At 70.3% G+C, this 54,561-nt stretch carries 56 protein-coding genes (1 of these 56 only partly in view); 32 read left to right on the top strand and 24 right to left on the bottom strand.

Annotation, left to right across the window (positions count from 1 at the left end; translation table 11 throughout):
- The first annotated feature begins 150 nt into the window (after window positions 1-150).
- Window positions 151-495: an acyl-CoA thioesterase gene (locus EOINJALH_RS15345; RefSeq protein ID WP_234413871.1), complete on the top strand. Its 345-nt coding sequence runs from the start codon at window positions 151-153 to the stop codon at window positions 493-495.
- Window positions 496-507: 12 nt separating this feature from the next.
- On the opposite strand, the gene EOINJALH_RS15350 is transcribed toward EOINJALH_RS15345, so the two are convergent.
- Window positions 508-1,224, bottom strand: a complete 717-nt coding sequence (locus EOINJALH_RS15350; protein ID WP_088281545.1) for a DUF599 domain-containing protein — start codon at window positions 1,222-1,224, stop codon at window positions 508-510.
- 55 nt (window positions 1,225-1,279) lie between these two features.
- The gene (locus EOINJALH_RS15355) at window positions 1,280-1,984 is read right to left on the bottom strand and encodes a pirin family protein (RefSeq protein ID WP_088281714.1); all 705 of its coding nucleotides are present in this window, start codon (window positions 1,982-1,984) and stop codon (window positions 1,280-1,282) included.
- Window positions 1,985-2,107: 123 nt separating this feature from the next.
- On the opposite strand from EOINJALH_RS15355, the gene EOINJALH_RS15360 reads away from it, so the two are divergent.
- The 3 genes from EOINJALH_RS15360 to EOINJALH_RS15370 are packed head-to-tail and all read left to right on the top strand — an operon-like array spanning window position 2,108 to window position 4,429.
- Complete coding sequence (locus EOINJALH_RS15360) at window positions 2,108-3,103, top strand: LysR family transcriptional regulator (protein WP_088281547.1); 996 nt, start codon at window positions 2,108-2,110, stop codon at window positions 3,101-3,103.
- Window positions 3,100-4,029 (top strand): tRNA glutamyl-Q(34) synthetase GluQRS, encoded by a 930-nt coding sequence (gene gluQRS, locus EOINJALH_RS15365; RefSeq protein WP_088281549.1) that lies wholly within the window; start codon window positions 3,100-3,102, stop codon window positions 4,027-4,029. The genes EOINJALH_RS15360 and gluQRS overlap by 4 nt, the downstream gene beginning before the upstream one ends.
- 43 nt (window positions 4,030-4,072) lie before the next feature.
- Complete coding sequence (locus EOINJALH_RS15370) at window positions 4,073-4,429, top strand: FKBP-type peptidyl-prolyl cis-trans isomerase (protein WP_088281551.1); 357 nt, start codon at window positions 4,073-4,075, stop codon at window positions 4,427-4,429.
- A 20-nt stretch (window positions 4,430-4,449) separates the two neighbouring features.
- On the opposite strand, the gene EOINJALH_RS15375 is transcribed toward EOINJALH_RS15370, so the two are convergent.
- From EOINJALH_RS15375 to EOINJALH_RS15395, 5 genes are read right to left on the bottom strand one after another with little or no spacing between them, the layout of a single operon-like run.
- Complete coding sequence (locus EOINJALH_RS15375) at window positions 4,450-4,788, bottom strand: YkgJ family cysteine cluster protein (RefSeq protein ID WP_088281553.1); 339 nt, start codon at window positions 4,786-4,788, stop codon at window positions 4,450-4,452.
- The gene (locus EOINJALH_RS15380; protein WP_088281555.1) at window positions 4,785-6,266 is read right to left on the bottom strand and encodes a bifunctional serine/threonine-protein kinase/universal stress protein; all 1,482 of its coding nucleotides are present in this window, start codon (window positions 6,264-6,266) and stop codon (window positions 4,785-4,787) included. The genes EOINJALH_RS15375 and EOINJALH_RS15380 overlap by 4 nt, the downstream gene beginning before the upstream one ends.
- Window positions 6,256-6,999: a metallophosphoesterase gene (locus EOINJALH_RS15385; RefSeq protein ID WP_088281557.1), complete on the bottom strand. Its 744-nt coding sequence runs from the start codon at window positions 6,997-6,999 to the stop codon at window positions 6,256-6,258. The genes EOINJALH_RS15380 and EOINJALH_RS15385 overlap by 11 nt, the downstream gene beginning before the upstream one ends.
- A 22-nt stretch (window positions 7,000-7,021) precedes the next feature.
- Window positions 7,022-7,954 carry an ornithine carbamoyltransferase gene (gene argF / locus EOINJALH_RS15390; protein ID WP_088281559.1) on the bottom strand — a complete coding sequence of 311 codons (933 nt, stop codon included), beginning with the start codon at window positions 7,952-7,954 and terminating at the stop codon, window positions 7,022-7,024.
- Window positions 7,951-9,135, bottom strand: coding sequence for an aspartate aminotransferase family protein (locus EOINJALH_RS15395; RefSeq protein ID WP_088281561.1), 1,185 nt, complete (start codon window positions 9,133-9,135; stop codon window positions 7,951-7,953). Before EOINJALH_RS15395 ends, argF begins: the two co-directional genes overlap by 4 nt.
- Window positions 9,136-9,408: 273 nt before the next feature.
- On the opposite strand from EOINJALH_RS15395, the gene EOINJALH_RS15400 reads away from it, so the two are divergent.
- A complete protein-coding gene (locus EOINJALH_RS15400) occupies window positions 9,409-9,729 on the top strand; it encodes a DUF3579 domain-containing protein (RefSeq protein WP_088281563.1) in 321 nt (106 codons plus the stop codon).
- A gap of 198 nt (window positions 9,730-9,927) precedes the next feature.
- On the opposite strand, the gene rpsT is transcribed toward EOINJALH_RS15400, so the two are convergent.
- Complete coding sequence (gene rpsT / locus EOINJALH_RS15405) at window positions 9,928-10,230, bottom strand: 30S ribosomal protein S20 (RefSeq protein WP_088281565.1); 303 nt, start codon at window positions 10,228-10,230, stop codon at window positions 9,928-9,930.
- Window positions 10,231-10,380: 150 nt separating this feature from the next.
- Between rpsT and murJ the strand changes: the two genes are divergently transcribed.
- The 9 genes from murJ to EOINJALH_RS15450 all read left to right on the top strand — a co-directional run bounded on the left by murJ (window position 10,381) and on the right by EOINJALH_RS15450 (window position 19,309).
- Window positions 10,381-11,946 (top strand): murein biosynthesis integral membrane protein MurJ, encoded by a 1,566-nt coding sequence (gene murJ, locus EOINJALH_RS15410; RefSeq protein WP_088281567.1) that lies wholly within the window; start codon window positions 10,381-10,383, stop codon window positions 11,944-11,946.
- 10 nt (window positions 11,947-11,956) lie between these two features.
- Window positions 11,957-12,823 carry a SirB1 family protein gene (locus EOINJALH_RS15415; RefSeq protein WP_088281569.1) on the top strand — a complete coding sequence of 289 codons (867 nt, stop codon included), beginning with the start codon at window positions 11,957-11,959 and terminating at the stop codon, window positions 12,821-12,823.
- 215 nt (window positions 12,824-13,038) lie between these two features.
- Window positions 13,039-14,097, top strand: a complete 1,059-nt coding sequence (locus EOINJALH_RS15420) for an AI-2E family transporter (RefSeq protein ID WP_088281571.1) — start codon at window positions 13,039-13,041, stop codon at window positions 14,095-14,097.
- Between the two features lie 34 nt (window positions 14,098-14,131).
- The gene (hda, locus tag EOINJALH_RS15425; protein WP_088281573.1) at window positions 14,132-14,803 is read left to right on the top strand and encodes a DnaA regulatory inactivator Hda; all 672 of its coding nucleotides are present in this window, start codon (window positions 14,132-14,134) and stop codon (window positions 14,801-14,803) included.
- Window positions 14,800-15,468 (top strand): HAD family phosphatase, encoded by a 669-nt coding sequence (locus tag EOINJALH_RS15430; RefSeq protein ID WP_088281575.1) that lies wholly within the window; start codon window positions 14,800-14,802, stop codon window positions 15,466-15,468. Before hda ends, EOINJALH_RS15430 begins: the two co-directional genes overlap by 4 nt.
- Window positions 15,465-17,063: a polynucleotide adenylyltransferase PcnB gene (gene pcnB, locus EOINJALH_RS15435; protein WP_088281577.1), complete on the top strand. Its 1,599-nt coding sequence runs from the start codon at window positions 15,465-15,467 to the stop codon at window positions 17,061-17,063. Before EOINJALH_RS15430 ends, pcnB begins: the two co-directional genes overlap by 4 nt.
- A complete protein-coding gene (folK, locus tag EOINJALH_RS15440) occupies window positions 17,060-17,527 on the top strand; it encodes a 2-amino-4-hydroxy-6-hydroxymethyldihydropteridine diphosphokinase (protein ID WP_088281579.1) in 468 nt (155 codons plus the stop codon). The genes pcnB and folK overlap by 4 nt, the downstream gene beginning before the upstream one ends.
- A gap of 95 nt (window positions 17,528-17,622) precedes the next feature.
- On the top strand, window positions 17,623-18,270 hold the full coding sequence (locus EOINJALH_RS15445) for a DUF47 domain-containing protein (protein ID WP_088281581.1): 648 nt from the start codon (window positions 17,623-17,625) through the stop codon (window positions 18,268-18,270).
- Window positions 18,271-18,292: 22 nt separating this feature from the next.
- Window positions 18,293-19,309 (top strand): inorganic phosphate transporter, encoded by a 1,017-nt coding sequence (locus EOINJALH_RS15450; protein WP_088281583.1) that lies wholly within the window; start codon window positions 18,293-18,295, stop codon window positions 19,307-19,309.
- A 49-nt stretch (window positions 19,310-19,358) separates the two neighbouring features.
- Here EOINJALH_RS15450 and EOINJALH_RS15455 read toward each other — a convergent pair whose 3' ends face one another.
- On the bottom strand, window positions 19,359-19,865 hold the full coding sequence (locus EOINJALH_RS15455) for an NINE protein (protein WP_234413864.1): 507 nt from the start codon (window positions 19,863-19,865) through the stop codon (window positions 19,359-19,361).
- Between the two features lie 187 nt (window positions 19,866-20,052).
- Between EOINJALH_RS15455 and rpsP the strand changes: the two genes are divergently transcribed.
- The 6 genes from rpsP to EOINJALH_RS15485 all read left to right on the top strand — a co-directional run bounded on the left by rpsP (window position 20,053) and on the right by EOINJALH_RS15485 (window position 24,004).
- The gene (gene rpsP, locus EOINJALH_RS15460) at window positions 20,053-20,316 is read left to right on the top strand and encodes a 30S ribosomal protein S16 (protein ID WP_088281718.1); all 264 of its coding nucleotides are present in this window, start codon (window positions 20,053-20,055) and stop codon (window positions 20,314-20,316) included.
- A 116-nt stretch (window positions 20,317-20,432) separates the two neighbouring features.
- Window positions 20,433-21,008: a ribosome maturation factor RimM gene (gene rimM / locus EOINJALH_RS15465; protein ID WP_088281720.1), complete on the top strand. Its 576-nt coding sequence runs from the start codon at window positions 20,433-20,435 to the stop codon at window positions 21,006-21,008.
- Window positions 21,009-21,764, top strand: coding sequence for a tRNA (guanosine(37)-N1)-methyltransferase TrmD (gene trmD, locus EOINJALH_RS15470; protein WP_088281585.1), 756 nt, complete (start codon window positions 21,009-21,011; stop codon window positions 21,762-21,764).
- 69 nt (window positions 21,765-21,833) lie between these two features.
- On the top strand, window positions 21,834-22,187 hold the full coding sequence (rplS, locus tag EOINJALH_RS15475; RefSeq protein WP_088281587.1) for a 50S ribosomal protein L19: 354 nt from the start codon (window positions 21,834-21,836) through the stop codon (window positions 22,185-22,187).
- Window positions 22,188-22,284: 97 nt separating this feature from the next.
- Window positions 22,285-22,986: a CoA pyrophosphatase gene (locus EOINJALH_RS15480; protein WP_088281589.1), complete on the top strand. Its 702-nt coding sequence runs from the start codon at window positions 22,285-22,287 to the stop codon at window positions 22,984-22,986.
- A 31-nt stretch (window positions 22,987-23,017) separates the two neighbouring features.
- Entirely contained in the window at window positions 23,018-24,004 is a 987-nt protein-coding gene (locus tag EOINJALH_RS15485; protein WP_088281591.1) for a CobD/CbiB family protein, read from the top strand.
- Between the two features lie 13 nt (window positions 24,005-24,017).
- On the opposite strand, the gene EOINJALH_RS15490 is transcribed toward EOINJALH_RS15485, so the two are convergent.
- The 3 genes from EOINJALH_RS15490 to EOINJALH_RS15500 all read right to left on the bottom strand — a co-directional run bounded on the left by EOINJALH_RS15490 (window position 24,018) and on the right by EOINJALH_RS15500 (window position 26,814).
- Window positions 24,018-24,584 carry a class I SAM-dependent methyltransferase gene (locus EOINJALH_RS15490; protein WP_088281593.1) on the bottom strand — a complete coding sequence of 189 codons (567 nt, stop codon included), beginning with the start codon at window positions 24,582-24,584 and terminating at the stop codon, window positions 24,018-24,020.
- Between the two features lie 62 nt (window positions 24,585-24,646).
- Window positions 24,647-25,543: a ribosome small subunit-dependent GTPase A gene (gene rsgA, locus EOINJALH_RS15495; protein ID WP_088281595.1), complete on the bottom strand. Its 897-nt coding sequence runs from the start codon at window positions 25,541-25,543 to the stop codon at window positions 24,647-24,649.
- Complete coding sequence (locus tag EOINJALH_RS15500; protein ID WP_088281597.1) at window positions 25,543-26,814, bottom strand: M48 family metallopeptidase; 1,272 nt, start codon at window positions 26,812-26,814, stop codon at window positions 25,543-25,545. Before EOINJALH_RS15500 ends, rsgA begins: the two co-directional genes overlap by 1 nt.
- 33 nt (window positions 26,815-26,847) lie before the next feature.
- Here EOINJALH_RS15500 and orn point away from each other — a divergent pair, with 33 nt between their 5' ends.
- The 4 genes from orn (at window position 26,848) to kynA (ending at window position 30,301) form a co-directional block, all read left to right on the top strand.
- Window positions 26,848-27,420: an oligoribonuclease gene (orn, locus tag EOINJALH_RS15505; protein WP_088281599.1), complete on the top strand. Its 573-nt coding sequence runs from the start codon at window positions 26,848-26,850 to the stop codon at window positions 27,418-27,420.
- 116 nt (window positions 27,421-27,536) lie between these two features.
- A complete protein-coding gene (gene kynB / locus EOINJALH_RS15510) occupies window positions 27,537-28,160 on the top strand; it encodes an arylformamidase (RefSeq protein WP_088281601.1) in 624 nt (207 codons plus the stop codon).
- Between the two features lie 4 nt (window positions 28,161-28,164).
- The gene (kynU, locus tag EOINJALH_RS15515; RefSeq protein WP_088281603.1) at window positions 28,165-29,448 is read left to right on the top strand and encodes a kynureninase; all 1,284 of its coding nucleotides are present in this window, start codon (window positions 28,165-28,167) and stop codon (window positions 29,446-29,448) included.
- Between the two features lie 16 nt (window positions 29,449-29,464).
- Window positions 29,465-30,301 carry a tryptophan 2,3-dioxygenase gene (gene kynA / locus EOINJALH_RS15520; RefSeq protein ID WP_088281605.1) on the top strand — a complete coding sequence of 279 codons (837 nt, stop codon included), beginning with the start codon at window positions 29,465-29,467 and terminating at the stop codon, window positions 30,299-30,301.
- A gap of 162 nt (window positions 30,302-30,463) precedes the next feature.
- On the opposite strand, the gene EOINJALH_RS15525 is transcribed toward kynA, so the two are convergent.
- From EOINJALH_RS15525 to EOINJALH_RS15565, 9 genes are all read right to left on the bottom strand, one after another.
- Window positions 30,464-31,948 carry a Do family serine endopeptidase gene (locus EOINJALH_RS15525; RefSeq protein WP_088281607.1) on the bottom strand — a complete coding sequence of 495 codons (1,485 nt, stop codon included), beginning with the start codon at window positions 31,946-31,948 and terminating at the stop codon, window positions 30,464-30,466.
- A gap of 112 nt (window positions 31,949-32,060) precedes the next feature.
- Window positions 32,061-32,903 carry an NAD(P)-dependent oxidoreductase gene (locus tag EOINJALH_RS15530; protein ID WP_088281609.1) on the bottom strand — a complete coding sequence of 281 codons (843 nt, stop codon included), beginning with the start codon at window positions 32,901-32,903 and terminating at the stop codon, window positions 32,061-32,063.
- Entirely contained in the window at window positions 32,894-33,664 is a 771-nt protein-coding gene (locus EOINJALH_RS15535; RefSeq protein ID WP_088281611.1) for an SGNH/GDSL hydrolase family protein, read from the bottom strand. Before EOINJALH_RS15535 ends, EOINJALH_RS15530 begins: the two co-directional genes overlap by 10 nt.
- An 8-nt stretch (window positions 33,665-33,672) precedes the next feature.
- Window positions 33,673-34,434, bottom strand: a complete 762-nt coding sequence (locus tag EOINJALH_RS15540) for an enoyl-CoA hydratase (RefSeq protein ID WP_088281613.1) — start codon at window positions 34,432-34,434, stop codon at window positions 33,673-33,675.
- A 37-nt stretch (window positions 34,435-34,471) separates the two neighbouring features.
- Window positions 34,472-35,671, bottom strand: a complete 1,200-nt coding sequence (locus EOINJALH_RS15545) for an acetyl-CoA C-acyltransferase (RefSeq protein ID WP_088281615.1) — start codon at window positions 35,669-35,671, stop codon at window positions 34,472-34,474.
- Window positions 35,672-35,685: 14 nt separating this feature from the next.
- The gene (locus EOINJALH_RS15550) at window positions 35,686-38,091 is read right to left on the bottom strand and encodes a 3-hydroxyacyl-CoA dehydrogenase/enoyl-CoA hydratase family protein (RefSeq protein WP_088281617.1); all 2,406 of its coding nucleotides are present in this window, start codon (window positions 38,089-38,091) and stop codon (window positions 35,686-35,688) included.
- Between the two features lie 28 nt (window positions 38,092-38,119).
- Complete coding sequence (locus tag EOINJALH_RS15555; RefSeq protein ID WP_088281619.1) at window positions 38,120-38,551, bottom strand: DUF2147 domain-containing protein; 432 nt, start codon at window positions 38,549-38,551, stop codon at window positions 38,120-38,122.
- 32 nt (window positions 38,552-38,583) lie between these two features.
- Window positions 38,584-40,374, bottom strand: coding sequence for an acyl-CoA dehydrogenase C-terminal domain-containing protein (locus tag EOINJALH_RS15560; protein ID WP_088281621.1), 1,791 nt, complete (start codon window positions 40,372-40,374; stop codon window positions 38,584-38,586).
- 62 nt (window positions 40,375-40,436) lie between these two features.
- Window positions 40,437-41,087, bottom strand: a complete 651-nt coding sequence (locus tag EOINJALH_RS15565) for a TetR/AcrR family transcriptional regulator (RefSeq protein WP_088281623.1) — start codon at window positions 41,085-41,087, stop codon at window positions 40,437-40,439.
- Window positions 41,088-41,362: 275 nt separating this feature from the next.
- On the opposite strand from EOINJALH_RS15565, the gene EOINJALH_RS15570 reads away from it, so the two are divergent.
- From EOINJALH_RS15570 to EOINJALH_RS15600, 7 genes are all read left to right on the top strand, one after another.
- A complete protein-coding gene (locus EOINJALH_RS15570) occupies window positions 41,363-41,920 on the top strand; it encodes an HNH endonuclease (protein WP_088281625.1) in 558 nt (185 codons plus the stop codon).
- Between the two features lie 9 nt (window positions 41,921-41,929).
- Window positions 41,930-42,640, top strand: a complete 711-nt coding sequence (locus EOINJALH_RS15575; protein ID WP_088281627.1) for a c-type cytochrome — start codon at window positions 41,930-41,932, stop codon at window positions 42,638-42,640.
- Window positions 42,641-42,665: 25 nt separating this feature from the next.
- A complete protein-coding gene (locus tag EOINJALH_RS15580; protein ID WP_088281629.1) occupies window positions 42,666-43,919 on the top strand; it encodes a c-type cytochrome in 1,254 nt (417 codons plus the stop codon).
- A gap of 146 nt (window positions 43,920-44,065) precedes the next feature.
- The gene (locus EOINJALH_RS15585; protein WP_088281631.1) at window positions 44,066-45,208 is read left to right on the top strand and encodes an SPOR domain-containing protein; all 1,143 of its coding nucleotides are present in this window, start codon (window positions 44,066-44,068) and stop codon (window positions 45,206-45,208) included.
- A 98-nt stretch (window positions 45,209-45,306) separates the two neighbouring features.
- Window positions 45,307-45,930 (top strand): urease accessory protein UreE, encoded by a 624-nt coding sequence (gene ureE / locus EOINJALH_RS15590; RefSeq protein WP_088281633.1) that lies wholly within the window; start codon window positions 45,307-45,309, stop codon window positions 45,928-45,930.
- A gap of 285 nt (window positions 45,931-46,215) precedes the next feature.
- Window positions 46,216-47,184, top strand: coding sequence for a magnesium and cobalt transport protein CorA (locus tag EOINJALH_RS15595; RefSeq protein WP_088281635.1), 969 nt, complete (start codon window positions 46,216-46,218; stop codon window positions 47,182-47,184).
- 135 nt (window positions 47,185-47,319) lie between these two features.
- Entirely contained in the window at window positions 47,320-48,357 is a 1,038-nt protein-coding gene (locus EOINJALH_RS15600; protein WP_088281637.1) for an extracellular solute-binding protein, read from the top strand.
- Between the two features lie 87 nt (window positions 48,358-48,444).
- Here EOINJALH_RS15600 and EOINJALH_RS15605 read toward each other — a convergent pair whose 3' ends face one another.
- Complete coding sequence (locus tag EOINJALH_RS15605; protein ID WP_234413865.1) at window positions 48,445-50,118, bottom strand: iron ABC transporter permease; 1,674 nt, start codon at window positions 50,116-50,118, stop codon at window positions 48,445-48,447.
- Window positions 50,119-50,200: 82 nt separating this feature from the next.
- Between EOINJALH_RS15605 and EOINJALH_RS15610 the strand changes: the two genes are divergently transcribed.
- Window positions 50,201-51,295, top strand: a complete 1,095-nt coding sequence (locus EOINJALH_RS15610) for an ABC transporter ATP-binding protein (protein ID WP_088281639.1) — start codon at window positions 50,201-50,203, stop codon at window positions 51,293-51,295.
- A 60-nt stretch (window positions 51,296-51,355) separates the two neighbouring features.
- On the opposite strand, the gene prsT is transcribed toward EOINJALH_RS15610, so the two are convergent.
- Entirely contained in the window at window positions 51,356-54,133 is a 2,778-nt protein-coding gene (gene prsT, locus EOINJALH_RS15615; RefSeq protein WP_088281641.1) for an XrtA/PEP-CTERM system TPR-repeat protein PrsT, read from the bottom strand.
- A gap of 123 nt (window positions 54,134-54,256) precedes the next feature.
- Window positions 54,257-54,561 carry the 3' end of a S49 family peptidase gene (locus EOINJALH_RS15620; protein ID WP_088281643.1) on the bottom strand. 715 nt of this gene lie beyond the right edge of the window, so only the last 305 of its 1,020 coding nucleotides appear in the window; its start codon lies beyond the right edge, outside the window — the gene reads right to left on this strand; the stop codon is at window positions 54,257-54,259.

The raw sequence follows: 54,561 nt of genomic DNA on the forward strand, positions 1-54,561 counted from the left end.
TGGTGGACGGAAAGGGGCGTGAAAGAATCGGGCTCGACATGACACCCACGAGGCTGCCGTCCCATGACCGATGAGACATTCCCCGAAGGCCGATCGAGCTGGACCGGCCTGTCGAGTTTGCCCGATGGCAGCCAACTGGTGCTGCGGGTGATGCCGATGCCCGCCGACGTCAACCCCAACGGCGACATCTTCGGCGGCTGGCTGATGGCCCAGGTCGACATGGCCGGCGCCGTGCTGCCCTCGCGCCTGGCCCGTGGCCGCATCGCCACCGTGGCGGTCAACGAGTTCGTCTTCAAGCAGCCGGTGTCGGTGGGCGACCTGGTGAGCTTCTACGCCCGCATCTCGCGCGTCGGCAAGACCTCGATCACCGTGCAGGTGCAGGTGTATGCCGAGCGCAACCCGGCGGACCTGCAGGTGGTGAAGGTCACCGAGGCCAGCCTCACCTACGTGGCCATCGACGCCGACGGCAAGCCACGGCCGGTGCCGCGCGATTGAGGCGCCGGCCGCCTATTGCAGGCCCTCGCGCAGGGCCACCAGCACCTCGGAGTGGAACTCGCGGCGGTACAGGATCCACAGCACCAGCGCCGTCGCCGCGATGAAGGCCCAGGCCGAGAAAAACCACGCCAGCGCGGCGAAGGCCATGTAGTAGGCGCGCAGGCCATCGTTGAAGGTCTCGGCCGCCAGCCCCATGACGCGGCCGGCACGGTCGGCGAAGGCCACCCGCGCCGCCTCGTCGTCTCTGAACTGGGTGGCGTCCGGCGCAGCGGCCACCAGGATGGCGCCGAAGCTGTATTGCCGGATGCTCCAGGTGAAGCGAAAGAAGGCATAGATGAAGATGGCCGCCAGCAGGCCCACCTTGAGGTCGAACACCAAGGTGGACGTGCGTGCCGCGAACGGGATTTCGCGCACGAACTCGCTGGCCTTCTCGGTGGTGCCCAGCACCGCCAGCAGGCCACCGATGATCAGGATGGTGGTCGATGCGAAGAACGCCGGGCTGGCCGACAGGCTCTGCAGCACGGCCGAATCGACGATGCGGTTGTCGCGCCAGGTGGTCTGCAGCATCCAGTGCCAGCGCCAGCGGTTGGTGGTGGCCAGTATCGAGGGCGCCACGCCGGCCCGCCGCCGCGCGAACATCGCGTAGGCCGTCCAACCGCCGAAGAACAGGGCCACCGCCACCCAGTCCAGGGCTGGCAACAGGGTCAGCAGCGCGATCAGCGAGTTCATGGTCTGGCACTGTAGCCCGGCTGCACCCGCGCGGCGGCGGCCGCCGGGGAGCCGCTCAGCGCGGCGCGAGTTCGAACACCAGCACCTCGGCACCCTGTCCGCCCGACAGCTCGATCGCCGGCTCGCCGTCGAACGCCGCCGCGTCGCCTTCGGACAGCGCGCGGCCATTGACCGTCAGCATGCCGCGGGCCAGGAAGACGTAGCCCAGCCGGCCCGGCGGCAGCACCAGGCGCGCCGACTCCGGGCCATCGAACAGGCCCGCGTACAGCAGGGCATCGGCGTGCAGCGTGACGGCGCCGTCGCGGCCGTCTGGGGCCCCCACCAGCCGCAGCCGGCCGCGGCGCTCGGTGGGGGCGAAGGCCTTCTGCTCGTAGCCGGGAGCCAGACCGGCGGCGGCAGGCAGCAGCCAGATCTGCAGGAAGTGCGTCGTGGCCTGCTCGGCGTGGTTGAACTCGCTGTGCCGCACGCCGGTGCCGGCGGTCATGCGCTGCACCTCGCCGGGCACGATGGCGGTGCCGTTGCCGATGCTGTCGCGGTGGGCCAGCGCGCCCTCGAGCACGTAGCTGACGATCTCCATGTCGCGGTGACCATGCGTGCCGAAGCCGGTGCCCGGGGCGATGCGGTCCTCGTTGATGACGCGCAGGTTGCCGAAGCCCATGTGGGCCGGGTCGTGGTAGTCGGAGAACGAGAAGCTGTGGCGGCTCACGAGCCAGCCGAGGTCGGCCAGGCCCCGTTCGTCGGCGCGGCGCAGGGTGATCATGGTGGGTGTCTCCAGCGTGTCGGCAAAGCGCAGCCATCGTCGCATGGCCTCCGCGCCTCGGGACCCGAGGCCCCCTGTGGACGGCGTTCAAATAAGATGAAGGTCTGCCCCACACGCCCGCCCATGTCCACCCGCCGCAATGCCCTGACGCCCGATGCCTTGCAGATGATGGACGCCATCGCCCGCACCGGCAGCTTCGCCGGGGCGGCGCGCGAGATGGGCCGCGTGCCCTCGGCCTTGACCTACAGCGTGCGCCAGCTCGAGGACGCCCTCGACGTGCTGTTGTTCGACCGCCGCTCGCGCCAGGCCCGGCTCACCGCCGCCGGCCAGGAGCTGCTCGACGAAGGCCGGCGCCTGCTGGCCGAGATGGACGCGGTGGCCAACCGCGTGCGGCGCGTGTCCACCGGCTGGGAATCGGCGCTGACGATCGCAGTGGATGGCGTGATGTCGCGCACGACGGTCCTCGAACTGGTCGAGGGCTTCTACGACCTGCGCACGCTGGACGAGCAGCCGCCGGGCACCCGCCTGCGCCTGCGCACCGAGATCCTGGCCGGCCTGTGGGAGGCGCTGATCACCGGCCAGGCCGACCTGGCCATCGGCGTGAACATGGGCTCGGGTCCGACGCACGCCGGCATCGACATGCAGCCGCTCGGCGAGGTCGAGTTCGTCTTCGCCGTGGCGCCGCACCACCCGCTGGCCAGGGCCGGCGAGCCGATCAGCGACGAACTGCTGCTGTCGCACCGCGCGGTGGCGGTGGCCGATTCGGCGCAGCGCCTGTCGCCGATCACCGTGAACCTGCTGCCCGGCCAGGACGTGCTGACGGTGTCGTCGATGCAGGGCAAGATCGACGCCCAGGCGCGCGGCCTGGGCTGCGGCTTCGTGCCCGAGCCGCTGGCGCGCAGCCACATCCGCGCTGGGCGCCTGGTGGTCAAGGCCGTGCACCGGTCGCGGCCGCCGGCGCGCTTCGGCTACGCCTGGCGCACCGCCTCGGTCGGCCAGCCACGCAAGGCGGCGCAGGGCATGGCCCTGCAGTGGTGGCTCGAGCAACTGCAAAGCCCCGCCACCCGCCGTGCCCTGCTCGACCGGCACCTCGACACGCAGGGGCTGGGGTTCGAATGACCACGGCCCCGCTGCCAGCGAAGGCCAGTGCCCGACCGCCCTACGTGGGCCGCTTCGCGCCGTCGCCCACCGGCCCGCTGCATGCCGGCTCGCTGGTGGCCGCGCTGGGCAGCTGGCTGGATGCACGGGCCCATGGCGGCCGCTGGCTGGTGCGCATCGAGGACGTCGACCTGCCCCGCTGCGTGCCGGGCGCCGAGGAGGTGATCTTCTCCCAGCTCGCCGCCTGCGGGCTGGTGCCCGACGAGTACGAGCCGCTGCGCCAGTCGGCGCGTGGCACGGCCTACCAGGCCGCCTTCGAGCGCCTGAAGCGCCTGGGCCTGACCTACGACTGCGGGTGCACCCGCCGCGCCATCGAGGACGCGATGGTCTCGATGGGGCTGCTGCACGAGCGCTTCGAGGAGCGCGTGTACCCCGGCACCTGCCGCGGCGGGCTGCAGGGCAAGCCCGCGCGCGCCACCCGCGTGCTGACGGTGTGCGGTGGCATCGAGGCGGTCATCTCGTGGAAGGACCGCCGACTCGGGCGCCAGCGCCAGAACGTGGCGCGCGAAGTGGGCGACTTCGTCATCCGCCGCGCCGACGGGCTGTGGAGCTACCAGCTCGCCGTGGTGGTGGACGATGCCCACCAGGGCGTCACCGACGTGGTGCGGGGCGAAGACCTGGCCGACAACACCGCGCGCCAGATCCACCTGCAGCGCCTGATGGGTCTGCCGCAACCACGCTACCTGCACCTGCCGCTGGTGCGCGGCGCCGATGGGCACAAGCTGTCCAAGCAGAACGGCGCCCAGGCCCTGGAAACGACTCGACCGATCAATCTGCTGCGCGTGGCCGGGCGCATCCTTGGTCTGCCCGCGCTCGAGGCCGCAACCGTGCCCGAGTGGCTGGCCGCGGCCACGCTGGCCTGGCGCGAGCGGTGGGTGGTGGCATGATGCGCGCCTTCCATCCACTCCACACCACGGGACGCGCCGCACCATGATCACCACCGCCTCCGGACTCCAGTACGAAGACACCCGCGCCGGCGACGGCGCGCCGGCCCAGGCCGGGCGCCAGGTCACGGTGCACTACACCGGCTGGCTGTACGACCCGGGCAAGTCCGATGGCCGCGGCGCCAAGTTCGATTCCAGCAAGGACCGCGGCGATCCCTTCCGTTTCAATCTCGGCGCCGGCATGGTCATCGCGGGCTGGGACGAAGGCGTGCAGGGCATGAAGGTCGGCGGCACGCGGCTGCTGCAGATCCCGGCCGACCTGGGCTATGGCGCCCGCGGCGCCGGCGGTGTGATCCCGCCGAACGCCACGCTGCTGTTCGAGGTCGACCTGATCGCGGTCTGATCCCTGCCGCTGCCGGCTGCTCAGCCCGGCAGCGGCGGCAGCCCGTGCCGGGCCCTGGCGCGCGCGCAGGCCTCGTCGCCGAAGCCGAAGGGCGCGCGCAGGCCGAACTCCCGGCAGGGCGATGGCCGCCACTCGTGGATGCCGCAGGCCACCCGCTGCCCGATCGTGCCGGTGAGCGCGGCACAGCGTGGCGGCGAGTGGTCGGTGCCCCGCAGGCGGCACAGGCCGCCGTGCAGGTCGACGGCCAGGCCGTCGGGCACCTGGCCGCCCTCGCTCTGCAGTTCGTCTCGCGCGAAGTCGACCCGAAAGCTGCCACAGCAGGCGCCGCAGCGCCGGCAGGCGTTGTCGTCGTCGCTCATGCCGGCGGCGGACTGGTGTCGCCATCGGCCATCCGATCGGCGCGCACCACGGTGACGGTGCAGGTGGCCTGCGCCACCACCTGCGAGGACACGCTGCCCAGGTAACGGCGCAGCCCCGAACTGCCCCGGGCGCCCATCACCACGTGGTCGACCTGGTTGCGCTGCGCGAAATCGACCAGCGCCGCCGCGGCGTCGGGGGCTTCGAGCACATGGAAGGTGAGCCGGCCGTCGTCGAGTTGCAGCGCGCGACTGACCGGGCGCGCCCAGTGCTTGAGTGCGACCAGTTGCTTGACATGGCGGCTCTTGCCCTCGTGGTCGACCAGGTCGTCCATGCCGATGCGCGCGACGCGCATCACGCTGACGCAGGCCAGCCGTGCGCCGGGCTCGGTGAGCAGGATGCGGCGCACATGCTCGCGCAGCTTGTCCAGCAGTTCTGCCGCGGCGTTGTCGATGTCCACGGCGGCCATCACGATCGGGCTGCGGGCGAGCTGTTCGCGCACCGGCTGGGTCTCGCGCGACGGCTCGGCCCCCAGCGCGACGAACCAGCGCTTGAAGTTGCGCACGCTGCCGCTCTTCTGCACTGCCTCGGCCCGCGGCGTGAGCACCACCTGCGACGGCTCCTGCAGGTCGGCGGCCACCTGCGCAGCGGTCTGGTAGCGCCGCTCGGGCTTGACCTCGAGGCACTTGAGGATCAGCTCCTGCAGCCAGGGCGGGCAATCGGGCCGCAAGGCCCGCGGCGGCACCGGCTCTTGCCACAAGCGCCGACGCAGGCCGCGCACGGTCTCCGGCTGGCCGAACGGCCGTTCGCCGGTGGTGAAGTGGTACAGCATGACGCCCAGCGCGAACAGGTCGCTGCGCGGGTCGTTGCGCACGTGCTGCACCTGCTCGGGCGACATGTAGGGGCCGGTGCCCATCGGCAGCGTGAACTCCTCTTCCAGCAGGTCGGGCAGGTGGTCGTGCCGCGACAGCCCGTAGTCGACCAGCACCGCCGTGCCGTCCTTGCGGAACAGGATGTTGCTGGGCTTGATGTCCAGGTGCACCACGTGCTGGCGGTGCAGGTCGTGCAGGGCAACCGCCACCCGCGAGCCGATCTCGACGACCTCGTCCAGCGGCAGCGGCGCCGCATCCAGGCGCGGCTTCAGCGAGGCGCCTTCGATGTGCTCCATCACGATGTAGGGCTGGCGCACGAAATCGCCCTGCGCGATGAACTTGGGCACGTGCCTGCCGGACAGCACCGGCATGATCATCTGCTCGACCTCGAAGCCGACGATGCTGGCCGGATCTTCGCCGCCCTTGATGCGCGGCACCTTCATGATCAGCGGCAAGCGCCAGTCACCGGCATGGTTGACCTCGCTGATGCGCCACAGGTGCGCCATGCCACCGATGTGCAGGCGCTCCTCGAGCTGGAAACGATCAATCACCCGCCCGGGCGCCAGCGCACCGGACGCCGTCGGCGCGCCAGGCTCGCTACTGTCCATCGACCAGCCTCGTGGCCAGGCGCTGCGGCAGCTTGGCGGCCAGGATCTTGGCGCCCGCGCCATCGTGGTCGTAGGGCACGCGGTGGAAGGTGAGCATGCCCGCGTCGTCGTCGAAGATCGCATAGCACGCGGCTGGATTGCCGTCGCGCGGCTGGCCGGCCGAGCCGGGGATGGCCAGCCATTGGCGGTGCGGGGGCACGGGGATGGCCATGCCGGAGGTGGGCACGAAATCACCCAGCTTGCCGGCGCCCGACAGGTTGTACAGGCGCGGGCCGTGCATGTGGCCGCAGAAGGTGTAGCGGCAGCCCGTGGCCGCCAGGCTGCGCTGGGCCTCGGCTCGGCCGAGAACATATTCCCAGGCCGGTGGGTTCCAGGCGTTGGCGTGCACGTACAGGTGATCGCCTCGCTGCTGCACCAACGGCAGCCCGGCCAGGAAGTCGATCTGCCCGGCATCCAGGTGCGCTCGGGTCCACTCGACCACGTAGCGCGCATCAGGGCGCATGCTCGGCCCGGCCCCGCGCACCACCGCCTCGTCGTGGTTGCCCTGCACGGCCAGGGCGCCCCGCTGCACGTGATCGCGCACCAGGTCGACCACCCAGCCGGGGTCGGCCCCGTAGCCGACGAAATCGCCCAGGAAGACCCAGGCCTGCGCGCCCTGGGCGCGGGCATGGTCCATGACGGCCTCCACGGCCTCGCGGTTGGCGTGCAGGTCGGCGAGCAGCGCGGTCTTCATCGGGCGGCCCGTTCGCGCGCCGTCACCCGATGCGACCGATCAGCAGGTACTCCATCAGGGCCTTCTGCACGTGCATCCGGTTCTCGGCCTCGTCCCACACCACCGATTGCGGGCCGTCGATGACCTCGGCGGCCACCTCCTCGCCGCGGTGGGCCGGCAGGCAGTGCATGAACAGCGCATCGGGCTGGGCCGTGGCCATCATCTGCACATCGACGCACCAGTCGGCGAAGGCCTTCTTGCGGGCCTCGTTCTCGGCCTCGTAACCCATGCTGGTCCACACATCGGTGGTCACGAGGTGGGCGCCCTGGCAGGCGCTGAAGGGGTTGCGGAAGATCTTGACGCAGTCGGGGTTGGACACGCCCGCCATCTTCGGGTCGATCTCGTAGCCGCTGGGGGTGCTGACGTGCAGCGTGAAGCCCAGGATGTCGGCCGCCTGCAGCCAGGTGTTGGCCATGTTGTTGCCGTCGCCCACCCAGGCCACCGTCTTGCCCTGGATGGAGCCGCGATGCTCGATGTAGGTGAAGATGTCGGCCAGGATCTGGCAGGGGTGGTACTCGTTGGTCAGCCCGTTGATCACCGGCACCCGCGAATGCGCCGCAAAGGCTTCGAGCTTGGTGTGCTCGTAGGTGCGGATCATCACGAGGTCGACCATGCGGCTGATCACGCGCGCCGAATCCTCGATGGGCTCGGCGCGGCCGAGCTGGCTGTCACCGGTGGTCAGGTGCACCACCGAGCCGCCCATCTGGTACATGCCGGCCTCGAAGCTCACGCGGGTGCGGGTGCTGGCCTTCTCGAAGATCATCGCCAGCGTGCGGTCGGCCAACGGCTGGTAGCGCTCGTAGTTCTTGAAGCGCGTCTTGATGATGCGGGCGCGCTCGAAGAGGTAGGCGTACTCTTCGGCGCGCAGGTCCTTGAACTGCAGGTAGTGCTTCATGAGGCTCGGGCCCGGCTTCATGGCTGGGGAGCCGCGAGGAAATCCCGCACCAGCGGCACCAGTCGGGCGACGATCTCGTCGGCCTCGTCGGCCGACAGGATCAGCGCCGGCAGCAGGCGGATCACGCTGTCCGCGGTGATGCTGATCAGCAGCCCGGCCTGGGCGGCCTTCAGCAGCAGGTCGCCACAGGGCCGGTCGAGTTCGATCCCGATCATCAGGCCCTGGCCGCGGATCTCTTTCAGGCCGGCCACTCCGCGCAGGCCCTCGGCGACACCGGCGCAGATGCGCTCGCCCATGGCCGCGGCATTGGCCAGCAGGCCGTCTTCTTCCATGATGCGCAAGGTTTCGATCCCCGCGCGCATGGCCAGCGGGTTGCCGCCGAAGGTGGTGCCGTGGTTGCCGGGTTGCAGCACGTCCTTGGCGCGCGGGCCGGCCACGATGGCGCCGATCGGCACGCCCGAGCCCAGGCCCTTGGCCAGCGGCATCACGTCGGGCACGACGCCGGCCCACTGGTGTGCAAACCACTTGCCGGTGCGGCCAATGCCGCACTGCACCTCGTCGAGCATCAGCAGCCAGTTGCGCTCGTCGCAGATCTGGCGCAGGCCCTGCAGGATGTCGATGCGCGTCGGGTTGATGCCGCCCTCGCCCTGGATGGTCTCGAGGAAGACGGCCACCACGTTGGGGTTGGTGCGGGCCACCTCGCGCACGGCCTCGAGGTCGTTCAACGGCACGCGCACGAAGCCCTCGACCAGCGGCTCGAAGCCCTTCTGCACCTTGGGGTTGCCGGTGGCCGACAGCGTGGCGATCGAGCGGCCATGGAAGGCCTTCTCGTAGACGATGATCTCCGGCCGGTCGATGCCGCGGTCGTGGCCGAACTTGCGGGCGATCTTCAGCGCGCCCTCGTTGGCCTCGAGGCCGGTGGAGCAGAAGAACACCGCGTCCAGCCCGGACAGTTCGCACAGTTTGGCCGCCAGGGCCTCCTGCATCGGTGCGGCGTAGTAGTTGGAGCAGTGGATCAGCTTGGCGACCTGATCCTGCAGCGCCGGCACCAGGCGCGGGTGGGCATGGCCCAGGGTGTTGACGGCGATGCCGCCAAGGCCGTCCAGGTATTCGCGGCCCTCGGTGTCCCACACTCGGCAGCCTCGGCCGTGCGACAGCGCCATGGGCAGTCGGCCATAGGTGTTCATCAGGTGGGAGGTCATCGACGGGCTCCGTGTGTGCGCAGATCCAAGAAAAAGGGCCGTTGGGTGCCACCATGGCACCACGACGGCCCGGGGCATGAATTCTAAAGGCGTGCCCGTGCCAGCCGAAAACCTGGGGTCGAGCACGCCAGGAGGGCGACCATGTATGCTGCTGCGCAGCAATTGCCCCGTGTGGCACCGGCCACGGTGCCACGCTCCACGTCAGAGCAGCGCCAGTTTCGGCGGGTAGAACTGCCGGTCGGCCCTGAGCCCCTCGTTCCCGCATCCCAGCGCATGAGCACCCCCAAACCGCGCGAGTTCTTCATCCAGGGCATCACACGCCAAGGGCGCGCCTTTCGTCCCAGCGATTGGGCCGAGCGGCTGGCCGGGGCGTTGTCGAGTTTCCGGCCCAAAGGCACCGGCATCGGCGCCCACATCGGCTATTCGCCCTACTGCATTCCGCGTGTGATCGACGGCGTGAAGTGCGTGATCGTCAACGAGGCGCTGCGCAGCGTCGAGCCGATGGCCTGGGACTTCGTGATGCACTTTGCCCGCGACAATGAACTGCAGGTCGTCGAGGCCTGCCTGCTCCCCGACGTGCCGCCAGACAAGTGACGCTGGGCTCCGCCTGCAGGCGCACACAGGTTCCGCAGGGCTCGCAAGCGAACCTATGAACGCCGAGGGGCCCGCGAGCGGGCCCCTGAACGCCAAAGGGGCCGCGAGCGGGCCCCTGAACGCCAAAGGGGCCGCGAGCGGGCCCCTGAATGGCGAAGGGCCCGCGAGCGGGCCCTTGTGCCTTCATCCGGAGTTGGATCAGGCCGCGACTGCGAGGGCCTTGATCTTGGCCGACAGGCGGCTCTTGTGGCGAGCGGCCTTGTTCTTGTGGAAGATGCCCTTGTCGGCGACCGAATCGATCACGGCCTGGGCGGTCTTGAACAGATCGGCGGCCTTGGCCTTGTCGCCGGTGGCAACGGCCTTCTGCACGTTCTTGACGACGGTGCGGAACCTGGAACGCAGCGAGGTGTTGGCGGCGTTGAGGTTCACGTCCTGGCGAGCGCGCTTGCGGCCGGATGCCAGGCGGACGGTCTTCTTCTTGGCTTTGGAGGCGGTAGCCATTGTGGTGCTGTTCCCGGATGAGGCAAAGACGATGAGTATAGCAGTTCGGCAATCCTCTCCAAGTGGTCCTTCGGGCACGGAACGCACGCTCCCTATAATTCGGCACCCCGGCCGTCACAGGGCCTGCCACAGGACCCTCCCGCGCGACCGATGAATCTGTCCAAGGCCGTCTTCTCCGTCTCGGCGCTGACCTTGCTGTCGCGCATCACGGGGCTGGTGCGGGACCAGATCGGTGCCCACTACTTCGGCACCTCGGCCATGATGGACGCGTACCAGATCGCGTTTCGCATCCCCAACCTGCTGCGGCGGCTCTTCGCCGAAGGCGCCTTTTCACAGGCCTTCGTGCCGCTGCTGGCCGCCACCCGGGCCAGCGAGGGCGACGAGGCCACGCGCCACCTGGTCGACGCGGTCGCCTCGGTGCTGGCCTGGGTGCTGCTGGCCACCTGCGTGGCCGGCGTCGTGGCCGCACCCCTGCTGGTGTGGCTGCTGGCGTCCGGCTTTGCGCCCGACACCACGCAGGCGGCGGTGGTGATGACGCGCTGGATGTTCCCGTACATCGGCTGCATGTCGATGGTGGCACTGGCCGCCGGCATCCTGAACACCTGGCGGCACTTTGCGGTGCCGGCGTTCACGCCGGTGCTGCTGAACCTGTCGGTGATCGGCGCGGCGCTGGTCGGCGTGCCGTTGCTGCGGCGGCACGGCATCGAGCCGGTGTATGCGCTGGCCTTGGGCGTGATGCTCGGCGGCGTGGTGCAACTGGCGATCCAGGTGCCGGCACTGCTGCGGGCGGGCATGTTGCCACGCATCGCGCTGACGCCCGGCGGGCTGCGGCGCTCGTGGTCGCACCCTGGCGTGCGCCAGATGCTGGGTCGCATGGGTCCGGCGCTGATCGGCGTGTCGGTGGCGCAGCTGTCGCTGATGATCAACAGCCAGATCGCCTCGCACCTGGGCGAAGGGGCGATCTCCACGCTGGTGTTCGCCGACCGGCTGATGGAACTGCCGACCGCCCTGCTGGGCGTGGCACTCGGCGTGGTCTTGACGCCGCAGTTGTCGGCGGCGCGGGCGACGAACGACGCCGACGGCTACTCGGCGCTGATGGACTGGGGCCTGCGCCTGGTGCTGGTGCTGGCGCTGCCCTGCGCGGTGGCGCTGCTGGTCTTCGCGCTGCCGATGGTGGCGGTGCTCTTCCACCGCGGCGCCTTCGGCACGACGGCGGTGCAGATGACCTCGGCCGCGGTGATGGGCTACGGTGTCGGTCTGCTGGGGCTGGTGGCCGTGAAGGTGCTGGCACCGGGCTACTACGCACAGCAGGACATGCGCACGCCGATGCGCATCGGCATCGGCGTGCTCGTGCTCACCCAGGTGCTCAATGCGGTGCTGGTGCCGTGGCTGGGCGTGACGGCGCTCACGCTGTCCATCGGACTGGCTGCCTGCGTCAACGCCGGCTGGCTGCTGTGGGGCCTGCGCCGGCGAGGCAGTTATCGCCCACTGCCGGGCTGGGCCGCGCTGGCCTGGCGCGTGGTGGTCGCCGCTGCGGTGATGGGCGCCGGCATGGCCGTGGCCGCGGACCGCGTCGACTGGGTCGCGCTGGGCGCGCGTGAAGCGGTCCGCGCCGGGGCGATGGTGGCGGCGTTGTCCGCGTCGGCCGCGCTGTACTTCGGCGTGCTGCGGCTGCTGGGGCTCGACCTGCGCCAGTTGATGCGCCGTCGGGTCTAGACTGGCGCCCATGAAGCGCCTGTCGCTGCTGGTTCCGAGCGCGCTGGAGTACTTCGCGGCCCTGGTGGCCGAGGACTCCGGCTTCGCGCTGCTGGAAGCGGCCATCACGATCGCGCAGGACGACGACCCGGGGCTCGACCCGCAGGCCGTACTGGCCGACATCGATGCTCTGGCCGAGCGGCTCAAGCGCCGCCTGCCGGCCGATGCCTCGGCCCTGCAGCGTCTGCGCGCGCTGAACCGCTTCTTCTTCGTCGAACTCGGTTTCGCCGGCAACCTGAACGACTACTACGACCGCCGCAACAGCTACCTGCACGAGGTGCTGGCCTCGCGACGGGGCATTCCCATCACCCTGGCGCTGCTGTACACCGAACTGGCAGGTCAGATCGGCCTGACGGCCCAGGGGGTGTCGTTCCCGGGCCATTTCCTGGTCAAGCTGCGCATGCCCCAGGGCGAGGTGGTCATCGACCCGTTCAATGGCCGCTCGCTGTCGCGCGACGACCTGGACGAGCGCCTCGGGCCCTACCGCAAGCGCCACGGCCTGGAGGGTGACTTCGAGACGCCGCTCGGCCTGTTCCTGCAGGCCGCGCCGCCGCGCGACGTGCTGGCGCGGATGCTGCGCAACCTGAAAGAGATCCACCGCACCGGCGAAGACTGGCCTCGCCTGCTGGCCGTGCAGCAGCGCCTGGTGGTGCTGTTGCCAAGTGCCGCCGAGGAACTGCGTGACCGCGGCCTGACCTGGGCAGAACTTGGTCGCCCTGTAGAGGCCGCCGCCGATCTGGAGGCGTACCTTGCCCTGCAGCCCGGCGCCGACGACGCCTTCGCGCTGGCCGAACGGGCGCGGGAACTGCGGCGCAGCGGCTCACCTCGCCTGCATTGAGCGCGCGCCCAGGCCGACGAAATACGTCGTCCGCCCCCCCGAGGGGGTTAGTCAACTCGGGAACGGCCCATCGTTGACTCGAGGGTGGCCTCTACAATGCGCGCGACGTGCCCCGAGGCGGGCCGCTCCGCCCTGGCGCACCGCGCCCTGCCGCTGGCCGGCGCCGCGGACCCGGGGCCCATGGCGCCCCGCCGGGGCGCGACAACGCCCGACGAATGACGCTCACGCCCACCCAACGACAGACGCTGACCTGGCTGGCCCTCGGCCTCGTGACCGCGCTGCTGCTGTGGCTGCTGGCGCCGGTGCTGACCCCTTTCGTGGTGGCGGCGGTGCTGAGCTACGTGCTGCACCCGGTCGTCGAGCAACTGGCCGCCCGCCGGTGGCCTCGCGTGCTGGCCGTGGTGCTGGTCGAGGCACTGGCGCTGCTGGCGGTCCTGGCCGTGCTGTTGCTGCTGGTGCCGGTGCTGGTCAAGGAACTTCCGCTGCTCAAGGCGCAGGTGCCGCCGCTGCTGGACCGCCTCGATCAGACGCTGTCGCCCTGGCTGCAACAGTTCGGCCTGCAGGTCAAGCTCGACGTGACCAGCCTGAAGGCGGCGCTGGCCAAGCTGCTGGACGCCAACATGGACGAGTGGCTGGTGGCAGCGCTCAGTTCGGCCCGCCTGGGCGGCAGCGTGCTGCTGTCGGTGGTGGGCAACGCCATCCTGGTGCCCGTGGTGCTGTTCTACCTGCTGCTCGACTGGCCGCAGTTGGTGCGTCAGGCTCAGGCCATGGTCCCGCCAAGGCTGCGGGCCAGCGCGTTCGATTTTCTGGACGAGTGCGACGACATGCTGGGACAGTACCTGCGCGGCCAACTGCTGGTGATGGGTGTGCTCGCGGTGTACTACTCAGGCGCGCTGGCGCTGGCGGGCTTCGACCTGGCGCTGCCGGTCGGCGTGTTCACCGGCCTGGCCATCGCCATCCCCTACGTCGGCTTCGGCATCGGGCTGCTGATGGCGCTGCTGGCCGCGCTGCTGCAGTTCGGCACGCTGGGCGGCGTGCTGGTCGTGGCCGCCATCTACGGCGTCGGCCAGTTGCTCGAGAGTTTCGTGCTGACGCCGCGGCTGGTCGGCGAACGCATCGGCCTGGGGCCGCTGGCAGTCATCTTCGCGCTGATGGCCTTCGGCCAACTGTTCGGCTTCGTCGGCATCCTGGTGGCCCTGCCGGTCAGCGCGCTGGCCGTGGTGGCCCTGCGGCGCGCGCGCGCCGCCTACCTGTCCAGCCGACTGTACGAATGAGCGCCGTCCCCGATCCCGTCCAGGCAGGGCCGCGATGAAGCAGCTCCCGCTCGCGATCACGCCGCCCCAGCAGGCCAGCTTCGACAGCCTGGTGGTGGGCCCGAATGCCCAGGCGGTGCTGCACCTGCGCACGCTGTCGCTGCCGGCCGCGCCGGTGTACCTGTGGGGCCCATCGGGCAGTGGCAAGTCGCACCTGCTGCAGGCCCTGGCCACCCAGCGCCAGGGCCAGGGCGAGCAGATCGGCTGGTTCAATGCCGGCGACGCCTTGCCCTGGTCGTTCTGCCCCGCCTGGACGCTGGTGGTGGTGGACGACTGCGATGCACTCGACGCCGATCGCCAGCAGGCGGCGTTCGCGCTGTTCGTCGAGGCCGGCACGCAGGGCGTGCAGTGGGCCGCGGCCGGCCGCGTGCCGCCGGTGGACCTGCCCCTGCGCGACGACCTGCGCACGCGCCTGGGCTGGGGCCACGTGTTCGCGCTGCAGCCCCTGGGCGAAGGCGACACCCGCGCCGCGCTGCGGCGCGAGGCTGATCGACGCGGCATCTTCCTGTCCGACGACGTGATGGACTACCTGCTGACACGTTTCCAGCGCGACCTCAAGCACCTGATGGGGTTGCTCGACCGGCTCGACGAGTTCGCACTCGCCGAGCGCCGCAGCGTGACGGTGCCGCTGCTGCGCAAGATGCTGGTCGAAGGAGGCCCCCCGTGAACCTGACCCTGTTCGACCTCGACGGCACGCTGATCGCCGGAGACTCCGACCACGCCTTCGGCCAGTTCATGGTGACGCTGGGCTGGGTCGACGCCGACGAGCACAAGCGCCGCAACGACGCGTTCTACAGTCAGTACCAGGCCGGTTGCCTGGACATCGCCGAGTACATCGAGTTCGCCACGGCGCCGTGGCGCCACCGCCCGGTCACCGAGCAGCGGCAGGCCAGCGAGCGCTTCATGGCCGAGGTGATGGCGCCGCAGCTGACCCGCGACGCCCGCGAGCTGATCGCCGGCCACCAGCGGGCGGGCGACCTCGTGGCCATCGTCACCGCCACCAACGAGTTCATCACGCGGCCCATCGCCGACGCGCTGGGCGTGCCGCACCTCATCGCGGTCGAGCTCGACCGCGACGCTGCCGGTGCCGTCACCGGCCGCATCCGCGGCGTGCCGTCGTTCCGCGACGGCAAGATCGCGCGCGTCGACCAGTGGCTGACATCGCTCGGCCAGCGCTGGGACAACTTCGCCCGCACCACCTTCTACAGCGATTCCACCAACGACCTGCCGCTGCTCGAACGCGCCAGCGAACCGGTGGCCACCCATCCCAGCCCCGCCCTCGAAGCGATCGCGCTCGAGCGCGGCTGGCGCATCCTGAGGCTCTTTCCATGATCAAGCGTCTGATCGACAAGCTGCTGGGCAAGCCGCCCAAGGCCGACAAGCCCGAGCGCATCCCCCTGGGCCAGCGCGTCGAGGTGCCGGCGTCGGAACACGGCATCGACCCGGCCCTGGTCGACGAGCGCGCCGTCAAGGTCGTGCACACGCTCAAGCAGGCGGGCCACCAGGCCTACGTGGTGGGCGGCGCAGTGCGCGACCTGCTGGTGGGCCGGCGGCCGAAGGACTTCGACGTCGCCACCGACGCCACGCCCGAACAGGTGAAGGCCTTGTTCCGCCGCGCGTTCGTCATCGGCCGGCGCTTCCGGCTGGTGCACGTGATCTTCGGCCGCGGTCGCGACCACGAGGTGATCGAGGTGTCGACCTTCCGCGCCTACCTCGACTCCAGCGAGGCGACGCAGGTCGGCGGCAACGAGCGCACGTCCAAGGCCGAACTGGTCGGCCAGGCGCATGCGGTGGATGCCAGTGGCCGCGTGCTGCGCGACAACGTCTGGGGACCGCAGATCGAGGACGCTGCGCGCCGCGACTTCACCATCAACGCGATGTACTACGACCCCGAGACGCAGATCGTGGTCGACTACCACGGCGGCCTCGCGGACATGAAGAAGAAGCTGCTGCGGCTGATCGGCGACCCGGCCACGCGCTACCGCGAGGATCCGGTGCGCATCGTGCGCGCCATCCGCTTCGCCGCCAAGCTCGGCTTCGGCTTCGAGCCGCGCACGGGCGCACCGATCCAGTCGCTGGCGCCGTTGCTGGCCAATGTGCCGATCTCCCGCCTGTTCGACGAGATGGTCAAGCTGCTGCAGACCGGCCACGCGCTGTCCAGCATCGACATGCTGCGCGCGCAGGGCCTGCTGCGCGGCGTCTTCCCGATCCTCGACGCGGTGTACGACGAGCAGCGCAGCACGCCGCAGCACGAGGCCTTCGTCGAACTGGCCCTGGCCGACACCGACCGTCGCGTCGCCGAGGACAAGCCGGTGGCGCCGAGCTTCCTGCTGGCCTGCCTGCTGTGGCACGACGTGCTGGCCGGCTGGCGCCAGCGCCAGGCCGATGGCGAGCACCTGGTGCCCGCGCTGCAGCAGGCCATCGACGCCGTGTTCGACGCGCGCGTGGGCGACATCTCCGGCCGCGGCAAGCTCGGCGCCGACATGCGCGAGATCTGGATGATGCAGACCCGCTTCGAGCGCCGGCAGGCCAACACCGCGTTGTCGCTGATCGAACAGCCGCGCTTCCGTGCCGGCTTCGACTTCCTGCGGCTGCGCGCCGACGTGGGCGAGGTGCCCGCCGAACTGGCCGAGTGGTGGGAAGACTTCTCGCTCGGCGACGACGACGAGCGGGAGGCCCTGCTGGTGGCGGCGCGCGAAGCCCAGCGCCAGGCGCCGCGACGGGTGGCGGCACCGCGCGCCGCGGCCACCTCCACCCAGGAGGCGGACGCCTCGACGGAGGCGCACGACGACGAGGACGACGACGGCACCAGTGGCGACGCCGAGCCCGCCGGCGAGGCCGCCCCGCGCAAGCGCCGCCGTCGCCGGCGCAAGCCCTCGGGCGGCGGTGGCGGCAACGTGGAACCCACAGCGGGCGCGGGCGGATGAGCGTGCGCGCCTGGGTCGGCATCGGCGCCAATCTGGGCGACGCGCCTGCCACCGTGCGAGAGGCGATCGAGCGCCTGCACGCGCTCGGCCCGGTCGTCGCCTCGCCGCTGTACCGCAGCGCCCCGATCGATGCCTCCGGGCCCGACTTCATCAACGCGGTGGCGGCGCTCGACACAGCCTTCGAACCCGAGGCGCTGCTGGCGGCGCTGCAGGCGATCGAGGCCGACTTCGGCCGCGAGCGGCCCTACCGGCATGCCCCGCGCACGCTCGACCTCGACCTGCTGCTGCACGGCGACACGGTCTGGGCGACGCCCACCCTGACCCTGCCGCACCCGCGCCTGCATCTGCGGGCCTTCGTGCTGCGGCCCCTGCTCGACCTGGCGCCGGGCCTGCACGCGCCGGGCCTCGGCCGACTCGCCGACCACCTGGCAGCCACCCAAGGTCAATCGCTCGTCGTGCTGTAGGCCCCGCCTACAATGCTTCCGTGACGATCCGATGACGGTTCGATGACACCCGCGCGCCGGCCCGACCGGGCCCGCCCGCTCCCTGGAGATCCCCCATGTTTTTCGGCAAGCTCTTGCCGCGCGAAGGCAATTTCTTCGAGCTTTTCAACGAGCACGGCAAGTACATCGCCGACGGCGCGCGATCGTTCATGGGCCTGGTGCAGAACTACAGCGACGCCATCTTGCGCGAGAAGTACACGGCCGAGGTCGACGCCGCCGAGAAGCAGGCCGACCGCATCACGGCCGAGGTCAACCGCCTGCTGCACAAGACCTTCATCACGCCGATCGACCGCGAGCAGATCCACGGCCTGATCAACGCAATGGACGACATCCTCGACCTGCTGCAGGACTCGGCCGAGGTGATGGCCCTGTACGACCTGAAAAGCGTCAGCGAGGACGTGCTGCGCCTGGGCGAGATCTCGGCCCGCTGCTGCGAGCGCGTGCAGCACGCCGTCACGCTGCTGCCCACGATCAGCCAGCCCGCCGTGGCCGAGGCCGCGCTCAAGACCTGCGAGGAGATCGACCGCCTCGAATCCGATGCCGACCGGGTGATGCGGTCGGCCATGAGCAAGCTGTTCCGGGACAACATCGACGTGCGCGAGTTGATCAAGCTGAAGGCGGTGTACGAGCACCTGGAGTCGATCTCCGACCGTTGCGAGGACGTGGCCAACATGATCGAGGGCATCGTCCTCGAGAACTCCTGACCCAGGGTCGTCCTCGCTCGCCATGGATTCCCTCGAGATCAGTTTCTGGGTCGTCGCGATGCTGGTTGTGCTGGCGCTCGCGTTCGACTTCATGAACGGCTTCCACGACGCGGCCAATTCCATCGCCACCGTCGTCTCCACCGGCGTGCTCAAGCCGCAGCAGGCCGTGCTGTTCGCGGCGTTCTTCAACGTGCTGGCGATCTCGGTGTTCCAGTTGAAGGTGGCGGCCACGATCGGCAAGGGCATCGTCGAGCCCGGCGTCGTCGATCACCACGTGGTGTTCGGCGCCCTGCTCGGCGCCATCACCTGGAATGTCATCACGTGGTGGTACGGCATCCCCTCGAGTTCATCGCATGCACTCATCGGCGGCATCGTCGGTGCGGTCATCGCCAAGGCCGGTGCGGGCAAGCTCATCGGTGCCGGCGTCATGAAGACGGTGGCCTTCATCTTCGTGTCGCCCGCGCTCGGCTTCCTGCTCGGCTCGATGATGATGGTGGTCGTGGCCTGGATCTTCCGGCGCACGCCCCCGCTGCGCGTGGACCGGTGGTTTCGCCGCCTGCAACTGGTGTCGGCCGGCGCCTATTCGCTGGGCCACGGCGGCAACGACGCACAGAAGACCATCGGCATCATCTGGATGCTGCTGATCGCCGCCGGCCCGAGCTACGCCGTGGCCAGCGACAAGATGCCGCCGTCCTGGGTGATCTGGTCCTGCTACATCGCCATCGGCCTGGGCACCATGTTCGGCGGCTGGCGCATCGTCAAGACCATGGGCCAGCGCATCACCAAACTCAAACCGGTGGGCGGCTTCTGTGCCGAAACGGGCGGCGCCATGACGCTGTTCATCGCCACGGCGATGGGCATACCGGTATCCACCACGCACACCATCACCGGCGCCATCGTCGGTGTCGGGGCGGTGCGCCACCCGTCGGCAGTGCGCTGGGGCGTGGCGGGCAACATCGTGTGGGCCTGGGTCTTCACGATCCCGGCGTCGGCCTTCGTGGCCGCTGTGTCCTATTGGGTCAGCCTGAAGCTGTTCTGATCCCGGCGCACCGGCCATCCGCGATCGAACACGCACGGTGGCGGCGGAATCAGCCCTGCCGACGTTCGGTCTGGTATTCGAAGTACTTCTGACCTCCAAAGGCCAGCGTGCCCATCAACACGCCGCCCCCCAGCATCAAGGCCACGACGACACCGATCACCGCCGCCCAGCCGCTGGGCCGCATCGGAACGCCAGGGCTGAAGCGCGCGGCCCAGCGCTCGTCGGGCGTCAAGCCGATGACGATGGCCGCGAGCATGGCGATCGATAGCATCACGCCGAGCACCGGGATCAGCAGCCAGGCGGCATGGTCGTCCTGCCCGAGCGTGCGCATGCGGATCACCCCCGCCAGGCCCAGCAGCGTGGGCATCGGGTGCAGCCAGGCCCAGAGGTCGCGCCGACCGTGCAGGTAGAAGCGGTGCGCGCCGAGGCTGCCCAGCAGCAGCGCCAACCAGGTGGCCAGCGTCTTGGAGCGCGGCGGGCGGCCCGGCGAGCCTCCACGGGCTTCATGCAGGTCGTGCACCAGGGTGCTGGAGGGGTCGTTGGCAGGTGTTGGCATCGAAGGCACTGGCGGGAACAACCTTGCAGTTTATAATCGTCGGTTTCGGCGCTGGTCGGTGGGAACACCGGCGTATCTACGGAGCCGAAGCGTGCGGCCGCTGCCTCAGCGCAACCGCGACATGATCGACCTGGACTCGAGTGTCTCCTTGTCCAGCCGGTCGCAAACCAAGTTCCGGAAGATCATCATGGTCGTCATTCGACTGGCTCGCGGCGGCGCCAAGAAGCGCCCCTTCTACAACATCGTGGTGGCCGACTCGCGCGAACGTCGCGACGGTCGCTACCTCGAGCGCGTCGGGTTCTACAACCCGATGGCCGCAGGCGGCGAGCAGCCGCTGCGCGTGGCGCTGGACCGCGTCAGCTACTGGGCGGGCGTCGGCGCGCAGTTGTCGCCCACCGTCAAGCGCCTGGTCGGCGACGCCGCCAAGGCCCAGGTCGCTCCCGCGGCCTGAACGGCGCGGCCTGCCGCACCGATGCGCCGGGCCGTCCGTCCACACTCCAGTTCCATGCCCATGCCAGCCGTTGCGCTGGCAGGCCGGCATGGACATCGGAACACCGGCCTGTGACCATGGCTGACACCGAACCGCCCTTCCCCGACGATGCCGTCGAGGTCGGACGGGTGCTGGGCCCATGGGGCATCAAGGGCTTGATCCGGGTCCAGCCCTTCTCGTCTGACCCGAAGGCACTGTTCTCCTCGCGGCGCTGGTTCGTCCAGCCACCGGAGGCGCCAGGCCCCGTCACCACGCCGATGCCACCGCTGCTGCGCATCAACCAGGCCAAGTCGCATGGCGACAGCGTGATCGCCGGGGCGCAGGAACTGCCCGACCGCAATGCGGCCGAAGCCATGAAGGGTGCGCGCCTGTTCGTGGCGCGGTCCAGCTTCCCCACCGCCGGTGACGGCGAGTACTACTGGATCGACCTGCTCGGGCTGGACGTCGTCAACCGCGAAGGTGAAGCCCTTGGCCGCGTGATCGACCTGCTCGACACCGGCGCACACAGCGTGCTGCGGCTGAGACGGCCCGACGCGACCGACGACACACCGCCCGCGACGGCCGAGCGGCTGATCCCGTTCGTGGCCGCCTACATCGACGACGTCGATCTCGCCAAGCGCCGCATCACCGTCGACTGGGGCCTGGACTACTGAATGCGGTTCGACGTCGTCACGCTCTTCCCGGAGCTGTTCGGCCCGCACCTCACCCAGGGCATCACCCGTCGCGCCTTCGAATCGCGGCAGGTCGAGGTGCGGCTTTGGCCCCTGCGCGACTTTGCCGAGGACGCCTACCGCCGGGTCGATGACCGACCGTTCGGCGGCGGTCCGGGCATGGTGATGCTGGCCGAGCCGCTCGAGCGTGCCTTGGCCGCCGTGCACAGCGACCGCGGCGCGATGACCACGGCCCCAGTGATCCATTTCACGCCGACCGGCCGCGCGCTGACCCAGGCGCTGGTGCGCCAACTGGCCGATGGCTCTGGCGCCGTGCTGCTGTGCGGCCGCTACGAAGGCATCGACCAGCGTGTCATCGACCGCCACGTCACGATGGAGGTGAGCCTGGGTGACTTCGTGCTGTCGGGGGGCGAACTGCCGGCGCTGGCCGTGCTCGACGCCGTGGCCCGGCTGCAGCCGGGCGTGCTCACCGCGCTGTCCCACGAGCAGGACAGCTTCTCGGACGGCCTGCTCGACTGTCCGCACTACAGCCGCCCCGAGGTGCTGCAAACGGCCGAAGGTCCGCTCGCGGTGCCGGCGGTGTTGTTGTCGGGCCACCACGCCGAGATCGCGCGCTGGCGGCGGGCCCAGTCGGTCACCCTCACCGCGCGGCGAAGGCCCGACCTGATCGAGGCCGCCCGCGCCGCTGGCAGGTTGAGCGCGGACGACGAACGGACCCTTCGGGCGCTTCAGCTATAATCGAGGGCTTTTCGATCCTCTGCCGGGCCATTTTGAGCGCCGCCATGATCGCACGCAAGGAGCCTCCTCGTGGACCTGATCCGCACTCTCGAACAGGAAGAAATCACCCGGCTTGGCAAGACGATCCCGTCGTTTGCCCCGGGCGACACCGTGATCGTCAACGTCAACGTGGTCGAAGGCACGCGCAAGCGGGTCCAGGCCTACGAAGGTGTGGTCATCGCCAAGCGCAACCGCGGCCTCAACAGCAGTTTCATCGTCCGCAAGATCTCCAGCGGCGAAGGCGTGGAACGCACGTTCCAGCTGTACAGCCCGCTGATCGCGACGATCGAAGTCAAGCGCCGCGGCGACGTGCGCCGGGCCAAGCTGTACTACCTGCGCCAGCGCTCGGGCAAGAGCGCGCGGATCAAGGAAAAGCTGTCCTGATCGGCACCCGCCGGCCGGTGGCACCCTGCACCGGCCGACGCGCCCGACAAGCCGCCTTCGGGCGGCTTGTCTGCTTCTGGCGCGCTATCCTCTGCGGGTGAGCAAGCTTCCCCGCATCGTCGACCCGCACGCCATCCCCGTCGTCGGCATCGACGACCACCTGCCCGCGGTGGCGGCCGACTTGCTGACGCCGCAGGCCGTGCGCCGCCGCTTCGAGGCCAGGCCCGAGTGGACGCCCGAGATCGCCGGGGACGGCAAGCGCTTCAACCTCGACCGCGAACCCACCGCCGCCTCGGTGCTGGTGCCACTGGTCATGCGCGACGACGGCCTCAAGGTGCTGCTGACGCGCCGCACCGATCACCTGCGCGACCATGCCGGACAGATCAGCTTCCCGGGCGGCCGGGCCGAGGAGCACGACGACGACGCCGTGGCCACCGCGCTGCGCGAGACCGAGGAGGAAGTCGGGCTGCATCGGGCCCATGTGGACGTGATCGGCGCGCTGCCGCACTACACCACGGTGACCAGCTACATCGTCACACCGGTGGTGGCCCTGGTGCGTCCCGACTTCACCCTGGCACTGGACGGCTTCGAGGTGGCCGAGGCCTTCGAGGTGCCGCTGCAGTTCCTGATGACGCCGGCGCACCACCGTCGTCACGCCTTCGAGATGCTGGGGCAGCAGCGGCAGTTCCTGTCGATGCCGTGGCGTGGCGCCGGGCCGGACGGTGAACCCAGTGAATACTTCATCTGGGGCGCCACCGCGGCCATGCTGCGCAACCTCTATCGCTTCCTCGCCGCATAGTGCCGAAGGGCGCTGGGTATGATGCTCGGCGATGAGCTTCTTCGCCGTCCTGCTGGCCCTGGTGATCGAACAGTTGAAGCCGCTTCCGCGCGACAACTGGATCCACCACGCGCTGGTGTCCTGGGTTGGCTGGACCGGTCGCAACTTCGACGCCGGCCGTGAACACCATGCGTGGGTGGTGTGGGCCGTGTCGGTGCTCGGGCCGTGCATTGCCGTGGCCGCGTTGTACCTCGGCATCCAGTACCACAGCCTGATCCTCGCCCTCGGCTTCGACGTGGCAGTGCTCTACCTGACGCTGGGCTTCCGCCAGTTCAGCCACTACTTCACCGACATCCGCGACGCGCTCGACCGCGGCGACGAACTGGAAGCCCGCCGCCTGCTGGCCGAATGGCGCCACCTGGACGCCAGCGAGCTGCCGCGCACCGAACTGCTGCGCCATGTCATCGAGCACGCGCTGCTGGCAGCGCACCGGCATGTCTTCGGCGTGTTCTTCTGGTTCGTGCTGCTGTCCACGCTCGGCCTGGGGCCGGTGGGCGCCGTGCTCTATCGCATGGCCGAGTTCGCCAGCCGCTACTGGACCTACCCCAGCAAGACACTCGGCATGCCGGCCAATGAGCGGCTGATGCACATCTCGCAGCAGGTCTTCGACCTGATCGACCACGTGCCGTCGCGCCTGACGGCTTTCGGCTTCGCCGTCGTGGGCAACTTCGAGGAGGCCATCAACAGCTGGCGCCGCGATGCGGCACTGTGGCAGCGGTCGAACGAAGGCGTCATCCTGGCCGCCGCGGCCGGGGCCGTGGGCGTGCAATTGGGCGGACAGGCCCCGCCGGGGGTCACGCCCGAGCGCTCTCGCACCTTCGAGGCCGGCCCCACGGGCCCGGCCGGTTCGGCCGGCTCGACCGGCGGCACCCCGCCACTGGCCGATCACCTGCGCAGCGTGGTGGGCCTGGTGTGGCGATCGGTGGTGCTGTGGATGCTGCTGGTGGCCCTGCTGACCCTGGCCAACCTGGTCGGCTGATCGCGGGCCGGGCCTACTTCGCGCAGACGGCGATCCAGCTCTCGTCGTTGGCAATCTCGGTGCCGTAGCCGGCATCCTGCAGCATCTGCTGCGTCCACAGCGAGCGGTGGTTCTCGAGCGGGTTGGCCTCGACCTCCTGGGCGACGAAGCTCTTGGGCGTGCTGACCAGCGCCGCACGCCGCGCGATGCGACGGCAGTGCCGAAGGAACACCCCGCCCTGGTCGACGTCGAAGTGCTCGAGGATGTCGATGGCCATCACCAGGTCGTACGAGGCGTCGGCGATGCCGGGCAGCAGGGCCAGCGCATCGCCGATCATCAGGCGGTTGTAGGCGTAGTGGTGCACCGGCGTCAGGTACTCGGCGAAGCCCTCGATGCCGTCGATGACCACGCTCCAGCGCTCGCGCGGGCGCTGCGTGCCGCGCGCGCCGTCGATGTCGAACAGGTTGATGGCTTCGAGGTTGGTGCGCAGCAGGAAGCCGTACTGGCCCATGCCCGTGCCCACGTCCAGCACCGACGCGGGCTGCAGCCGCTCGGCAAAGCCGACGATGGCACTGAGTTGACTGCTTTGGCTGAACGGCATGCGCGACCCGACCCGGATGAACGTGGAAGCGCGGCAGGATACCCCGAAAGCCCGCGGGCGGCCTACCAGCGTGTCGTCGACAGTTCGGCGTGCAGTTCCTGGTAGATGCGGTAGCGCGAGGGGCTGATCTCGCCTCGTTCCAGCGCGGCGCGCACGCCGCACCCCGGCTCGTGCAGGTGGGTGCAGTTGTAGAAGCGGCACTCGGCATGGCGCGCGAGGTCGGGCATCAGCGTGGGCAGCTCCGCCGGACCCACCTGGTGCAGGCCGAACTGCTGGAAGCCCGGCGAGTCGATCAGCGCCGCGTGACGCGCATCGTCCAGCCAGTACCAGGTGGTGGTGGTGGTGGTGTGGCGGCCGGTGTTCAAGGCCATCGAGATCTCGCCGACCTGGGCCGCGGCGGCCGGCACCATCAGGTTGATCAGCGTGCTCTTGCCCATGCCGCTGGGACCCAGCACCAGCGTGGCCCGCTCGGCCAGCCGCGGCGCGAGCGTCTGGCGGGCCTGTTCGGGGTCGCCCTTCAGCGACAGCTCGACCACGTCCACGCCCATCGCCCGATAGGGTGCCAGGCGCTCTCGCGCGGCCGCCGCCTGCGGCAGGTCGGTCTTGTTGAGCACGATCAGGCTCGGGATGTGCGCCTGCGTGGCGGCGATCAGCGCGCGGGTGAGTTGCGTCTCGGCGTACATCGGCTCGGCGGCCACCAACACCAGCAACTGGTCGAGGTTGGCGGCGAAGGACTTGCTGCGCCACTCGTCCTGGCGGAACAGCAGGTTGCGTCGCTCGAGCGTGCGCTCGACCACGCCTTCGTCGCCGCTGGGCTGCCAGGCCACGAGGTCGCCGACCACGCACTCGGTCTTCTTGCCCCGGGTGTGGCACAGGCGCCGGGCGCCGTCCGGCGACTCGACCACGACATGCCGGCCATGCGCGCCGACGACCCGCCCGGTGGCCTGCGGTCCCGCCATCAGGCCGCCCGCGGCGCGAGCGCTGCCAGACGCTCGCTGGCCGGGGGGTGCGAGTAGTAGAAGCGCACATACAGCGGATCGGGCGTCAGCGTGGCGGCGTTGTCCTCGTGCAGCTTGAGCAGCGCGCTCGACAGATCGGCGGCGCTGGCCTGCGCGCAGGCATAGGCATCGGCCTCGAATTCATGGCGGCGAGACAGCATCGCCATCACCGGCGACGCGAAGAAACCGAACACCGGCACGACCAGGCCGAACAGCAACAAGGCCAGCGCATCGTTGGGCGCGCCCAGGTTGGGGGTCACGCCCAGGCCGGTGTAGAAGCCGACCTGGCCCGCCAGCCAGCCCAGCAGCGCCAGACCACCCAGGCTGGCGCCGAACATCATCACGATGCGCTTCTGCACGTGCCGGTGCTTGAAGTGGCCCAACTCGTGCGCCAGCACGGCCTCCACCTCGCCGGGCGACAGCTTGGCGAGCAGCGTGTCGAAGAACACCACCCGCTTGGCGGCCCCGAGGCCGGTGAAGTAGGCGTTGCCGTGGGCCGAGCGGCGGCTGCCGTCCATCACGAACAGGCCCTTGGCCTGGAAGCCGCAGCGCTGCATCAGCGCCTGCACGCGGGCCACCAGCGCATCGTCGGACAGCGGCGAGAACTTGTTGAACAGCGGCGCGATGACGGTGGGGTACAGCACCATGATCAGCAGGTTGAAGCCGGCCCAGGCGGCCCAGGCCCACAGCCACCACCACGTGCCGGTGGCCTGCATGATCCACAGGATGAGCGCGGCCAGCGGCAGGCCGATCACCGCACCCACGGCCAGCCCCTTGGCCAGGTCGGCCAAATACAACGCCGGCGTGGTGCGGTTGAAGCCGAACTGCTGCTCGACACGGAAGGTGCCGTACAGGTCGAACGGCAGGTCGAGCAGGCTGCCGATCAGCGCGAAGGCGGCCAGCAGCGCCAGCTGGTAGGCCATGTCGCCGAAGCGCGGCTGGAGCGTGTCGCGCAGCACGGCATTGAGCGCATCGAGGCCGCCGAGCAGCGTCCATCCCAGCAGCACCGCCGTGCCGAAGGCCGTGGTCAGCAGCCCCAGCCGGCCCTTGGCCAGGGTGTAGTCGGCCGCGCGCTGGTGGGCGGCCAGCGGCACGGTGCCGGCGAAGGCGGCCGGCACGCTGTCGCGGTGCAGGGCCACATGCTTCATCTGGCGCGTGGCCAGCCACAGGCGCGTGGCCAGCGACGCCACCAGGGCCGCGGCGAAGAGCAGGCTGATCAGGGTGGGAGACATGGGCCGAGAGTGTAGGGCTGCGACAATTCGGCCATGAACACGCCCGACCAAAACCCCGTGCTGGCGCCGAGCGACCAGAACCTGATCTGGATCGACCTCGAGATGACCGGCCTGTCGCCGTTCAACGACCGCATCATCGAGATCGCGCTGGTGGTGACCGATGCCCACTTGACGGTTCGGGTCGAAGGCCCGGTGTTCGCCATCCACCAGAGCGACGCCACGCTCGACGGCATGGACGCCTGGAACAAGGGCACCCATGGCCGCAGCGGCCTCATCGACCGCGTGAAGGCCTCGACGGTGGACGAGGCACAGGCCGAGGCCGAGGCCATCGCCTGGCTCAAGCGCTACGTGCCCGCCGGCAAGAGCCCGATGTGCGGCAACTCGATCTGCCAGGACCGGCGGTTCCTGGCCAAGGACATGCCGGCGCTGGAGTCGTTCTTCCACTACCGCAATCTCGACGTGAGCACGCTGAAGGAACTGGCCAAGCGCTGGAAGCCGTCGGTGCTGGACAGCTTCAAGAAGGCCCAGGCGCACACGGCGATGGCCGACATCCACGAGTCGATCGACGAACTGCTGCACTACCGGCAGCACTTCCTGGCGCTCTGATCGGGCGCCTGCGCCGCTGGCGGCGGCGGCGTCGCCCAAGTGCCCTCCGGGCGATGTCCCGGCACCCGAAACTGCTTTAGTTGTCAATCAAATCGGCGCGGCCTATCATCGCGCCGATGAAACGACTCTGGGACATCTCGCCGCCGGTGGATGCCGGCTCGCCGGTGTTCCCGGGCGACACGCCCTTCGACCTGCGCTGGGGCTGGACGCTGGGCCCGGGCTGCCCGGTCAACGTGGGCGTGGTCACGACGAGCCCGCACGTCGGCGCCCATGCCGATGCCCCGCTGCACTACGACGCCGACGGCGCGGCCATCGGCGCGCTCGACCTGGCGCCCTTCCTCGGCCCCTGCCGCGTGATCCACGCCATCGGCTGCGGGCCGCTGGTGGAGTGGCAACACCTGGCCCATGCCAGCGACCAGCTCCCGACGCGGGTGCTGGTGCGCACCTACGCCGTCACCCCCAGCGCCTTCGACGACGCGCTCGCCGGCTATTCCCCCGACACCGTCGAGCGACTGGCCGATGCCGGCGTGCAACTGATCGGCATCGACACCGCCAGCATCGACCCGGCCGCCAGCAAGACGCTGGACAGCCACCAGGTGATCCGCCGGCGCGGCCTGCGCGTGCTGGAGAACCTGGTGCTCGACCAGGTGCCCGAAGGCGACTACGAACTGATCGCCCTGCCCCTCAAATGGATGACCGCCGACGCCTCCCCGGTGCGCGCGGTGCTGCGAGAGCTCTGACGCCATGAACCTGACCCGACACGATGCCCTGGCCCTGGACGCGGCCGATCCGCTGGCACCCTTGCGCGCGCAGTTCGACCTGCCCGAGGGGCAGATCTACCTCGACGGCAATTCGCTGGGCGTGCTGCCCCGGGCCACCGCGGCACGGGTGCAGGCGGTGGTCACGCAGGAGTGGGGCCAGGGCCTGATCGGCAGCTGGAACAGCGCCGGCTGGATGACGCTGCCGCAGCGCATCGGCGACCGCATCGCGGCCCTGGTGGGCGCCGGCGACGGCGAACTGGTGGTCGCCGACTCGACCTCGGTGAACCTGTTCAAGGTGCTGAGCGCCGCACTGCGACTGCAGCAGGCCGACGCGCCGCAGCGCCGCGTCATCGTCTCCGAGCGCAGCAACTTCCCGACCGACCTGTACATCGCCGAATCGCTGGCCCGCGACCACGGCTGCACGCTGCGCCTGGTGGCCGGCCCGCAGGACCTCGTCGCGGCGCTGGGCCCCGACACCGCGGTGCTGATGCTCACGCACGTGAACTACCGCACCGGCTGGCTGCACGACATGGCCGCACTCACCGCCGCCGCCCACGCGGCCGGCGCGCTGACGGTGTGGGACCTGGCGCATTCCGCCGGCGCGGTGCCGGTGGCGCTGAAGGCCGACGGCGCCGACTTCGCGGTGGGCTGCGGCTACAAGTACCTCAACGGCGGGCCCGGCGCGCCGGCCTTCGTGTGGGTGAACCCGCGCCACGTCGACCGATTCAGCCAGCCGCTGTCGGGCTGGCTGGGGCACGCCGCGCCCTTCAGCTTCGTGCCCGGCTACCAGCCGGCCGCCGGCATCTCGCGTTACCTGTGCGGCACGCCGCCGGTGCTGTCGCTGGCCGCGCTGGAATGCGGCGTCGACACCTTCCACGCCGCCGCACCGATGGGCGGCATGGGCGCGATCCGGGCCAAGTCGCTGGCGCTGACGCGGCTGCTCATCGCGCTGGTCGACGCGCGCTGCGCCGGCCAGGGCCTCTCCCTGGTCAGCCCGCGCGACGACGCCCGCCGCGGCAGCCAGGTCTGCCTGTCGCGAGCTGAAGGCGCCTACGCCATCGTGCAGGCCCTGATCGCCCGCGGCGTGGTCGGCGACTTCCGCGCCGGCGATGCGGCCGAACGGCTGCCCGACATCCTGCGCTTCGGCGTGACGCCGCTGTACACGCGCTTCGTCGACGTGTGGGATGCCGTGGAGCACCTGCGCCAGGTGCTCGACAGCGCCGAGTGGCAGCAGCCCACGTTCCAGCAGCGCAAGGCCGTGACCTGAACCTGAGGAGCCCCCGATGAGCAGCGACGCCACGCCGCGCCACGAAGGCGCGCAGCTCGACTTCAGCCGCGACATGAGCTACGGCGACTACCTGCGGCTCGACCAGGTGCTGTCGGCACAGCAGCCGCTGTCGCCGGACCACAACGAGATGCTGTTCATCGTGCAGCACCAGACCAGCGAGCTGTGGATGAAGCTGATGCTGCACGAGCTGCGCGCCGCCGTGGCGGCGGTGGCCGCCGACCAGCTGCCCCCGGCCTTCAAGATGCTGGCGCGGGTGTCGAAGATCATGGAGCAGCTGGTGCACGCCTGGGACGTGCTGGCGACGATGACGCCGCCCGAGTACAGCGCCATCCGGCCCTACCTGGGCCGCTCGTCGGGCTTTCAGAGCTGGCAATACCGGTGCATCGAGTTCATGCTCGGCAACAAGAGCGCGGCCATGCTGAAGCCGCACGCGCACCGGCCCGAACGACTGGCCGAGGTCGAGGCCGCGTGGCGCGCGCCGTCGCTGTACGACGAATCGCTGCGCCTGCTGCAGCGCCGCGGCATCGCCGTGCCGGCCAGCCACACCGAGCGCGACTGGACCCAGCCCTATGTGCAGAGCGACGCGGTCGAGCAGGCCTGGCTCACCGTGTACCGCGCACCGCAGCAGCACTGGGACCTGTACCAGCTGGGCGAGGAACTGACCGACCTCGAGGACACCTTCCGGCTGTGGCGCTTCCGCCACCTGACCACGGTGGCGCGCATCATCGGCAACAAGACGGGCACCGGCGGCACCAGCGGCGTGGGCTACCTGCAGCGCATGCTGGACGTGGTGCTGTTCCCCGAGATCTGGAAACTCCGCACGGATCTTTAGCCCCCCCCGGAGCGACCAGCGGTCGCCTCCGCCCCAGGGGGGCGACGCCAGTGGCCCGGCAGAGCCGGTTCCACGGCGTCCGCTTGGGAGCCGCTGTGTCAGCCGTCAACACGCCGCGCGCCGGGCCCACCTATGCGCAAGGCCACCCGGCGCCCGCGCCGATCAGGCCAGCGGCACCGGCACGAACATGCGTTCGCCGCCGCGCCACACCAGCAGCGCCACCTGCTTCGGTTTGCCCGACAGCACCCGCTGCAGGTCTTCGATGCCGTCCACCGGCTGGCCGTTGATGGCCATCACCACGTCGCCGCGCTGCAGGCCCGCGCGCTGCGCCGCGCCCTGCACGCCCTGCACCAGCACGCCGTGCTCGACGCGCGCCTGCTGGCGCTCGATCGGTGACAGCGGCCGCAACGCCAGGCCGAGCCGGCCGCCGCCCTCGGCGGCGTCAGCGGCCTCGGCGGACGCCTGCGTCTCGGGCCGCGCGGCACCCAGCGTCACCGCCAGCTCCTGCTCGGCCTTGCCGCGCCACACCTTCAGGGTCACCTTGTCGCCGGGCTTGGCCAGGCCGATGCGCGCCGACAGCGCGCCGGCCTGCACCGTGGGCTCGCCGTCGATCTGCAGGATCACGTCGCCGGACTTCAGGCCCGCCTTGGCGGCCGGGCTGTCGGGGTCCACCGCCGCCACCAGCGCACCGTCGGGCCGCGGCAGGCCGAAGGATTCCGCGAGGGCCTGGTTCAGGTCCTGCACCTGCACGCCCAGTCGCGCGTGCTGGGCCCGTCCGGAGCTGACGATCTGGTCGCGTACTTTCAGCGCCAGGTCGATCGGGATCGCGAAGCTCACGCCCTGGAAGCCGCCGGTGCGCGAGTAGATCTGCGAGTTGATGCCGACCACGCGGCCCTCGCCGTCGAACAGCGGACCGCCGGAGTTGCCGGGGTTCACCGCCGCATCGGTCTGGATGAAGGGCACGATGGCCTCGCCGGGCAGCGAGCGGCCCTTGGCACTGACGATGCCGGCCGTGGCCGTCTGCTCCAGGCCGTAGGGCGCGCCAATGGCCAGCACCGGGTCGCCGACCATCAGCGACCTGGCGTCGCCCAGGCGCACCGTGGGCAGGCCCTTGGCCTCGATGCGCAGCACCGCGATGTCGGTGGCCGGGTCGCTGCCCAGCACCTTGGCCGCGAACTCGCGCCGGTCGGCCAGGCGCACCGTCACCTCCTTGGCGTCGCGCACCACGTGGGCATTGGTCAGCACGATGCCGTCGGCGGTGACGATGAAGCCCGAGCCCTGGCCGCGGAACGGCTGCCGATCGGGCTGTGCGCCGCGGAAGCCCGGCAGGCTGCGGAAGAAACGCTGCGCCGGGTCGTCGGCCGACTCGTCATCGGACACCGCCTGGCGCATGCCCTCGACGCGCACGCCAACCACCGCCGGACCCGACTGCTGCACGATGGCGCGGTAGTTGGGCGCGCCGCCCAGGGTGGCGATGGGCGCCACGGGCGCGGCCACGGTGGCCGCGGCGGCCGCCACCGGCGCGGTGGCCACGGTGGGCTGCGGCGACTGGCGCCAGGGCAGATCGATCGCGGCCACGCCCGTGACGGCGGCCAGGCTCCCGCCCAGCAGGAACCACCCCAGCGAACTGACGACAGGCTTCTTCATGTGCGTTGCTCCCGGCCTTGTGGGCCATTGACGATGCAACGCAGTGTGAATGCGCCCCGTGAGCGCTCGATGAGCGCAGCATGAGGCGAGGATGAAAGCGGGGCCGGGCGCGTCAGTCGACGAAGAAGTCGGGGATCAGGTCCGTCGTGCCGGGCACGACGGCGTAGCGGTCGAAGTCGGTCACGCCGTTGGCCGCCAGCAGCGTGTCGTCGATGAAGAAGTTGCCGGTGGTGGCGTTGGCGTCGCTGGTCAGGATGAACCAGGCGGCGTCGGACAGGATCTGCGGCTGGCGGCACTTGTTGGTGTCGACGCCGGGGATCATCTGCAGCGCGGCGGTGTTGATCGCCGTGCGCGGCCACAGGCTGTTCACGGCGATGCCGTGGCGCTTGAACTCGCGCGCGTGGCCCAGCGTGCACATGCTCATGCCGTACTTGGCCATCGTGTAGGCCACGTGCGGCGCGAACCAGTGGTCCTTCATCGACAGCGGCGGCGACATGTTCAGCACATGCGGGTTGCGGCCGGCCTTGCCCGACTTGATGAGCTCCGGCAGGCAGGCCTGCGTGCAGCAGTAGGTGCCGCGCGCGTTGACGCCCATCATCAGGTCGAAGCGCTTCATCGGCGTGGCCGACGTGGGCGTGAGGTTGATGGCGCTGGCGTTGTTGATCAGGATGTCGATGCCGCCGAAGCGGGCCACCGCGGCGGCCACCGCCGCCGCCACGGCGTTCTCGTCGCGGATGTCGGTGGGCACGATCAGCGCCTGGCCGCCCGCGGCCTCCACCTCGGCCGCCGAGCTGTGCAGCGTGCCGGGCAGCTTCGGGTTGGGCTCGGTGGTCTTGGCCACCAGCACCAGGTTGGCGCCGTCGCGCGCGGCGCGCTTGGCGATCTCGAGGCCGATGCCCCGCGAGGCACCGGTGATGAAGAGGGTCTTGCCCTTGAGCGATCGGTTCAGGTCCATGCGGGGTCCTCGGTGGGGGTGTCGGACGGGTCGGCCAGGCGGTGGGAGGCGAGCCGGGGCCATACTGCCTCGGCAATGTGTCGGGCGAGCGCGTCGCCCCACAGTCGGTAGAGCGGCGCGCCCGGGTGGAAGCCGTCGCGGGCCAGCAGGGTGGCGTCGTCCAGGGGCAGGTCGAACGGCAGGTGGCTGACTTGCGCCTGGCCCGCCGCCCAGCGCTGCAGCGCCGCCTCGTGGGCGGCGGCGTCGCGGCCGGCCACCCAGCGCAAGGGCTGCGGCAGGCCGGCGAACCGGCCCATCGGTGGCACCGGCGTCAGCACCACGTGGCGCACGCCGGCGCGCTCGCGCAGCGCCGCCACCAGGCGCTCGCGTGCGGCCAGCGCCTGCGGCGGGCGCACCTGCTCCACCACGTCGTTGACGCCGGTCACCACCACGGCCACGTCGGCCGGGCGCGCCTGCGCCAGCAGTGCGAGCGCCTGCGACGAGGTCAGCCCCGAACTGGCACACAGTTGCCAGCGCACGCGCCGGCCCAGGCGCCGCGCCAGCGCCTGGCTCAGCCGCCCGGCCAGGGCCTCGTCCTGCGTGTCCACGCCGACGCCGGCGGCCGACGAATCGCCGACGATCAACAGTGTCGGCCCGGCCGCGCCGCGGCCTACCACGCCCTCGCGCGGGCCGGTGGCCTCGGGCAGCCGCGGGATCGTGCGGCGCGCGTGCAGCGCCTGCGCCAGCAGCAGCGGACCGAGCGCCAGCTTCAGCGCGAGCATCGCTGGGCTCAGAACTTCGAGAAGTCGGGCTTGCGCTTCTGGAAGAAGGCCTGGAAGGCCTCCATGGCCTCGGGGCTGCGCAGGCGCTGCGAGAAGATCTCGCCCTCGGCCTGCATCACCGGCGGCACGCTGGCCTGCCGCGCCGCGCGCATCAGGCGCTTGGTGTCGCGCACCGCGCCCGGGGGCAAGCCGTTGAAGCGCTCGGCCATGCGGCGTGCGTGGTTCACCACCTCACCCGCGGGCAGCACCGCGTTGGCCAGGCCGCAATCGACCGCGTCCGAACCGGTGAAGGGCTCTCCGAGCATCAGCTTCTCGGCCGCCTTGACGTGGCCCATCAGCTGCGGCACCAGCAGGCTGGACGCGAACTCGGGCACGAGGCCGAGGCTGACGAAGGGCATGGCCAGCCGGGCCTCGTCGCTGACGTAGACCAGATCGCAGTGCAGCAGCATCGTCGTGCCGATGCCCACCGCCGCGCCGGTGACGGCGGCCACCACCGGCTTGTCGCAATCGAGCAGCGCGCGCATGAAGCGGTACACCGGCGAATCGGCGCCCTGCGGCGGGCGCTGCATGAAGTCCTCGAGGTCGTTGCCCGAGGTGAAGATGCCGGGCTGGCCGGTGATCAGCACCGCGCGCACGGCCGGGTCGGCCACCGCAGCGTTGATCGCATCGGCCATGGCCTGGTACATCGCCAGCGTCAGCGCATTCTTCTTCTCGGGCCGGGCGATCTCGATCGTGGCCACACCTTGCAGGGTGGCGGTGCGGATGGTCATGCGGGCGTCTCCTGGTGTCGCGTGCAAACGCCGATGATCACACGCGCTCGAAGATGCCGGCAGCACCTTGGCCCGTGCCCACGCACATCGTCACCATGCCGTACTTCAGCTGGTGGCGGCGCAAGGCGTGCACCACGGTGGCGGCGCGGATGGCGCCGGTAGCGCCCAGCGGATGGCCCAGCGCGATCGCGCCGCCCATCGGGTTGACCTTGCTCGGGTCGAGCCCCACCGTGTTGATGACCGCCAGCGCCTGCGCCGCGAAGGCCTCGTTCAGCTCGATCCAGCCCATGTCGGCCAGGCTGAGGCCGGCGTACTTCAAGGCCGCCGGGATGGCCTCGATGGGGCCGATGCCCATGATCTCGGGCGGCACGCCGCGCGACGCGAAGCTGACGAAGCGCGCCAGCGGCACCAGGCCGAACTGCTTGATGGCCTTCTCGCTGGCCAGGATCAGGCAGCCGGCGCCGTCGCTGGTCTGCGAGCTGTTGCCGGCAGTGACCGAGCCCTTGGCCGCGAACACGGTCTTGAGTTTGCCCAGCGCCTCGAGCGTGGTGTCGCCGCGCGGGCCCTCGTCGAGACGCACCGTGCGGGTCTTGACGTTCACCTCGCCCGTGACCAGGTTGGGCAGGCGCTCGATCACGTCCACCGGCACGATCTCATCGGTGAACTCGCCCGCCTGCTGGGCCTTGATGGCCTTCAGGTGCGACTGCAGCGCGAACTCGTCCTGCGCGTCGCGGCCCACCTTCCACTGGCTGGCCACCTTCTCGGCGGTCAGGCCCATGCCGTAGGCGATGCCGATGTTCTCGTCGCGCTCGAAGATGGCCGGGTTGAACGAGGGCTTGTTGCCGGTCATCGGCACCATGCTCATGCTCTCGGCGCCGCCGGCGATCATCACGTCGGCCTCGCCGACGCGGATGCGGTCGGCCGCCATCTGCACCGCCGACAGGCCCGACGCGCAGAAGCGGTTGACGGTGATGCCCCCCACGCTGTTCGGCAGGCCGGCCAGCAGGGCGGCGACGCGGGCCATGTTCAGGCCCTGCTCGCCCTCGGGCATCGCGCAGCCGACGATGGCATCCTCGATGGCCTTCGGGTCGAGCGTGGGCACCTGCTTCAGCGCCGCCTGGATGGCGGCCACCAGCAGGTCGTCGGGCCGGGTGTGGCGGAAGAAGCCGCGGTGCGAGCGGCCGATCGGGGTGCGCGCGGCGGCGACGATGTAGGCGTCTTGAATCTGTTGGCTCATGGTCTCGGCTCCGATCAGTTGCGCACGGGCTTGCCCGTCTGGAGCAACCCCATGATCCGCTCTTGCGATTTGGGGTGTTCCAGCAGCGAGCAGAAATGCTTGCGCTCCAGCGCCATCAGGTACTCCTCGCTCACCAGCGTGCCGCCCTCGATGGCGCCGCCGCACACCACGTCTGCGATCAGGCCGGCGATGTGGAAGTCGTGCGCGCTGATGAAACCACCGTCGCGCATGGCCACCAGCTGGGCCTTGATGGTGGCGATGCCCGAACGGCCGGCCACCGGGAACAGGCCCTTCAGCGGCGCCCGCCAGCCCGAGGCCGCCATGGCCTTGGCCTGACCGATGGCCACGTGCAGCAGTTCGTCCTTGTGCGGCACGATCACGTCGCTGTCGAGCAGGTAGCCGAGCTTGCGGCTCTCGTGCGCGCTGGTGCCCACCTTGGCCATCGCCGCGGCGGTGAAGCCTTCGATCAGGAAGCCCAGCAGGTTGGTGCTGGCCGCAGCGGTGGCATTCTCGGCCGCGCGGCGGGCGATGTAGGTCAGGCCGCCACCGCCGGGGATCAGGCCCACGCCCACTTCCACCAGGCCGACATAACTCTCCATGTGGGCGACCCGCTTGGCGCAGTGCACGGCGATCTCGCAGCCGCCGCCCAGTGCCATGCCGCGGATCGCGGCCACGGTGGGCACGCCGGCGTAGCGCACGCGCAGCAGCGCGTTCTGCAGCTTCTCGATCTCGGGCGCGATGCCCTTGGCGCCCATCTTCATGAAGGTGGGCAGCATGGCCTCGAGGTTGGCGCCGGCCGAGAAGGGCTCGTCGGGCGACCAGATCACCAGGCCCTGGTACTTGGCCTCGGCCAGTTCGATGGCCTTCAGCAGGCCCTCGATCACGCCGGGGCCGATCAGGTGCATCTTGCCGGTGAGCGTGACGATGAGCACCTCGCCGTCCAGCGTCCAGGCGCGCATCTCGTCGTTCTTGAACTCCTCGGTGCCGGCCTTAGCCGCGGGCACCGCGCCTTCGCCGGCCAGCGTCTCGGGGAAGTGCTGGCGCGCGTACACCGGCAGCGTCGAGCGGGCGACGAAGCGGCCCTGCGCCGCGCTCCACGAGCCCTCGGGCGTGTGCACGCCGCCGCGCTGCGCCACCGGGCCGTCGAACACCCAGGCCGGCAACGGCGCGTTGCACAGCGCCTTGCCGGCGTCGATGTCATCCTTCACCCACTGCGCCACCTGCGTCCAGCCGGCCTCCTGCCACAGCTCGAACGGGCCCTGCTTCATGCCGAAGCCCCAGCGCATCGCCAGGTCGACGTCGCGCGCCGAATCGGCGATGTCGGCCAGGTGCACCGCCACGTAATGGAAGCTGTCGCGCAGGATGGCCCAGACGAACTTCGCCTGCGGGTTGCTCGATTCGCGCAGCAGCTTCAGGCGTTCGGCCGCGGGCTTCTTCAGGATGCGGTCGACGATGGCCTCGGCCTTGCCGCCGGCGGGCACATAGTCACCCTTGGCAGGGTCCAGCCGCAGGATGTCCTTGCCCACCTTCTTGTAGAAGCCGGCGCCGGTCTTCTGGCCCAGCGCACCGGCGGCCACCAGGCCGGCCACCACGGCCGGGGTCGCGTAGGTGGCGTGGAAGGGGTCTTCGGTCTTGCCCGGGCCCAGGTTGTCCTGCAGCGTCTTGATGACATGGGCCATCGTGTCGATGCCCACCACGTCGGCGGTGCGGAAGGTGCCCGAACTGGCCCGGCCCATCTTCTTGCCGGTGAGGTCGTCGACCACGTCGTAGCCCAGGCCGTGGTTCTCGGCCTCCTTGATCGTCGCCAGCATGCCGGCGATGCCGACACGGTTGGCCACGAAGTTGGGCGTGTCCTTGGCCCGCACCACGCCCTTGCCCAGGCTGCTGGTGACGAAGACCTCGAGCTGGTCGAGCACGTCGGGCCCGGTGGTGGGTGTGGAGATCAGTTCCACCAGCGTCATGTAGCGCGGCGGGTTGAAGAAGTGGATGCCGCAGAAGTGCGGCCTCAGCTCGGCCGGCAGCGCCTCGGACAGCGCGGTGATCGACAGGCCCGAGGTGTTGGACGCCAGGATGGCGTGCGGCGCCACGTGCGCGGCGATCTTTGCGTACAGGTCGCGCTTCCAGTCCATGCGCTCGGCGATGGCCTCGATGACCAGGTCGCAGTCCTTCAGCAGGTCGAGGTGCTCCTCGTAGTTGGCCGGCTGGATGAAGGCCAGGTCGTCGACCACGCCGATCGGCGAGGGCTTGAGCTTCTTCAGCCCCTCCAGCGCCTTCAGCACGATGCCGTTCTTCGGGCCTTCCTTGGCGGGCAGGTCGAACAGGACGACCGGCACCCGCACGTTGACCAGGTGGGCCGCGATCTGCGCACCCATCACGCCGGCGCCGAGGACGGCGACCTTGCGGACGTTGAATTTGTTCATGCTTGCTCCGGGGAGTTCGTGTCGGCGCTCACTCGGCGCGGACCCATTGCTGGTTGCGGAAGAACGGGCCGATGTAGCCGCGCACCTCGAGCTTCTTGCCGCCGTCGATCGGCTTGAGCCGCAGCTTGTAGACCTTGCCGTTGTTGGGGTCGAGGATGTTGCCGCCCTCCCAGGCCGACTTGTCCTCGCCCGGCTTGGCGTCGCGGATGATGGTCATGCCCAGCACCGGCTTGCCCTTGCGCTCGTCGTTGCACTTCTCGCACACCTCGTTCTGCTTGGCGGGGTCGAAGATCTTCTCGACGGTGCCCGTTAGCGCGCCACCGGCCTCGGTGATGCGCACCAGCGACTTCTCGGTCTTGCCATCGTCGTCGATGGTCTTCCACACCCCCACCGGGGTGGCCTGGGCCTGGGCCAGGGTGGCGGCGCCGATCAGCGCGATGGCGGCAATCATGGTCTTCATCGGTGTCTCCTTCGTGTCGTCTCGGGTGATGCTCAAAACAGCGCCTCGTCCATCTCCATCAGCGGCGCCAGACCGCTGCGGGCGCTGCGGATCAGCGACGCGGTCTCGGGCAGCAGCTTGGCAAAGTAGAAGCGCGTGGTCGCCAGCTTGGCGGTGTAGAACGGATCGCCCGAATCCTTCTTGGCAAGGGCCACCTTGGCCATGCGCGCAAAGAAGTAGGCAAAGCACAGGTGGCCGACCACCCGCAGGTAGTCCACCGCCGCGGCACCCACCTCGTCGGCGTTGCCGAAGGCCTTCATGCCCAGTTCGGTGGTCAGCTTGGTGACCTTGTCGCCCAGATCGGCCAGCGGGTTGATGAACTCCTGCATCGCCTCGTCGGTGCCCTCTTCCTCGACGAAGGCGGCGATCTGCTTGCCGAACTTCTTCAGCTTGGCGCCGTTGTCGCCCAGCACCTTGCGGCCCAGCAGGTCGAGCGACTGCACGGTGTTCGTGCCTTCGTAGATCATGTTGATGCGCGAGTCGCGCACGAACTGCTCCATGCCCGAGCCGTGGATGTAGCCGTGGCCGCCGAACACCTGCATGCAGGCCGAGGTGGCCGTCCAGCCGTTGTCGGTGAGGAAGGCCTTGAGGATGGGCGTCAGCAGCGCCACCGTGTCGTCGGCGTCCTTGCGCTCGTCGGCATCGTCGGTGGCCACCAGCTTGTCGAGTTGCAGCGCGGTGTACATGGCCAGCGCGCGGCCACCCTCGGCGTAGGCCCGTGCGGTGAGCAGCATCTTGCGCACGTCGGGGTGCACGATGATCGGGTCGGCCGGCTTGTCCGGCGCCTTGGGTCCCGACAGCGCGCGCATCTGCAGCCGGTCCTTCGCGTAGGCCACGGCGTTCTGGTAGGCCACCTCGGTGAGACCGAGCGACTGGTTGCCCACGCCCAGGCGCGCGGCGTTCATCATCACGAACATCGCCTGCAGGCCGCGGTTGGGCTCGCCCACCAGCGTGCCGACGGCGCCGTCGAGCACCATCTGGCAGGTGGCGCTGCCGTGGATGCCCATCTTGTGCTCCAGCGCCGAGCAGAAGATGCCGTTGCGCTCGCCGATCGAGCCGTCGGCGGCGACGCGGAACTTGGGCACGATGAACAGCGAGATGCCCTTGCTGCCGGCCGGCGCGTCCGGCAGGCGGGCCAGCACCAGGTGGATGATGTTCTCGGCCAGGTCGTGCTCGCCGGCGGAGATGAAGATCTTCTCGCCGCTGATGCGGTAGGTGCCATCGGCCTGCGGCAGCGCCTTGCTGCGCAGCAGGCCGAGGTCGGTGCCGCAGTGCGATTCGGTCAGGCACATGGTGCCGGTCCACTGGCCGCTGGTGAGCTTGGGCAGGTAGGTGGCCTTCTGCTCGGGCGTGCCGTGCGCATGCAGCGCCTCGTAGGCGCCGTGCGACAGGCCGGGGTACATGGTCCAGGCCTGGTTGGCCGAGTTGAGCATCTCGTAGAAGCATTGGTTCAGGATCAGCGGCAGGCCCTGGCCGCCGTACTCGGGGTCGCAACTCAGCGCCGCCCAGCCGCCTTCCAGGTAGCGTGCATAGGCTTCCTTGAAGCCCTTGGGCGCAGTGACCGCGTGGGTGACCTGGTCCAGCGTGCAGCCTTGCGCGTCGCCGGACAGGTTCAGGGGCAGCGTCACCTCGGCGGCGAACTTGCCGCCTTCCTCGAGCACCGCGTTCAAGGTGTCGGCATCGATGTCGGCGTGCGGTGGCAGCAGCCGCAGTTCATCGACGGCGCCGAGCACCTCGTGGAGCAGGAACTGCATGTCGCGAAGGGGCGGGGTGTACTGGGGCATGGCGTTGCTCCTGGTGAGGCGAAGACGAACAGGGGAATGGATGAATCAGGGTCGCGACCGGCTCAGCGTGCCGGGGCGCGCGTCCGGGCCGCGGAGGGCCGGGCCGGCGCCTCCACCGCGCCCGGCGAGGCCAGGTAGTGCTGGACGATGCGGTCGAAGCCGGTGCGGGCTCGATCGATCGCGCCGGGCAGTCGAAGGAAACGGGCGTCGTGGTGCAGCGCGAGGATCAGCCCGTGGATCTCGAACAGCATCTGCAGCGCGTCGGTGTCGGGGCGCAGTTGGCCTTCCTCGACGGACAGGCGGATGGCGCGGTCGAGGGCCGACTGCCAGGCCCGCACCATCGAGGCCAGCGCATCGCGCACCGGACCGGGCCGGTCGTCGAACTCGACCGCGCCGCTGATGTAGATGCAGCCCGAATCGAGTTCGACCGAGACGCGCCGCACCCAGCGATCGAACAGCGCGCGCAGGCGCGGCAGGCCGCGATCCTCGCGCACGGCGGGGAAGAACACCTCTTCCTCGAAGCGCGTGTGGTACTCGCGGATCACCGCGATCTGCAATTCCTCGCGCGAGCCGAAGTGGGCGAAGACGCCCGACTTGCTCATCTGCGTGACCTCGGCCAGTGCGCCGATCGACAGGCCTTCCAGGCCCATCTGCGACGCCAGGCCGAGGGCCGCCTCGAGGATGGCGGCGCGGGTTTGCTGGCCCTTCTGCATCGACCCCTTGGCGGCCGGGCGCGCGGCGGCCGAGGGACGCTTGCCGGCAGCGGGAATCGTGGGAGTGGTCAAGGGCGTGGCGGGTTTGAAACGAACGATCGTGCTATTTTGCAGAACGTCGGCGCCTCTGGTTGTGTCGGAAGGCCGTTTTTTCTAGGGTTCGGGCACTAGAACCCGCGGCCGCAGCCGGGCTCGGCGGTGTGGCATGCACCCCGGATTGAGCGTTTCGGCGCGGATGGTTTAACCTCCGGGGCATTGACTGGAGGATTTCGTCCTTGGACGTGCTGCAGCTCGATGTGTCCGGACGCCCGCAGGCGTGGATCACCACGCGGGAAGCGGCGTTGCTTTACGCCAGCGATGGGGTGGCCTGGACGCTGGGCCGCGCCTGCCAGGTGCTGCGCGGGGGCATCCAGCGCACCACGGGCCTGCAGTCGCGCATCGAGGTGCACCCCATCATCGCCGTGCGCGGCGCCGTGCCCAGCCGGGCCTGGCGGCAGACACCGGCGATGACCAACCCCAAGCTGTTCGTGCGCGACCGCCACGTCTGCGCCTACTGCGGCGGACGCTTCGGCTTCGACACGCTCACGCGCGAGCACATCATGCCCACCTCGCGCGGCGGCCGCGACACCTGGATGAACTGCATCACCGCCTGCAAGTCGTGCAACGGCCGCAAGGGCAACCGCATGCCCGAAGAGGCACGCATGAGCCTGCTCTACCTGCCCTACGTGCCCAGCCTGCACGAGGACATGATCCTGCGCGGGCGCCGCATCCTCGTCGACCAGATGGAGTTCCTGCTGGCCAGCGTGCCGCGGTCGAGCCGCCTGCATGCCTGAGCGGGTTCGGTGACGGGCATTCGCCGCGGCCTGCTGTGTGCCGCCGCATGGGCGGTGCACGGCCTGCTGGCCGCCGCGACACCGGTGCAGGTGCCCGACACGCTGGCCCAGCGCCTGCAGCCCTGCACCGCCTGCCACGGTGCCCAGGGCCGCGCCGTCGGTGGCGCCTACGTGCCGCGCATCGCCGGCAAGCCCGCGGGCTACCTGTTCGAGCAGTTGCTGAACTTCCGCGATGGCCGCCGCCACAACGCCACCATGGCCGGCTTCCTGGCCGAGTTGCCCGACGCCTATTTGCGCGAGATGGCCACCCACTTTGCGGGTCTGGACCTGCCCTACGAGGCGACCACGCCACCCAAGGTGCCGGCCGCGGTGCTGACGCGGGGCGAACGCCTGGCCACGGTGGGCGACCGCAGCCGCGACCTGCCCGCCTGCGCCGCCTGCCACGGCGAGGCCCTGGCCGGTGCGCTGCCGGCGATGCCCGGGCTGCTGGGCCTGCCACGCGACTACCTGATCGGCCAGCTCGGCGCCTGGCGCAACGGCACACGCCGCGCCACCGCGCCCGACTGCATGGCCGAGATCGCCAAGCGGCTGTCGGTGGAGGACCTCGGCGCGGTGGCCGACTGGCTGTCGACGCAACCTGTGCCACAGCCGATGCGGCCGGCCGCCGCGCCCACCCAACCGGCGCCACTGCGCTGCGGCAGTGCCGGCCACACCCGATGAGTGTGTCGAGGCCCCTCCGGTGGCGATGAGCCGCCTGCGCCAGGCCCTGGCCACCCTCGTGGCGCTGGCCGTTGCCGCCCTGGCCTTCGTGGCGTGGGCGCCGGTGCCGGCCGTGGACGATCGGGAAGCCGCTGCGCCCCTGGCACCCGATGCCGCCCAGGCCGCGCGCGGCGCACAACTGGCCCTGGCCGGCAACTGTGCCGGCTGCCACACCGAGCGCGGGGGTGCGCCGTACGCCGGTGGACGCGGCATCGAGACGCCCTTCGGCACCGTGGTCGCGGGCAACCTGACGCCCGACCCAGCCACGGGGCTGGGCCGCTGGACGGCAGGCGAGTTCCGCCGCGCGCTGCAGCACGGCGTGTCGCGCGATGGGCGCCTCCTGGTGCCGGCCTTCCCGTACACCAGCTTCACCCAGGTGACGCGCGACGACGCCGACGCGCTGTGGGCCCACCTGCGCAGCCTGCCGCCGGTGCAGCAGGCCAAGCGCCCGCATGCGCTGCGCTGGCCCTACGGCAGCGACCTGGCCCTGCGGGTCTGGCGGGCGCTGTACTTCCGCCCCGGCACCACACCGGCCGATCCGGCGCAGTCGGCCGAATGGAACCGCGGCGCCTACCTGGTGCGCGGGCTGGGCCATTGCGAGGCCTGCCATGCGCGGCGCGATGCACTGGGCGGCATCCGCGGCGCCGCCGCGCTGCAGGGCGGGCGCCTGCCGCAGGGCTGGTATGCGCCGTCGCTGACCGACGCCACCGAGGCCGGCGTGGCCGACTGGCCCATCGACGAGGTGGTGCGCCTGCTGCGCACCGGCCTGTCCGAACATGGGACGGCCCAGGGCCCGATGGCCGAGGTGGTGGTGCGCAGCACGCAGCACCTGGCGGAGGCCGACCTGCGTGCGGTGGCGGTGTACTTGCGCTCGCTGCCGGTCACGACCTCCCGGCCCGGGCGCAGCGGCGCGCGGGATCCCCAGGTGATGGCGCGAGGCCAGGCGCTGTATGCCGACCTGTGCCGCGGCTGCCATGGCGACGAGGGCCAGGGTGCCCCAGGCGTCTACCCGGCCCTGGCCGGCAGCCGCATGGTGACGATGGCCGACACCACGAACCTGCTGCGCGTCATCACCCAGGGCGGCTTCGCGCCCGCCACGGCCGCCAACCCGCGGCCATACGGCATGCCTCCCTTCGACCTCGGCCACGCCGATCTCGCGGCGCTGATGACCTGGCTGCGCGCCACCTGGGGCCACGATGCCTCGCCGGTGTCGGAGGTGCAGGTGCTGACCGCGCGTTGACCACCGCACGCGAGGAACCCGCGGGCGCAGTGACGCAGTGACGCGGTGGCGGGGTGGCGCGGTGGCGATCTCAGCGAAGTGGCAGGTTTGCCCCCGCACATCGCGGCATGCCCCCCGCCCAACGCTGCGTACAGTGAATCACCGCCATGAGCACCGACGACGCCCCTGCCTCCCCGCCGCGGCCCGACCTGGCTGCCCGCGTGGTGGCTTGGCACAACAGGCATCCGCTCGCGCGCCGCATCACCGCGGCCGATGTGCACAGCATCGGCCTGGTGGTGCTGCCGCACGCCGGCCCGCGGCGCCTGTTCAGCGAGGACCTGATCCCCGAGATCGGCCTGAAGCGCCTGCTCGCCTTCGCGGCGCGCGAGGGCCACACCGAGCGCCCCGCCGGCGACGACTGGTCGGTGCGCATCGCCGACCTGGACCGGGCCTTGGTCGACGAGGCCGTGGCCGCCGGGCCGGTCGACCGCGCGGACATCACCCTGATCACCGCCGCGCTGATGGACGGCGCGACGCGCGTGCGCCTGCTCATTGGCAAGGGACCCGCCTTTGCGGTGATCGGCCCGCGGGTGTGGAGCCGGCCGCGCATCGGGATGGCCATCGCAGCGCCACTGGCGCTGGCGGTCGCCGCCGGGGTCGCGTGGTGGGCCGCCAGCGGGTCGGCGCCTGCGGTGCATCGCTCGGCCTCGGGCGCGGCCTCGGCACCCGTGGCCGCCTCGGCGCCTGCCGCGGCAACAGCCAGTGCTGCCGACGCCTCGCCGCCCGCGGCCAGGGCGTCCGAGCCAGCCTCGGCGCCTGGCGCTGCGGCCAGTGCATCCGAATCGTCGACCGCCCCCGAGGTGGCGCCGCCCACCCACGCGGCTTCGGCGCCCACGGTCGAAGCGCCGCAGGCCGAGGCCCCCGCGACCCCGCCGCCCGACGCGCCTGCGGCGCCACGCGTGGCCGCACCCGCGGGCACGCCACCTCCCGCCGCCGCGATCGCGCCCCGGGTGTCGATCGTGCCCAACCTGCGGCCCAGGCTCGGCGACACGGCGGCGCCGCCCACCGGCCAGCACTTCGCACTCGTCAGCCCGCCGATGCGCAGCCGGGCTGAGGCCGAGGCGCTGCTGCGCCGCCTGCGCACCGAGACGTCCAAGATCCGCCATCCGTCCGCTGTCGAGACCTCGCTGCTCGATTCGGCCCAGGGCTGGCGCGTCAGCTGGTGGCCCTTCGCCAACCGCCGCCAGGCCGACAACGCCCAGGCGGCGCTGGCCCAGCGGCGTGTGGAGCTCGAGGTCGTCGACTTCTGATTGCCCAGGGAGCGGCCGAAGCCGTCCCGGTGGAGGTCGACCAACAGGGCCGAAGCACATTCGCTCGACACGCCGCGCCCGCGCGCGACAATCGGCGCATGCTGACCATCAACAAGCTCATCCCCTCCGGTCGCGGCCTGGCCCGCGTTCTGTTGCAGCGTGCGGCCCAGGTCGAACTGGGCTGGGACGTGCGGCAGAAGAGCCGCTTCGACGCCCTCGACTCGCAAGGGCGCACGCTCGGCGTGTTCCTGCCGCGCGGCACGGCGGTGCGCGGTGGCGACGTGCTGGTGGCCGAGGACGGCTCGCTCATCGTCGTGAAGGCCGCGCCCCAGCCGGTGCTGGTGGTGCGCCATTGCGCGCAGCACGGCACGCCCTTCGACCTGTTGCGCGCGGCCTACCACCTGGGCAACCGTCACGTGCCGCTGCAACTCGAACCCGATCACCTCAAGCTCGAGCCCGACCACGTGCTGGCCGACATGCTGCGCCAGCAGCACCTGATCGTGACCGAGTCCAACGAGGCGTTCGACCCCGAGAGCGGCGCTTACGCCCCGATGGCCCACGGCCACGGCCACAGCCACAGCCATGACCACGGACAGGGTCATGGTCACGACCACGGTCACAGTCACGACCCAGCACCGGCAGCGGCGCCGGCCACGGCCCAGCCGCACGTCCACGGCCCGGGCTGCCAGCACGACCATGGGCCAGGGTCTCACGGGCACTGATTTCGCCGGCGGCCAGGCACAACCCCGCGTCAGCACGTCACAACGCGACACTTGTCCGCCACAGGGTGAACCCCACGGCGCCTGCGGATTGCGCCATGATGGTGCGGCGCGTTCCATGGCAGGCAGCTACTCACACCGGATTCGATCGACGTTTCGCTCACGCCGCATCGAGCCCCTCCGTGGGGCGCGCACCTTGCGCCCCGCCGCGCAGACCTGGCATGTGCTGTCCTCCCCCTTGCAGCGCCATTCCAAGATGACGGCCTGCGTCCCTGCCGACCCCCCAGCATGCTGATCAACTGCGTTGTCTACCGTGAAGGGCACAAGCTCGCCGACATCGCCGTCTCCGAGATCAGCGACCACCTGGCCCAGCCCGACTGCTTCGTCTGGGTGGCCTTGCGCGACGCCGACGAAGACGAACTCGCGCTGATGCAGCAGGAATTCGACCTGCACGACCTGGCGGTCGAGGACGCCCACCACGGCCACCAGCGGCCCAAGATCGAGGAGTACGGCGACACGCTGTTCGCGGTGCTGCACCTGGTGGAGTTCACGCCCACCGACGAACTGCGACGCGGCGAGGTGCACATCTTTGCCGGATCGAACTTCGTGCTGTCGGTGCGCAATCGCAGCTCCCAGGGCTTCCTCGGCGTGCGCCAGCGGTGCGAGCGCGAACCGCACCTGCTGCGGCAGGGTTCGGGCTTCGTGCTCTACGCGCTGATGGACGCGGTGGTCGACCGTTACTTTCCGGTGGTCGACGCGCTCGAGACCGAGCTCGAAGTCATCGAGGACCAGATCTTCGACCGTGGCGTCGGCCGCGCCAACATCGAGCGCCTGTACGAACTCAAGCACAAGGTCACCGTGCTGCGCCATGCCGTGTCGCCATTGCTCGACGCCAGCGGACGCCTGCATGGCGGCCGTGTTCCGACGGTGTGTGCCGCCAGCGCCGACTACTTCCGCGACGTCACCGACCACCTGGCGCGCCTGCAGATCTCGATCGACACGATCCGCGACACCATCGGCACGGCGATCCAGGTCAACCTGTCGATGGTGACGATCGAGGAGTCCGAGGTCACCAAGCGCCTGGCCGCCTGGGCGGGCATCTTCGCGGTGGCCACCTTCTTCGTCGGCGTGTGGGGCATGAACTTCGAGCACATGCCCGAACTGAAGTGGCCCTGGGGCTACCCGGCCGCGCTGGGCGTGATCGCCGCCACCTGCGGCACGGTGTGGTGGCGCTTCCGGCGGGCGGGGTGGTTGTAGCGCCGAAGCGACATCCCATGCGCCGGCAGCCGCGTCCAGGGGCCATGGCCGGTTGAGCAATTCAGTGAGTCATTCTCATTTGAGAATGATTCTTGTTATTATGAGCTCATTGCCATCACCCGACCACTCACTGCCATGAACCATCGTTCCCCCCCCGGCACCTGCGCGCTGCTGTCTGCAGTGGCGGCGCTCCTGCTGTCCGCCCTGCCGGCGCAGGCCCAGGAGAAGGTGCTCAACCTCTACTCCGCCCGCCACTACCAGACCGACGACGCGCTGTACGCCAACTTCACCAAGGCCACCGGCATCCGCATCAACCGGCTCGACGGCAAGGAAGACGAACTCGTCGAGCGCATCCGCAACGAGGGTGCGGCCAGCCCGGCCGACGTGCTGATCACGGTGGACGCGGCCCGCCTGGAGGTGGCCGATTCGCTGGGCCTGTTCCAGCCAGTGAAGTCCAAACTGCTCGACGAGCGCATCCCCGCACAGTTGCGCACCGACACCTGGTACTCGTTCTCGACGCGCGCCCGCGTCATCGTCTACAACAAGGCGGCCATCAAGCCCGCACAGGTGCAGACTTATGCCGACCTGGCCGCGCCGGCGCTGAAGGGGCAGATTTGCGTGCGCTCCGGCTCGCACCCGTACAACCTGTCGCTGGGCGCGGCACTGATCGCCCATGAGGGCGAGGCCCGCACCGAGGCCTGGGCCCGCGGCCTGGTGGCCAACTTCGCCCGCTCGCCCAAGGGCGGCGACACCGACCAGATCAAGGCCGTGGCCGCGGGCGAATGTGGCGTCACCGTGTCCAACACCTACTACCTGGCTCGCATGATGCGCAGCACCAAGGCCGAGGACCAGCAGGCCATGGCCGCGGTGGGCATCGTCTGGCCGAACCAGGCCACCTGGGGCACGCACATCAACATCTCGGGTGCGGGGGTGCTCAAGCACGCGCCGCATGCCGACGCCGCCGTCAAGTTCCTCGAGTACCTGGCCAGCGATTCGGCGCAGGCCTACTTCGCCGACGGGAACAACGAATGGCCGGTGGTCAAGACCGTGAACGCGTCCAACCCCGCGCTCACCGCCATGGGCCCGTTCAAGGCCGACAGCCTTCCGATCGGCCAGTTGTCGAAGACCACGGTGCAGGCCCAGAAGGTGTTCGACCGCGCCGGCTGGAAGTGACGCGGGCGCGGACCGCGGGCGCCCTGCCCCGGTCCGCCGGACCTGCCCGACCGCGGCCCGGTGCCGGTTGCGTGAGCGGATGCAGCGTCAGGTGGCGCTGATGCGCTCGCCCCGCGCGATCTGGCGGCACAGCACCATCATCGGCAGCAGGCCCACCGCCACGATCGCCAGCGCCGCAGTGCTGGCTTCGGCCAGGCGCTCGTCCGACGCCAGCACGTAGGCCTGCGTGGCCAGCGTGTCGAAGTTGAAGGGGCGCATCACCAGCGTGGCCGGCAACTCCTTCATCACGTCGATGAACACCAGCAGCGCTGCCGTGAGCATGCTGCCGCGCAGCAGCGGCAAATGCACCTTCATCATCGTCTGCGCCGGCGTGTGGCCCAGGCTGCGCGCGGCCTGGTCCATCTGCGGCGTGATGCGCGACAGGCCGGCGTCGACCGCCTGCACGGCGGCGGTCAGGTAACGCACCAGGCACGCGTACACCAGCGCCGCGATCGTGCCGGTGAACAGCAGCCCGGCCTCCACGTGCAAGGTGTCGCGCAGCGCCGCGGCCAGCAGGTGGTCGAGCCGGGTCACAGGAATCAGCACCCCCACCGCGATGACCGAACCCGGCAGCGCATAGCCCAGGCCCACCACCCGGTGCGCCCAGCGCATGGCCGCGCCGCGGTGCACCCGGGCGGCATAACCGATCAGCAGCGCGAGCGCGACGGCCAGCAGCGCCGTGCTGCCGGCCACGAGCACGCTGTTGCCGGCCAGCGTGAAGAAGCGCGGGCCGAACTGCGCGTCGCCATCGGTCAGCGCCATGCGCAGCAGCAGGCCTGCCGGCAGCAGGAAGCCGGCCGCCAAGGGCAGCAGGCAGCCGACCACGGCCAGTGCGGCCCGGCCGCCGGCCAGCGTCTGCCGCGGCGTGCCGGTGCGGCGCAGCGTGGTCTCGTGGAAGCGGGCCTTGCCGCGCGACACCCGCTCGAGCACCAGCACCGCCACCACGAAGGCCAGCAGCGACAGGGCCAGCTGCGCCGCCGCCGCGCGGTCCCCCAGCGAGAACCAGGCGCGGTAGATGCCGGTGGTGAAGGTCTGCACCGCAAAGTACGAGACGGTGCCGTAGTCCGCCAGGGTCTCCATCAGCGCCAGCGCCATGCCGCCGGCAATGGCCGGACGTGCCAGCGGCAGCGAGATGCGCACGAAACCCTGCCAGGGCGTCAGGCCCATCGAGCGCGCCACCTCGACCAGGCCGCCGGCCCGCTCGAGGAAGGCCGTGCGCGCCAGCATGTAGACGTAGGGGTAGAGCACCAGCGTGAACATCAGCACGGCGCCGCCGGTGCTGCGCACGTCGGGGAACCAGTAGTCGGCGCGGCCCCAGCCGAAGGCCTGTCGCAGCGCCGACTGCACCGGGCCGATGTACTGCAGCAGGTCGGTGTAGGTGTAGGCCGCCACGTAGGCCGGCATGGCCAGCGGCAGCACCAAGGCCCATTCGAAGTGCCGTCGCAGCGGAAACTCGCAGCGGGTCACCAGCCACGCCGCCCCCACGCCCAGCGACCCGACGCCGAACCCGACGCCGAGGCACAGCCACAGCGTGGTCGCCACGTAGTCGGGCAGCACGGTGGACGCCATGTGCGCCCAGGTGCCCGAGGTGCCCCCTGCGAACACGTTGAGACCCACCGACAGCAGGGGCGCCGCCACCCCGGCAGCGGTGAGCAAGGCACAGATCAGCAACCAGGGCAGCGGACGCGGTGCGGCGCTGCGGGCGAGCGGCAAGGTGGACACCGTGGCAGTGTATCGGCCGACACGGCGTGGCGCGCCGCGAGGCCGTGCGGCGGCAGGGCCGGGCGCCCCGTATCATCCCCACATGACCTTGGCACGACCCTGGCTGGTGCTCGACGACATCCGCGTGGCCTATGGCCGCAAGTCGGTGGTGCAGGCCCTGTCGATCACGCTGCCCGCAGGCGGCATCGGCTGCCTGCTGGGGCCCTCGGGCTGCGGCAAGACCACCGTGCTGCGCGCCATTGCCGGTTTCGAGCCGGTGCTCGGCGGCACCATCACCCTGGACGGCCGCGTGGTCAGCGCACCGGGGGTGCAGGTGGCCCCCGAGCAGCGCCGCATCGGCATGGTGTTCCAGGACCATGCGCTGTTCCCCCACCTCAGCGTGGCGGCCAACGTCGGCTTCGGGCTCAAGGGCCGCCCCGGCGCCGATGCGCGGGTGCAGGAGATGCTCGAGACGGTGGGGCTGGCCCACGCCGGGCAGCGCTTTCCGCACGAACTGTCGGGCGGGCAGCAGCAGCGCGTGGCGCTGGCCCGCGCGTTGGCGCCGGAGCCGGCCCTGCTGCTGCTCGACGAGCCCTTCGCCAACCTGGACGTCGAACTGCGCGAGCGGCTCGGCGGTGAGCTTCGCACCCTGCTCAAGGCCGCCGGCACGACGGCCCTGATGGTGACGCACGACCAGCACGAGGCGTTTGCCATCGCCGATGAGATCGGCATCATGAGCGACGGCCGCATTCAGCAGTGGAGCAGCGCCTACACGCTGTACCACCAGCCGGCCAACCGTTTCGTCGCCGATTTCGTCGGCCAGGGCGCCTTCCTGCCCGGCGTGGTGGCGGGTGACGGCCGGGTGCGCATGGAACTGGGCATCGTGGTCAGCCCGGACCCGGTGCGCTGCACCGAACACGGCGATCTCTGCCCGCACGGCTGCCAGGTCGACGTGCTGCTGCGGCCGGACGACATCGTGCACGACGATGAAAGCCCGGTCACCGCCGAAGTGATCGCCAAGGCCTTCCGCGGCGCCGAGTTCCTTTACACGCTGCGCCTGGCCAGCGGCGCCACCGTGCTGTCGCTGGTGCCCTCGCACCACAACCACGCGATCGGCGAGCGCATCGGCATCCGTCTGCAGCTCGACCACGTGGTGGCCTACAAGCGCGAAGGTGGCCCGGCGCTCGATTGCGGCTGACCGCCCTCACGCTGCCGCGGCAGGCCGGTCGCCGAACGCGGCGCGGGGCGCCGCGACCGATCAACCGCCAGCCGCCTTGAGCAGGTCGGCCACCTCGGCCTGGGCAGGGTACTTGGCACCGAGCTTGACGAGCTTTTCCAGCTCGACCTTGGCGCCCGACTTGTCGCCCGACTGCAACTGCATCTTGGCCAGGTTGAGTCGGAAACTCGGCGAATCCGGCGCCAGTTCCACCACCTTCTTCTGCACCTCGATCGCCTTGGGCAGCTGCGACTCCGCCGCCAGCGCCAGGGCCAGCGTGTCCAGCAGCGGGGCCTGGTTCGGCGCCGCCTTGACGGCACGTTCGGCCAGTGCCACCGCGCCGGGGCGCTTCTGCTGGACCATCAGCCAGGCCACGTTGTTCAGCGCCAGCGCGTGTTCGGGCTGCACCTTGAGCACCTCGCTGTAGCGCCGCTCGGCCAGGGCCTTGTCGCCCTGATTCAGCGCCACATCGCCGAGATAGAACTGGAACAGGCTGTCCTTCGGGTGTCCGGCCAGCCAGGTCTCGGCGAACTTCGCGGCCTCGGCCTCGCGTTTGGCCTGCACCAGGGCATGGTGGAGACGCGTCGGCGCCTGCGCGGGCGCTGCCTTGGTGGTGGCCTTGCGAAACGCCGCCACGGCACCGTCGAAGTTCTTCTGGTCGAGTTCGATCTCGCCCTCGGCCAGGAAGCCGATGGGATCGTTCGGCTGGCGCGTCTGGATGTCGCGGGCCAGCGCCAGCGCGTCCTTCGGCCGTTTCTGCTTCATGGCCACGGAGATGGCCAGTCGCTGGGTGGCCAGTGACGAGGGCGCCAGTTCGAGTGCACGTCGCGCACTGCGCGAGGCGCCGTCCAGGTCATTGGCGACCAATTGGCCTTCTGCCAGGGCGATGAAGGACGCTGCGATCTCGGGACGCAACTGGGTCAGCCGATTCAAGCTGGTCAGGGCCTGCTGCGTCTCACCGGCTGCCATCTGCACACGTGCCTGTCGTTCGACGATGTCGGCGTGGTCGGGCAGGGCCCCCAGCGCGGCCTGCGCAGCGGCCAGGGCCGACTTGTAGTCTCGGGCCCGGGCATGGTGGTCGATGAGCGCCAGCCGCGCGGTCAGGTTGGTCGGGTCGGCCGTGATCGCCTCGCCGATGCGCTTGGCGACCTGCTCGGGCGTTCCGCCACTGCGTTGCAACAGTTCGGCCAGCCCGAGCATGGCCGACGCGTTCTTCGGATCGGCCTTGAGCACGGCCTCGAATCGACCCTTGGCGTCGTCCGGCCGCTTGTCGGCCAGGTCGAGCGCCGCCAGTGCGGAAGCAGAGGCCAGGAACTTCGGATCGCGCGACAGCGCCAGCTCGAAACTCTTGCGGGCGGCCACGGTGTCTTTCTTGCGCAGTTCGACGAAGCCACGCAGGTTCGGCGGTACCGGACTGGTGGGTTGCTTCTTCTCGAGCGCGTCGATCGCCTTCAACGCCTTGTCGAATTCGTTCCGACGCAGGTGGGCCGTGATCAATGCCAGGTCGACGGACGTTCCCTTGTCGTCGGCGGCCAAGGACTCCAACTGCACGGCAGCAGCCTCGGAGTTGCCTCGCGACATCTGGCCCAACGCCTGCGCAGCCTGGATGCGCTTGTCGTCCGGCTTGAGCTTGGCAGCCTTGGCGAAATACTCGTCGGCGACCTTGGTGTCACCCTGCATCGCGGCGGCCTGCGCCATCAGCGACAGCGACTCTGAATCGGCCGTGCCCTTGTCGAGCATCGGCTTGAGCGTGGACAGCACCTTGGCAGGCTGGCGCTGCCGCAGGTACACCTGGGCCAGCATCCGGCGCGCGCCGGCAAAGTCGGGTGACAAGCTCACCGCCTTCGTGAGCAAGGTCTCGGCCTGGGTGAAGGCATTGAGCTTGAACTCGGTGGCGCCCGCCAGGTGCAGCACGCCCGGGTGATCGGGCAGCGCACGTTGCAAGGGCTGCAGAAGCTCGCGCGCCTTGGCGAACTCGTTCTTGCCGAAGGCAATCTGGGCCTCGAAGAACCGCGTCTGCGGATGGTTGGGCAGGAACTTCTTCAGGGCCTCGAGCTGCGCGCTGGCTCCGTCGATGTCGCGCCGCGCGAAAGCCAGCGAGATCAGCGCTGCATGGGCTTCGGGCAGGTCACTGCGCGCCTCGAGGGCCTTGCGATAGGCCACCGTGGCAGCATTCGTGTCGCCCTTGCCCTGGGCCAGCAGGTCGCCCTTGAATTGCCAGCCGAGGGCCGCTCCGGGTGACTTGGCCAGCATCGCGTCCAGCGTCGCCAGCGCGCCGTCGATGTTGCCATCCATCGTCTTGAGGCGGGCGTCGGCGATGTGGACCTCGGGCAAATCGGGCTTCAGGCTGATGGCCCGGTCCACCGCCTGCCGCGCCAGGTCTTTCTGGCCCAGGGCGGCATAGCTCATGCCCAGGGCCAACTTCAGGTCGACCGCCCCCTGGTAGTCGGCCACCTCGAAGCTGGCGTACCGATCCACCAGCTTGCGGTACTGGCGTTGCCCGTACAAGGCCTTGGCCAGCAAGGGCGCGACGGCCTCTTCGGAGTATTTGTTCTCGAGCGCACGCCCGAACTCGGCCTCGGCACCCGCCACATCGCCGGACTCGAGCAACGCCTTGCCCAGCAGGAAGCGACCTTCGCCCGAACCGGGCGTCTTCTGCAGCATCGACTTCAACTCGATCGTGGCCGACTTGTAGTCGCGCTTGTCGATGAAGGTTTTCGCCGCGGCCAGGAGATCGGCCTCGCTCTTGCCGCCACAGGCCGACAGCAGCAGCCCCAGGGCCAACACCAAGCCACTCCACCCGATGCGCATCTCGTTCATCGAACCACCCCTGAAGGCTGAAATCTGCCAAACCTTGAAGTATGACCATCAGCCCAGCGTGCCAGCGCCCCCGGACTCGCGGCTGTCGAGCATTCGGCCACGAAGCGTGGCGGGCAGCTTGACTCAGCGCAATCGCACGACGGACCCGGCCGCCTTCATCATGCCCTCACCCACCGACGCGCCGAAGCGCCGCGCGAGCTTCTCGGCGACATTCTCCTTGGGGGTGTAGTCGATCACCTCCTCGGCCTGGATGACATCGCGGGCCACCGTGTCGAGCGTGCCGAGGTGATCGGCCAGGCCCAGGCGCACGGCTTCCTCGCCGTTCCAGAACAGCCCGGAGAACGTCTCGCGGGTTTCCTTCAGGCGGTCGCCTCGTCCGGCCTTGACGACCTGGATGAACTGGCGGTGGATCTGGTCGATCATGGCCT

Origin of the sequence: Ideonella sp. A 288, assembly GCF_002198735.1 — a bacterium.
Classification (GTDB): domain Bacteria; phylum Pseudomonadota; class Gammaproteobacteria; order Burkholderiales; family Burkholderiaceae_C; genus Pseudaquabacterium.

Excerpts from the sequence above, each read along its gene's own strand:
- EOINJALH_RS15345 (WP_234413871.1), top strand. The coding sequence starts at position 151 with ATGCCGATGCCCGCCGACGTCAACCCCAACGGCGACATCTTCGGCGGC.
- EOINJALH_RS15350 (WP_088281545.1), bottom strand. The coding sequence starts at position 1,224 with ATGAACTCGCTGATCGCGCTGCTGACCCTGTTGCCAGCCCTGGACTGG.
- EOINJALH_RS15355 (WP_088281714.1), bottom strand. The coding sequence starts at position 1,984 with ATGATCACCCTGCGCCGCGCCGACGAACGGGGCCTGGCCGACCTCGGC.
- EOINJALH_RS15360 (WP_088281547.1), top strand. The coding sequence starts at position 2,108 with ATGTCCACCCGCCGCAATGCCCTGACGCCCGATGCCTTGCAGATGATG.
- gluQRS (WP_088281549.1), top strand. The coding sequence starts at position 3,100 with ATGACCACGGCCCCGCTGCCAGCGAAGGCCAGTGCCCGACCGCCCTAC.
- EOINJALH_RS15370 (WP_088281551.1), top strand. The coding sequence starts at position 4,073 with ATGATCACCACCGCCTCCGGACTCCAGTACGAAGACACCCGCGCCGGC.
- EOINJALH_RS15375 (WP_088281553.1), bottom strand. The coding sequence starts at position 4,788 with ATGAGCGACGACGACAACGCCTGCCGGCGCTGCGGCGCCTGCTGTGGC.
- EOINJALH_RS15380 (WP_088281555.1), bottom strand. The coding sequence starts at position 6,266 with ATGGACAGTAGCGAGCCTGGCGCGCCGACGGCGTCCGGTGCGCTGGCG.
- EOINJALH_RS15385 (WP_088281557.1), bottom strand. The coding sequence starts at position 6,999 with ATGAAGACCGCGCTGCTCGCCGACCTGCACGCCAACCGCGAGGCCGTG.
- argF (WP_088281559.1), bottom strand. The coding sequence starts at position 7,954 with ATGAAGCCGGGCCCGAGCCTCATGAAGCACTACCTGCAGTTCAAGGAC.
- EOINJALH_RS15395 (WP_088281561.1), bottom strand. The coding sequence starts at position 9,135 with ATGACCTCCCACCTGATGAACACCTATGGCCGACTGCCCATGGCGCTG.
- EOINJALH_RS15400 (WP_088281563.1), top strand. The coding sequence starts at position 9,409 with ATGAGCACCCCCAAACCGCGCGAGTTCTTCATCCAGGGCATCACACGC.
- rpsT (WP_088281565.1), bottom strand. The coding sequence starts at position 10,230 with ATGGCTACCGCCTCCAAAGCCAAGAAGAAGACCGTCCGCCTGGCATCC.
- murJ (WP_088281567.1), top strand. The coding sequence starts at position 10,381 with ATGAATCTGTCCAAGGCCGTCTTCTCCGTCTCGGCGCTGACCTTGCTG.
- EOINJALH_RS15415 (WP_088281569.1), top strand. The coding sequence starts at position 11,957 with ATGAAGCGCCTGTCGCTGCTGGTTCCGAGCGCGCTGGAGTACTTCGCG.
- EOINJALH_RS15420 (WP_088281571.1), top strand. The coding sequence starts at position 13,039 with ATGACGCTCACGCCCACCCAACGACAGACGCTGACCTGGCTGGCCCTC.
- hda (WP_088281573.1), top strand. The coding sequence starts at position 14,132 with ATGAAGCAGCTCCCGCTCGCGATCACGCCGCCCCAGCAGGCCAGCTTC.
- pcnB (WP_088281577.1), top strand. The coding sequence starts at position 15,465 with ATGATCAAGCGTCTGATCGACAAGCTGCTGGGCAAGCCGCCCAAGGCC.
- folK (WP_088281579.1), top strand. The coding sequence starts at position 17,060 with ATGAGCGTGCGCGCCTGGGTCGGCATCGGCGCCAATCTGGGCGACGCG.
- EOINJALH_RS15445 (WP_088281581.1), top strand. The coding sequence starts at position 17,623 with ATGTTTTTCGGCAAGCTCTTGCCGCGCGAAGGCAATTTCTTCGAGCTT.
- EOINJALH_RS15450 (WP_088281583.1), top strand. The coding sequence starts at position 18,293 with ATGGATTCCCTCGAGATCAGTTTCTGGGTCGTCGCGATGCTGGTTGTG.
- EOINJALH_RS15455 (WP_234413864.1), bottom strand. The coding sequence starts at position 19,865 with ATGCCAACACCTGCCAACGACCCCTCCAGCACCCTGGTGCACGACCTG.
- rpsP (WP_088281718.1), top strand. The coding sequence starts at position 20,053 with ATGGTCGTCATTCGACTGGCTCGCGGCGGCGCCAAGAAGCGCCCCTTC.
- rimM (WP_088281720.1), top strand. The coding sequence starts at position 20,433 with ATGGCTGACACCGAACCGCCCTTCCCCGACGATGCCGTCGAGGTCGGA.
- trmD (WP_088281585.1), top strand. The coding sequence starts at position 21,009 with ATGCGGTTCGACGTCGTCACGCTCTTCCCGGAGCTGTTCGGCCCGCAC.
- EOINJALH_RS15485 (WP_088281591.1), top strand. The coding sequence starts at position 23,018 with ATGAGCTTCTTCGCCGTCCTGCTGGCCCTGGTGATCGAACAGTTGAAG.
- EOINJALH_RS15490 (WP_088281593.1), bottom strand. The coding sequence starts at position 24,584 with ATGCCGTTCAGCCAAAGCAGTCAACTCAGTGCCATCGTCGGCTTTGCC.
- rsgA (WP_088281595.1), bottom strand. The coding sequence starts at position 25,543 with ATGGCGGGACCGCAGGCCACCGGGCGGGTCGTCGGCGCGCATGGCCGG.
- EOINJALH_RS15500 (WP_088281597.1), bottom strand. The coding sequence starts at position 26,814 with ATGTCTCCCACCCTGATCAGCCTGCTCTTCGCCGCGGCCCTGGTGGCG.
- orn (WP_088281599.1), top strand. The coding sequence starts at position 26,848 with ATGAACACGCCCGACCAAAACCCCGTGCTGGCGCCGAGCGACCAGAAC.
- kynB (WP_088281601.1), top strand. The coding sequence starts at position 27,537 with ATGAAACGACTCTGGGACATCTCGCCGCCGGTGGATGCCGGCTCGCCG.
- kynU (WP_088281603.1), top strand. The coding sequence starts at position 28,165 with ATGAACCTGACCCGACACGATGCCCTGGCCCTGGACGCGGCCGATCCG.
- kynA (WP_088281605.1), top strand. The coding sequence starts at position 29,465 with ATGAGCAGCGACGCCACGCCGCGCCACGAAGGCGCGCAGCTCGACTTC.
- EOINJALH_RS15525 (WP_088281607.1), bottom strand. The coding sequence starts at position 31,948 with ATGAAGAAGCCTGTCGTCAGTTCGCTGGGGTGGTTCCTGCTGGGCGGG.
- EOINJALH_RS15530 (WP_088281609.1), bottom strand. The coding sequence starts at position 32,903 with ATGGACCTGAACCGATCGCTCAAGGGCAAGACCCTCTTCATCACCGGT.
- EOINJALH_RS15535 (WP_088281611.1), bottom strand. The coding sequence starts at position 33,664 with ATGCTCGCGCTGAAGCTGGCGCTCGGTCCGCTGCTGCTGGCGCAGGCG.
- EOINJALH_RS15540 (WP_088281613.1), bottom strand. The coding sequence starts at position 34,434 with ATGACCATCCGCACCGCCACCCTGCAAGGTGTGGCCACGATCGAGATC.
- EOINJALH_RS15545 (WP_088281615.1), bottom strand. The coding sequence starts at position 35,671 with ATGAGCCAACAGATTCAAGACGCCTACATCGTCGCCGCCGCGCGCACC.
- EOINJALH_RS15550 (WP_088281617.1), bottom strand. The coding sequence starts at position 38,091 with ATGAACAAATTCAACGTCCGCAAGGTCGCCGTCCTCGGCGCCGGCGTG.
- EOINJALH_RS15555 (WP_088281619.1), bottom strand. The coding sequence starts at position 38,551 with ATGAAGACCATGATTGCCGCCATCGCGCTGATCGGCGCCGCCACCCTG.
- EOINJALH_RS15560 (WP_088281621.1), bottom strand. The coding sequence starts at position 40,374 with ATGCCCCAGTACACCCCGCCCCTTCGCGACATGCAGTTCCTGCTCCAC.
- EOINJALH_RS15565 (WP_088281623.1), bottom strand. The coding sequence starts at position 41,087 with ATGCAGAAGGGCCAGCAAACCCGCGCCGCCATCCTCGAGGCGGCCCTC.
- EOINJALH_RS15580 (WP_088281629.1), top strand. The coding sequence starts at position 42,666 with ATGAGCCGCCTGCGCCAGGCCCTGGCCACCCTCGTGGCGCTGGCCGTT.
- EOINJALH_RS15585 (WP_088281631.1), top strand. The coding sequence starts at position 44,066 with ATGAGCACCGACGACGCCCCTGCCTCCCCGCCGCGGCCCGACCTGGCT.
- ureE (WP_088281633.1), top strand. The coding sequence starts at position 45,307 with ATGCTGACCATCAACAAGCTCATCCCCTCCGGTCGCGGCCTGGCCCGC.
- EOINJALH_RS15595 (WP_088281635.1), top strand. The coding sequence starts at position 46,216 with ATGCTGATCAACTGCGTTGTCTACCGTGAAGGGCACAAGCTCGCCGAC.
- EOINJALH_RS15600 (WP_088281637.1), top strand. The coding sequence starts at position 47,320 with ATGAACCATCGTTCCCCCCCCGGCACCTGCGCGCTGCTGTCTGCAGTG.
- EOINJALH_RS15610 (WP_088281639.1), top strand. The coding sequence starts at position 50,201 with ATGACCTTGGCACGACCCTGGCTGGTGCTCGACGACATCCGCGTGGCC.
- prsT (WP_088281641.1), bottom strand. The coding sequence starts at position 54,133 with ATGAACGAGATGCGCATCGGGTGGAGTGGCTTGGTGTTGGCCCTGGGG.